61 protein-coding genes and 11 pseudogenes (2 of these 72 cut by a window edge) are annotated in these 54,391 nt (G+C 63.9%); 46 read left to right on the top strand and 26 right to left on the bottom strand.

What is annotated here, in order from left to right; translation table 11 throughout:
* From JWS13_RS01870 to JWS13_RS01920, 11 genes are all read left to right on the top strand, one after another.
* Nucleotides 1–253: the 3' end of an aldehyde dehydrogenase gene (locus JWS13_RS01870; RefSeq protein WP_206004096.1), read on the top strand. 1,190 nt of this gene lie to the left of the window's left edge; 253 of the gene's 1,443 nt are visible here — the last part of the coding sequence; its start codon lies beyond the left edge, outside the window; the stop codon is at nt 251–253.
* A 68-nt stretch (nt 254–321) separates the two neighbouring features.
* On the top strand, nt 322–1,431 hold the full coding sequence (locus JWS13_RS01875) for an NDMA-dependent alcohol dehydrogenase (RefSeq protein ID WP_206004099.1): 1,110 nt from the start codon (nt 322–324) through the stop codon (nt 1,429–1,431).
* 33 nt (nt 1,432–1,464) lie between these two features.
* Complete coding sequence (locus JWS13_RS01880; RefSeq protein ID WP_206004101.1) at nt 1,465–2,622, top strand: alkane 1-monooxygenase; 1,158 nt, start codon at nt 1,465–1,467, stop codon at nt 2,620–2,622.
* Between the two features lie 116 nt (nt 2,623–2,738).
* Nucleotides 2,739–3,812 (top strand): 2Fe-2S iron-sulfur cluster-binding protein, encoded by a 1,074-nt coding sequence (locus JWS13_RS01885; protein ID WP_206004103.1) that lies wholly within the window; start codon nt 2,739–2,741, stop codon nt 3,810–3,812.
* A 777-nt stretch (nt 3,813–4,589) separates the two neighbouring features.
* Nucleotides 4,590–5,003: an SCP2 sterol-binding domain-containing protein gene (locus JWS13_RS01890; protein WP_206004106.1), complete on the top strand. Its 414-nt coding sequence runs from the start codon at nt 4,590–4,592 to the stop codon at nt 5,001–5,003.
* 109 nt (nt 5,004–5,112) lie between these two features.
* Entirely contained in the window at nt 5,113–5,568 is a 456-nt protein-coding gene (locus tag JWS13_RS01895) for a hypothetical protein (RefSeq protein ID WP_206004108.1), read from the top strand.
* Entirely contained in the window at nt 5,565–6,218 is a 654-nt protein-coding gene (locus JWS13_RS01900) for a hypothetical protein (protein ID WP_206004110.1), read from the top strand. Before JWS13_RS01895 ends, JWS13_RS01900 begins: the two co-directional genes overlap by 4 nt.
* Before the next feature lie 10 nt (nt 6,219–6,228).
* The gene (locus JWS13_RS01905; RefSeq protein WP_206004112.1) at nt 6,229–6,762 is read left to right on the top strand and encodes a hypothetical protein; all 534 of its coding nucleotides are present in this window, start codon (nt 6,229–6,231) and stop codon (nt 6,760–6,762) included.
* Between the two features lie 48 nt (nt 6,763–6,810).
* Entirely contained in the window at nt 6,811–7,518 is a 708-nt protein-coding gene (locus JWS13_RS01910; RefSeq protein WP_206004114.1) for a hypothetical protein, read from the top strand.
* Entirely contained in the window at nt 7,515–8,162 is a 648-nt protein-coding gene (locus tag JWS13_RS01915) for a hypothetical protein (protein ID WP_206004116.1), read from the top strand. The genes JWS13_RS01910 and JWS13_RS01915 overlap by 4 nt, the downstream gene beginning before the upstream one ends.
* Nucleotides 8,163–8,214: 52 nt before the next feature.
* Nucleotides 8,215–8,739 (top strand): hypothetical protein, encoded by a 525-nt coding sequence (locus tag JWS13_RS01920; RefSeq protein ID WP_206004118.1) that lies wholly within the window; start codon nt 8,215–8,217, stop codon nt 8,737–8,739.
* 566 nt (nt 8,740–9,305) lie between these two features.
* Here the strand turns inward: JWS13_RS01920 and JWS13_RS45270 are convergent.
* The 5 genes and pseudogenes from JWS13_RS45270 to JWS13_RS01940 form a co-directional block, all read right to left on the bottom strand.
* On the bottom strand, nt 9,306–9,446 hold the full coding sequence (locus JWS13_RS45270) for a hypothetical protein (protein WP_241032007.1): 141 nt from the start codon (nt 9,444–9,446) through the stop codon (nt 9,306–9,308).
* Nucleotides 9,443–9,730: a transposase gene (locus JWS13_RS45275; protein ID WP_241032008.1), complete on the bottom strand. Its 288-nt coding sequence runs from the start codon at nt 9,728–9,730 to the stop codon at nt 9,443–9,445. The genes JWS13_RS45270 and JWS13_RS45275 overlap by 4 nt, the downstream gene beginning before the upstream one ends.
* A gap of 134 nt (nt 9,731–9,864) precedes the next feature.
* A complete protein-coding gene (locus tag JWS13_RS46335; RefSeq protein ID WP_420854981.1) occupies nt 9,865–10,104 on the bottom strand; it encodes a helix-turn-helix domain-containing protein in 240 nt (79 codons plus the stop codon).
* Nucleotides 10,101–10,382: a helix-turn-helix domain-containing protein gene (locus tag JWS13_RS46340; RefSeq protein WP_206004122.1), complete on the bottom strand. Its 282-nt coding sequence runs from the start codon at nt 10,380–10,382 to the stop codon at nt 10,101–10,103. The genes JWS13_RS46335 and JWS13_RS46340 overlap by 4 nt, the downstream gene beginning before the upstream one ends.
* A gap of 163 nt (nt 10,383–10,545) precedes the next feature.
* Nucleotides 10,546–10,893 (bottom strand): annotated as a pseudogene (locus tag JWS13_RS01940) (integrase core domain-containing protein); the annotation flags it as partial.
* 175 nt (nt 10,894–11,068) lie between these two features.
* Here JWS13_RS01940 and JWS13_RS01945 point away from each other — a divergent pair.
* From JWS13_RS01945 to JWS13_RS01955, 3 genes are read left to right on the top strand one after another with little or no spacing between them, the layout of a single operon-like run.
* Nucleotides 11,069–12,259, top strand: coding sequence for a tyrosine-type recombinase/integrase (locus tag JWS13_RS01945; protein ID WP_241032009.1), 1,191 nt, complete (start codon nt 11,069–11,071; stop codon nt 12,257–12,259).
* Entirely contained in the window at nt 12,256–13,179 is a 924-nt protein-coding gene (locus JWS13_RS01950) for a tyrosine-type recombinase/integrase (RefSeq protein WP_061697547.1), read from the top strand. Before JWS13_RS01945 ends, JWS13_RS01950 begins: the two co-directional genes overlap by 4 nt.
* The gene (locus JWS13_RS01955; RefSeq protein ID WP_206004125.1) at nt 13,176–14,165 is read left to right on the top strand and encodes a tyrosine-type recombinase/integrase; all 990 of its coding nucleotides are present in this window, start codon (nt 13,176–13,178) and stop codon (nt 14,163–14,165) included. Before JWS13_RS01950 ends, JWS13_RS01955 begins: the two co-directional genes overlap by 4 nt.
* Before the next feature lie 15 nt (nt 14,166–14,180).
* Here JWS13_RS01955 and JWS13_RS01960 read toward each other — a convergent pair whose 3' ends face one another.
* From JWS13_RS01960 to JWS13_RS02015, 10 genes and pseudogenes are all read right to left on the bottom strand, one after another.
* The gene (locus tag JWS13_RS01960) at nt 14,181–14,948 is read right to left on the bottom strand and encodes a DDE-type integrase/transposase/recombinase (RefSeq protein WP_206004127.1); all 768 of its coding nucleotides are present in this window, start codon (nt 14,946–14,948) and stop codon (nt 14,181–14,183) included.
* Nucleotides 14,949–14,987: 39 nt separating this feature from the next.
* A complete protein-coding gene (locus JWS13_RS01965; protein WP_206004130.1) occupies nt 14,988–15,383 on the bottom strand; it encodes a hypothetical protein in 396 nt (131 codons plus the stop codon).
* A 586-nt stretch (nt 15,384–15,969) separates the two neighbouring features.
* Nucleotides 15,970–16,137: pseudogene (locus JWS13_RS01970) on the bottom strand (IS3 family transposase); the annotation flags it as partial.
* A gap of 109 nt (nt 16,138–16,246) precedes the next feature.
* Nucleotides 16,247–16,393 carry a hypothetical protein gene (locus tag JWS13_RS01975; protein WP_206004132.1) on the bottom strand — a complete coding sequence of 49 codons (147 nt, stop codon included), beginning with the start codon at nt 16,391–16,393 and terminating at the stop codon, nt 16,247–16,249.
* A gap of 981 nt (nt 16,394–17,374) precedes the next feature.
* A complete protein-coding gene (locus tag JWS13_RS01990; RefSeq protein ID WP_206004138.1) occupies nt 17,375–17,593 on the bottom strand; it encodes a hypothetical protein in 219 nt (72 codons plus the stop codon).
* A 14-nt stretch (nt 17,594–17,607) separates the two neighbouring features.
* Nucleotides 17,608–18,987 (bottom strand): phenylacetate--CoA ligase family protein, encoded by a 1,380-nt coding sequence (locus tag JWS13_RS01995; RefSeq protein WP_206004140.1) that lies wholly within the window; start codon nt 18,985–18,987, stop codon nt 17,608–17,610.
* Nucleotides 18,988–18,997: 10 nt separating this feature from the next.
* The gene (locus tag JWS13_RS02000) at nt 18,998–19,789 is read right to left on the bottom strand and encodes an enoyl-CoA hydratase/isomerase family protein (protein WP_206004141.1); all 792 of its coding nucleotides are present in this window, start codon (nt 19,787–19,789) and stop codon (nt 18,998–19,000) included.
* Nucleotides 19,786–20,130 carry a MaoC/PaaZ C-terminal domain-containing protein gene (locus JWS13_RS02005; protein ID WP_206004143.1) on the bottom strand — a complete coding sequence of 115 codons (345 nt, stop codon included), beginning with the start codon at nt 20,128–20,130 and terminating at the stop codon, nt 19,786–19,788. Before JWS13_RS02005 ends, JWS13_RS02000 begins: the two co-directional genes overlap by 4 nt.
* Entirely contained in the window at nt 20,130–20,519 is a 390-nt protein-coding gene (locus JWS13_RS02010; RefSeq protein WP_206004145.1) for an FAS1-like dehydratase domain-containing protein, read from the bottom strand. Before JWS13_RS02010 ends, JWS13_RS02005 begins: the two co-directional genes overlap by 1 nt.
* Nucleotides 20,520–20,883: 364 nt before the next feature.
* Complete coding sequence (locus JWS13_RS02015) at nt 20,884–21,513, bottom strand: enoyl-CoA hydratase/isomerase family protein (protein ID WP_005254541.1); 630 nt, start codon at nt 21,511–21,513, stop codon at nt 20,884–20,886.
* Between the two features lie 195 nt (nt 21,514–21,708).
* Here JWS13_RS02015 and JWS13_RS02020 point away from each other — a divergent pair.
* From JWS13_RS02020 to JWS13_RS46345, 3 pseudogenes are all read left to right on the top strand, one after another.
* Nucleotides 21,709–22,326 (top strand): annotated as a pseudogene (locus JWS13_RS02020) (IS701 family transposase); the annotation flags it as partial.
* Between the two features lie 228 nt (nt 22,327–22,554).
* Nucleotides 22,555–22,756, top strand: a pseudogene (locus tag JWS13_RS02025) (transposase); the annotation flags it as partial.
* Between the two features lie 8 nt (nt 22,757–22,764).
* Nucleotides 22,765–22,886, top strand: a pseudogene (locus tag JWS13_RS46345) (transposase); the annotation flags it as partial.
* A 29-nt stretch (nt 22,887–22,915) separates the two neighbouring features.
* On the opposite strand, the gene JWS13_RS02030 reads toward JWS13_RS46345, so the two are convergent.
* On the bottom strand, nt 22,916–24,049 hold the full coding sequence (locus JWS13_RS02030; protein WP_206004147.1) for an alkane 1-monooxygenase: 1,134 nt from the start codon (nt 24,047–24,049) through the stop codon (nt 22,916–22,918).
* A 106-nt stretch (nt 24,050–24,155) separates the two neighbouring features.
* Nucleotides 24,156–24,887, bottom strand: a complete 732-nt coding sequence (locus JWS13_RS02035; protein WP_241032010.1) for a FadR/GntR family transcriptional regulator — start codon at nt 24,885–24,887, stop codon at nt 24,156–24,158.
* Between the two features lie 84 nt (nt 24,888–24,971).
* Here JWS13_RS02035 and JWS13_RS02040 point away from each other — a divergent pair, with 84 nt between their 5' ends.
* The 14 genes and pseudogenes from JWS13_RS02040 to JWS13_RS45285 all read left to right on the top strand — a co-directional run.
* Entirely contained in the window at nt 24,972–26,036 is a 1,065-nt protein-coding gene (locus JWS13_RS02040; RefSeq protein WP_206004149.1) for an amidohydrolase family protein, read from the top strand.
* Nucleotides 26,033–27,103, top strand: a complete 1,071-nt coding sequence (locus tag JWS13_RS02045; protein ID WP_206004151.1) for a DODA-type extradiol aromatic ring-opening family dioxygenase — start codon at nt 26,033–26,035, stop codon at nt 27,101–27,103. The genes JWS13_RS02040 and JWS13_RS02045 overlap by 4 nt, the downstream gene beginning before the upstream one ends.
* Nucleotides 27,100–28,431, top strand: coding sequence for an aromatic ring-hydroxylating oxygenase subunit alpha (locus JWS13_RS02050; RefSeq protein WP_206004265.1), 1,332 nt, complete (start codon nt 27,100–27,102; stop codon nt 28,429–28,431). The genes JWS13_RS02045 and JWS13_RS02050 overlap by 4 nt, the downstream gene beginning before the upstream one ends.
* On the top strand, nt 28,428–28,934 hold the full coding sequence (locus JWS13_RS02055) for an aromatic-ring-hydroxylating dioxygenase subunit beta (protein WP_206004153.1): 507 nt from the start codon (nt 28,428–28,430) through the stop codon (nt 28,932–28,934). The genes JWS13_RS02050 and JWS13_RS02055 overlap by 4 nt, the downstream gene beginning before the upstream one ends.
* Nucleotides 28,931–29,707, top strand: a complete 777-nt coding sequence (locus tag JWS13_RS02060; protein WP_206004155.1) for an SDR family NAD(P)-dependent oxidoreductase — start codon at nt 28,931–28,933, stop codon at nt 29,705–29,707. The genes JWS13_RS02055 and JWS13_RS02060 overlap by 4 nt, the downstream gene beginning before the upstream one ends.
* 247 nt (nt 29,708–29,954) lie before the next feature.
* Nucleotides 29,955–30,260: pseudogene (locus JWS13_RS45280) on the top strand (4-hydroxy-2-oxovalerate aldolase); the annotation flags it as partial.
* 1 nt (nt 30,261) lies between these two features.
* Nucleotides 30,262–31,116, top strand: a complete 855-nt coding sequence (locus tag JWS13_RS02075) for an alpha/beta fold hydrolase (protein WP_206004157.1) — start codon at nt 30,262–30,264, stop codon at nt 31,114–31,116.
* A 57-nt stretch (nt 31,117–31,173) separates the two neighbouring features.
* Nucleotides 31,174–32,343 carry a 2Fe-2S iron-sulfur cluster-binding protein gene (locus JWS13_RS02080; protein ID WP_206004159.1) on the top strand — a complete coding sequence of 390 codons (1,170 nt, stop codon included), beginning with the start codon at nt 31,174–31,176 and terminating at the stop codon, nt 32,341–32,343.
* Between the two features lie 140 nt (nt 32,344–32,483).
* Nucleotides 32,484–33,593 (top strand): NDMA-dependent alcohol dehydrogenase, encoded by a 1,110-nt coding sequence (locus tag JWS13_RS02085; RefSeq protein WP_206004161.1) that lies wholly within the window; start codon nt 32,484–32,486, stop codon nt 33,591–33,593.
* A 270-nt stretch (nt 33,594–33,863) separates the two neighbouring features.
* Nucleotides 33,864–35,546: an FAD-dependent oxidoreductase gene (locus JWS13_RS02090; protein WP_206004267.1), complete on the top strand. Its 1,683-nt coding sequence runs from the start codon at nt 33,864–33,866 to the stop codon at nt 35,544–35,546.
* Nucleotides 35,547–35,654: 108 nt separating this feature from the next.
* The gene (locus JWS13_RS46140) at nt 35,655–35,945 is read left to right on the top strand and encodes a helix-turn-helix domain-containing protein (protein WP_338050631.1); all 291 of its coding nucleotides are present in this window, start codon (nt 35,655–35,657) and stop codon (nt 35,943–35,945) included.
* Nucleotides 35,846–36,184, top strand: coding sequence for a helix-turn-helix domain-containing protein (locus tag JWS13_RS46145; protein WP_338050632.1), 339 nt, complete (start codon nt 35,846–35,848; stop codon nt 36,182–36,184). The genes JWS13_RS46140 and JWS13_RS46145 overlap by 100 nt, the downstream gene beginning before the upstream one ends.
* Nucleotides 36,120–36,683 carry a hypothetical protein gene (locus JWS13_RS46150; RefSeq protein ID WP_338050633.1) on the top strand — a complete coding sequence of 188 codons (564 nt, stop codon included), beginning with the start codon at nt 36,120–36,122 and terminating at the stop codon, nt 36,681–36,683. Before JWS13_RS46145 ends, JWS13_RS46150 begins: the two co-directional genes overlap by 65 nt.
* Nucleotides 36,684–37,295: 612 nt before the next feature.
* A pseudogene (locus JWS13_RS45285) lies at nt 37,296–37,576 on the top strand (GntR family transcriptional regulator); the annotation flags it as partial.
* A 240-nt stretch (nt 37,577–37,816) separates the two neighbouring features.
* On the opposite strand, the gene JWS13_RS02100 reads toward JWS13_RS45285, so the two are convergent.
* The 3 genes and pseudogenes from JWS13_RS02100 to JWS13_RS45290 all read right to left on the bottom strand — a co-directional run.
* On the bottom strand, nt 37,817–38,005 hold the full coding sequence (locus JWS13_RS02100) for a hypothetical protein (protein ID WP_206004163.1): 189 nt from the start codon (nt 38,003–38,005) through the stop codon (nt 37,817–37,819).
* Nucleotides 38,006–38,500: 495 nt separating this feature from the next.
* The gene (locus tag JWS13_RS45915) at nt 38,501–38,632 is read right to left on the bottom strand and encodes a hypothetical protein (protein ID WP_259375203.1); all 132 of its coding nucleotides are present in this window, start codon (nt 38,630–38,632) and stop codon (nt 38,501–38,503) included.
* A 105-nt stretch (nt 38,633–38,737) separates the two neighbouring features.
* A pseudogene (locus JWS13_RS45290) lies at nt 38,738–39,095 on the bottom strand (MerR family transcriptional regulator); the annotation flags it as partial.
* Between the two features lie 129 nt (nt 39,096–39,224).
* Between JWS13_RS45290 and JWS13_RS02110 the strand changes: the two are divergent.
* From JWS13_RS02110 to JWS13_RS02125, 5 genes are all read left to right on the top strand, one after another.
* On the top strand, nt 39,225–39,644 hold the full coding sequence (locus JWS13_RS02110) for an Hsp20/alpha crystallin family protein (RefSeq protein ID WP_206004269.1): 420 nt from the start codon (nt 39,225–39,227) through the stop codon (nt 39,642–39,644).
* 32 nt (nt 39,645–39,676) lie between these two features.
* On the top strand, nt 39,677–39,982 hold the full coding sequence (locus JWS13_RS45295; protein WP_241032011.1) for a hypothetical protein: 306 nt from the start codon (nt 39,677–39,679) through the stop codon (nt 39,980–39,982).
* Nucleotides 39,983–40,336: 354 nt separating this feature from the next.
* Nucleotides 40,337–40,489 (top strand): J domain-containing protein, encoded by a 153-nt coding sequence (locus tag JWS13_RS45300; RefSeq protein ID WP_241032012.1) that lies wholly within the window; start codon nt 40,337–40,339, stop codon nt 40,487–40,489.
* A 1,005-nt stretch (nt 40,490–41,494) separates the two neighbouring features.
* The gene (locus JWS13_RS02120; protein ID WP_241032013.1) at nt 41,495–41,824 is read left to right on the top strand and encodes a hypothetical protein; all 330 of its coding nucleotides are present in this window, start codon (nt 41,495–41,497) and stop codon (nt 41,822–41,824) included.
* A 102-nt stretch (nt 41,825–41,926) separates the two neighbouring features.
* Complete coding sequence (locus JWS13_RS02125) at nt 41,927–42,091, top strand: hypothetical protein (protein WP_206004165.1); 165 nt, start codon at nt 41,927–41,929, stop codon at nt 42,089–42,091.
* Between the two features lie 436 nt (nt 42,092–42,527).
* Here the strand turns inward: JWS13_RS02125 and JWS13_RS02130 are convergent, their stop codons facing one another.
* Nucleotides 42,528–42,680, bottom strand: coding sequence for a hypothetical protein (locus JWS13_RS02130; RefSeq protein ID WP_206004167.1), 153 nt, complete (start codon nt 42,678–42,680; stop codon nt 42,528–42,530).
* A gap of 326 nt (nt 42,681–43,006) precedes the next feature.
* A complete protein-coding gene (locus tag JWS13_RS02135; protein WP_206004168.1) occupies nt 43,007–43,306 on the bottom strand; it encodes a hypothetical protein in 300 nt (99 codons plus the stop codon).
* A gap of 338 nt (nt 43,307–43,644) precedes the next feature.
* On the opposite strand from JWS13_RS02135, the gene JWS13_RS02140 reads away from it, so the two are divergent.
* The 6 genes and pseudogenes from JWS13_RS02140 (at nt 43,645) to JWS13_RS02170 (ending at nt 47,540) form a co-directional block, all read left to right on the top strand.
* The gene (locus JWS13_RS02140) at nt 43,645–43,950 is read left to right on the top strand and encodes a hypothetical protein (RefSeq protein WP_206004170.1); all 306 of its coding nucleotides are present in this window, start codon (nt 43,645–43,647) and stop codon (nt 43,948–43,950) included.
* 301 nt (nt 43,951–44,251) lie between these two features.
* Nucleotides 44,252–45,388: pseudogene (locus JWS13_RS45305) on the top strand (DUF4407 domain-containing protein).
* 151 nt (nt 45,389–45,539) lie between these two features.
* Entirely contained in the window at nt 45,540–46,019 is a 480-nt protein-coding gene (locus JWS13_RS02155; protein ID WP_206004174.1) for a hypothetical protein, read from the top strand.
* A 285-nt stretch (nt 46,020–46,304) separates the two neighbouring features.
* A complete protein-coding gene (locus JWS13_RS02160) occupies nt 46,305–46,613 on the top strand; it encodes a transposase (RefSeq protein WP_206004176.1) in 309 nt (102 codons plus the stop codon).
* Nucleotides 46,610–47,293 (top strand): IS3 family transposase, encoded by a 684-nt coding sequence (locus JWS13_RS02165; RefSeq protein WP_206004178.1) that lies wholly within the window; start codon nt 46,610–46,612, stop codon nt 47,291–47,293. Before JWS13_RS02160 ends, JWS13_RS02165 begins: the two co-directional genes overlap by 4 nt.
* A complete protein-coding gene (locus tag JWS13_RS02170) occupies nt 47,241–47,540 on the top strand; it encodes an IS3 family transposase (RefSeq protein ID WP_206004180.1) in 300 nt (99 codons plus the stop codon). Before JWS13_RS02165 ends, JWS13_RS02170 begins: the two co-directional genes overlap by 53 nt.
* Before the next feature lie 64 nt (nt 47,541–47,604).
* Here the strand turns inward: JWS13_RS02170 and JWS13_RS02175 are convergent, their stop codons facing one another.
* Together JWS13_RS02175 and JWS13_RS02180 are read right to left on the bottom strand one after the other, a co-directional pair.
* Nucleotides 47,605–47,754: a hypothetical protein gene (locus JWS13_RS02175; protein WP_241032014.1), complete on the bottom strand. Its 150-nt coding sequence runs from the start codon at nt 47,752–47,754 to the stop codon at nt 47,605–47,607.
* 55 nt (nt 47,755–47,809) lie between these two features.
* The gene (locus JWS13_RS02180; protein ID WP_206004184.1) at nt 47,810–48,865 is read right to left on the bottom strand and encodes an IS110 family RNA-guided transposase; all 1,056 of its coding nucleotides are present in this window, start codon (nt 48,863–48,865) and stop codon (nt 47,810–47,812) included.
* 329 nt (nt 48,866–49,194) lie between these two features.
* On the opposite strand from JWS13_RS02180, the pseudogene JWS13_RS02185 reads away from it, so the two are divergent.
* Nucleotides 49,195–49,633 (top strand): annotated as a pseudogene (locus JWS13_RS02185) (transposase); the annotation flags it as partial.
* 91 nt (nt 49,634–49,724) lie between these two features.
* Here the strand turns inward: JWS13_RS02185 and JWS13_RS02190 are convergent.
* Entirely contained in the window at nt 49,725–50,495 is a 771-nt protein-coding gene (locus JWS13_RS02190; protein ID WP_206004185.1) for an IclR family transcriptional regulator, read from the bottom strand.
* 145 nt (nt 50,496–50,640) lie between these two features.
* Between JWS13_RS02190 and JWS13_RS02195 the strand changes: the two genes are divergently transcribed.
* The 3 genes from JWS13_RS02195 to dmpG are packed head-to-tail and all read left to right on the top strand — an operon-like array spanning nt 50,641 to nt 53,485.
* Nucleotides 50,641–51,471 carry a 2-keto-4-pentenoate hydratase gene (locus tag JWS13_RS02195; protein ID WP_206004187.1) on the top strand — a complete coding sequence of 277 codons (831 nt, stop codon included), beginning with the start codon at nt 50,641–50,643 and terminating at the stop codon, nt 51,469–51,471.
* Between the two features lie 5 nt (nt 51,472–51,476).
* On the top strand, nt 51,477–52,460 hold the full coding sequence (locus JWS13_RS02200) for an acetaldehyde dehydrogenase (acetylating) (protein WP_206004189.1): 984 nt from the start codon (nt 51,477–51,479) through the stop codon (nt 52,458–52,460).
* The gene (dmpG, locus tag JWS13_RS02205; RefSeq protein WP_206004190.1) at nt 52,457–53,485 is read left to right on the top strand and encodes a 4-hydroxy-2-oxovalerate aldolase; all 1,029 of its coding nucleotides are present in this window, start codon (nt 52,457–52,459) and stop codon (nt 53,483–53,485) included. The genes JWS13_RS02200 and dmpG overlap by 4 nt, the downstream gene beginning before the upstream one ends.
* 31 nt (nt 53,486–53,516) lie before the next feature.
* Here the strand turns inward: dmpG and JWS13_RS02210 are convergent.
* Nucleotides 53,517–54,391: pseudogene (locus JWS13_RS02210) on the bottom strand (ISAzo13 family transposase); it runs 758 nt beyond the window's last position.

Genomic DNA, 54,391 nt, shown 5'->3' on the forward strand with positions numbered 1-54,391 from the left:
CATCGACGACGCGGTGCACATCGCGAATGACTCCGGTTACGGGCTAGGCGGGACCGTGTGGTCTCAGGATCTCGAGCACGCTGGAGCTGTCGCCCGACGAGTGCAGACCGGCACGGTCGGGATCAACCACTACATTCCCGATCCTGCTGCGCCGTTCGGTGGAGTCAAGGGGAGTGGCTTGGGTCGCGAGTTCGGACCCGAGGGCCTCGCCAATTATCAACAGCAGCAGTCCATTTACTTTCCACCTGTGTAGTTCATCACCTCCAGCCCACATCACATGTTCAGCCCCACCCGTCGAGCCACCGCACAGAGGAGACAACGATGAAGACCCGCGCAGCCGTTCTGTGGGACCGCGAAAAGGATTGGACCGTCGAAGAGATCGAGCTGGACCCACCGAAGGCCGGCGAGGTCTTGGTGAAAATGGGTGGCAGTGGACTCTGCCACTCGGACGAACACATTCGTTCCGGGGACCTGCCCTGGCCCCTTCCGATGATCGGCGGCCATGAGGGCGCCGGCACGATCGAGGAAGTCGGCCCCGGGGTCGACTGGCTCGAGCCCGGTGATCGGGTGATCTTCGGCTTCATCCCGGCATGCGGGCGGTGCAGTGCGTGTTCGCGCGGCATGCAGAACCTGTGCGAGCTGGGAATGTATCTCGGTACCGGGACCCAGGTTTCCGATCACACCGCGCGTCATCACGCACGCGGCCAGGATCTCGGCCTGATGTGTCTGCTCGGGACCTTCGCCGAGCACACGGTGGTGAGCGAGGCCAATTGCATCAAGATCGACGAGGACATTGCGTTGGACACCGCATGTTTGCTGGGCTGCGGTGTGATCACCGGGTGGGGGTCTGCGGTGAACACTGGTGAAGCGAGCGCGGGGGACACCGTGGTGGTGGTGGGTGCGGGCGGTATCGGCATCAACGCCGTCCAGGGCGCGGCTCTCGCGGGTGCGGAGTACCTGGTGGCCGTCGATCCTGTGGAGTTCAAACGTACGAAGGCCATCGAGTTCGGGGCGACTCATGCTGTGGCGACGAGCGAGGAGGCCACGGAACTGGTGAAGGACCTCACACGCGGACTGATGGCCGACGTCATCGTCAACACCATGGGCGTCGGAACCGGAGACCAGATCGGTCTGAGCCTGGCCATGGCAGGCAAGCGTGGGCGCGTCGTGGTGACCAACCTGCACCCCACTACCGAGACTCAGGTCAACCTGAGTGCCCTCGACCTTGTCCTGTACGAGAAGCAGCTCCGCGGTTCGGTGTTCGGTTCCGCGAATCCTCGAGTCGATATTCCGCGGTTCCTGGATTTGTATCGCAACGGCAAGCTCAAGCTCGATGAGCTTGTCACCAAGCGGTACACCCTGGACGAGGTGAACATTGGTTACGACGACATGCTCGAGGGTCGCACGATGCGGGGAGTCATCTCCTTCTAACCCGAATCCTTCTGAAAAGGATGAGTCACTCTGATGGACATTTTGAGATATTACAGCGTCAACCTACTCGTCGGTGTCGCCATTCTCGGCCTTGCGCTGGGGGGCCAATGGGCGTGGCTGGGCATCGCGGTCTTCCCGGTGCTACTGGCGCTCGATGTGACACTTCCCCCTGACCTGAAGCTACGGAAGGTACGGAAGGGGGCGGTCATGGACATCCCGCTCTTCCTGCACGTGCCCCTCATGCTGGTGTTGTGGGGGCTTTTCCTGTACCGCCTCGGCACGTGGCACTCAGGTGGTGACGTCAGCACGGCCGACGTCGTTGCCATGACGGCATCGGTCGCGTGGATCGGCGTGCTTCCCAATTTGCCGATCAACCACGAATTGATGCACCGTCGGCACTGGTTCCCAGTTGCTCTCTCGAAGCTCTTGGGGACCTTCTACCTGGACCCCAACCGGGATGTCGGGCATAAGCTCACGCATCATCTCGACCTGTGCACACCGGCAGACAGCGACACGCCGTACCGCGGCCAGACCATGTACTCGTTTGTATGGCAATCGACGTACGGTGCGTACAAGGACGGGGCTGTGACGAGCCTTCGTTCGCTGCGAAAGCGGGACATGAGCGTATTCCATTACAAGAACGCTCTCTACGTGGAGTTCGGACTGATGTTCGGGCTTCTTGCGTTGTCATTCCTCGCAGCCGGCTGGCACGGAGTAGGCGTAGTCCTGATCGCGTTGGTTGCCGCAAAGCTGATCTTCGAGGGCCTGAACTACCTGCAGCACTATGGGCTCGTCCGAGTCCCAGGGTCGCCGATCAAGCTCCATCACGCCTGGAACCATCTTGGAGCGGTGACTCGTCCGGTCGCGGTGGAGATCACCAACCACATCAATCATCACTTCGACAGCCGACACAAGTTCTTCGAGCTCAAACCTCGAGTTGACGCTCCGCAGATGCCGAGTGTCTTCCTCTGCTACGTCTACGCGTTCGTCCCTCCCCTGTGGTTCGCCAAGATCGCCAAGCCCAAGTTGCAGGAGTGGGACGAGACATTCGCCTCCCCGGCCGAACAGAAACTGGCGATGGACGCGAATCGGCGAGCGGGTTGGCCGGAGTGGATCTCAGGGGTTCGAGATGTCCACGTCGAGACTTCGAGCCGAGGGAATCGTAATGACTTGGGAGTTCGAGCCGGCTGAGCCGTTCTACGGCACCCGATCGCCATTCCTCATTGTGAGTGAAGCCGCGTAAATCCGCGTGGCCCACCTACCGTGAGGAGGGTGACGCCTCACCAACCTGAAAGATGGAGAAGCACATGGCACGCCTCTTTGGCCGTGGCCGCGCGGCAGCAGAGCCGCGCACTGTCACGATTGCTCAGACGGGGAAGGTGTTCGACGCGCCAGGCAAGGATTCGGTCCTGAACGAAGCTCTGGCAGCCGGTATTCCCTTCCCCCACAGCTGCACCGTGGGCACATGCGGGACCTGCAAGTCGAAGCTCATCAGCGGCAAGGTCAGAGAGATCATGGACTCCGCGATAGCATTGACCTCCGAAGAACTGCGCGACGGCTACATACTGGCGTGTCAAAGCATCGCGCGAAAGTCGCTCGAAATCGGCGTTGTCGGCTTGAGTGACATGCCCGACCACATGTTGACGCATGCTCAGGGCAAAATCTCGACACAGCGCGCCCTAACGCACGACATCATCGAAATTTGCCTGACACTCGATACTCCGCTGGAGTATTCGGCAGGACAGTACGCAGAACTACGACTGGCTGATGTCAACGGTCCACGTTCCTACTCCTTCGCCGACGCACCCTCGAACATCGATCGCCGGAGGGCTACTTTCTTCGTGCGCCACGTACCGGGCGGTGAGTTCACGGACTGGTTGTTCTCCGCGGACAGGGTGGGAACAGACGTCAGCGTGGCTGGTCCCTTTGGCGACCTCTGGCTCCGTCCATCAGAATTGCCGATCTTGTGCGTCGCCGGCGGAAGCGGACTGGCCCCGATCAAGGCACTGCTCGAAGAGGCCAATCGGCAAGGTTGCAGCCGCCAGGCGGTCTTCTTGTTCGGCGCGCGGGAACAGCAGGATCTGTACTGCTTGATGGAGGCAAATGCGATCAGCGAATCCTGGTCTGGTTCCTTCGCCTTTCATCCAGTGCTCTCGCAGGAGCCACCAAATTCTGCCTGGACTGGTGAACGAGGCTTGGTTACGAACGCCCTTTCGCGGTTGCCCGAAGAGTTCTTGCAATCGTGCGAGGTCTACGCGTGTGGCCCCCCCGTCATGGTCAACGCTTTGGAAGATGCTCTGCGAGAGGTGCGTACTGGCTCGCAGTACTTCCACGCAGATCGCTTCGTGACCCGCATTCCAGGTGCGGCACAGTCTGTCTGAGGTCGGGGAGGACCGGCCCTGACAAAGGTTCGGTGTTGCCTCGGTAGTGCAGGCCGCTTCGGTTCTGGTCCAAACGGATTGATATTGGGATTTCGCCAGGCACCAACCGGCTAGGGCGATGCCTATAGGGTGTTGGTCCGTTGCGGAAGTCGACCGCGTACCCCTGAGGTCGAATCGTCGCGCCCAGGCAGGCGATTGGGCGGCAGCGACGGTGCACCGACCGGGCCGCGGTAATGAGCCGCTCGCCGATCGCCTGGAAGCCTCCGCGTCGCAGATGTCAGCTCTCATCGCCTCCGAGAAAGGTTCCCCAGTTGCAGCGACACGGATACGCAGCAACGTACGCGGCCGCCATGCTGCGATGGTTTACTACCCTGAGCAGCTCCCGGTGTGGCACTGATTCTCGTCGGCGGTGTCGGGATGTCCGCCCGATAGCCAACCTCCACAACCCGCCCCACCCTCGGGAGAGGATCCTGGCGCATGTTTGACGAAGCCCACACAGCTTCGGATAACGAAATTGTCCTACCCCTTAATTGTGATCTCGTTGTCATCGTCAACTGAACAGCGACACTTCAGCGAAATACACAGGGGCAAAGGTGATTGCACGTGTCGTGAAGGGTTCTGGTGGTGGCCGACACATCAACAAAAGTCTTGCCCGAAGTGATCGATCGGCGGGCTCCGGGCGAGTCGTGTCCATTGGAGAGGGCCGGATCACGATCCGCTAAGTACGAAAAGCACACATCCAAGCGCTGGTTCAAAAAGGAAATGGAGATCGAATAGATGACCGACAAGTTGAAGTTGTTTTCGCAGGAGTGGTGTGACGCTGCACTCGAAGGGGTCAACGCGAACGTCGCGGTGTACGCGGGTTTCAAGGACCCTGCCACGTTCACCAACAAGATGGAGTTCGGAGTGATCGGCCGGGACGACGTGGCCTGCCATCTCGAATTCAAAGAGGGCAAGGTCGTCTCGTTTACGCCACGGACGTTCGACGAGAGTGAGCTGTGGCTGATCATCAACGGCAGCCTCGAGACCTGGCAGGCCGCCGCCGCGGGTAAGGAAGAAGGCGGAAAGCTACTGATGAAGGGGCAGATCAAGTTCGTCAAGGGGCCGATGTCCGCGGCGATCGAGAACGCGGGAGCACTCAACAACTTCCTGCTCACCTGGGGTCAGGTCCCCACCGACTGGGACGTCTGATCCCACGAAACTCTCGCACGGGGCACGCGCCCGACCCCTCATCCGGGTGAGTCCTCCGTGCGAGACCGCACGAAACGCCGTCACCCCTGCTCTGAAAGGCCCACCCCCCATGACCACTGTTGAATCCGGCACGTACCCCGTATCCGAGTACGACGGGCAGGAGGCGAATGGCGTCGCCAACATTGTCGGGATGCTGCTCGGGCAGAACCTCGAGAACTTTCCGTCGCGAATCAAGTTCGCACGCAAGATCGCTCGACCGGTCTCCATTATCAGCACGGACACCGATTCCGCGTGCACGATCGTGTTCGGCACCGACGAGGCGGTCGTCTACAACGATGTCGTCGGGAAACCAGCCGTGACCGTCATCGCCACCGTCGATCAGATCCTGGATGTATCACAGTTGCCGATGAAGGCCGGCGGGCTCATCCCGGTGGGCTTCTTCACCGGCCGGGGCATGACGGTCCTCGGTGCGATCCTCACACACAAGCTGGTCGTGAAGGGTCTGCTCACCCACACCGTGACCGCGCTGCGCACCATCGCGTTGGTCTCGGTGATCGAATCATGACCTCGCTCTCGGGCCGCAGCCGCCCGGCCAGCCACGCCTACGATGACCAGGTGATGCAGGTCGAATTGCCCTATGCGGACGACGACGTCGTGCAGGGCGGGGAACCGCCTCGGGCGTCGAAGGCCACGAACATCGTCAGGGGGTTGCTCCTGCTCGCCCTGATCCCGGTCTCGGTGTTCTACCTGGGCCCGCGGATCTACAACCTGACCGCCACCCCCTACCGACTGGACCAGGCCGTGGTTTCCGCCGGCAACTACAACCCGGCGCTGGACAAGATCGTCGAGCACGAGAAGGTGACCCTGTCCGCGTTCGCGTCGCTGGAGAAGATGAAGACCGCGCTCGCGAGTGTTCTCGTCACCGATGCGACCGTCACCACCGAACTCCATACCTTGACCGGTCAGATCAGCGGCGATGTGCAGGCAACGCTCGATCAGGCCGGCGCGAACGTGACCGATCTCATTGCCTCCCTTGACACTCTGACCACGCACATCAACTCGTTGCAGCCTCCCGTCGACGGCGCCACCGCGGCCCTCGCGGCCGACAGCGCCACGTTGGGGGCCATCCTCGACGACGCCCGTTCGACGGCGGCGAAGGTGCACAACGCCCGGGTCTCCGCGGAGGAGTCCGCGAACGACCTGTCAGGAAAATAGGAGAAGTTCTGTGATTTTCTTCGGACGCCGCGGCGGTCCCGCCCGGATGGTTCTGGCGATCGTGGCGGTCGGTGTACTCGGTCTGCTCACGTTCGTGGTGTTCAACCTCAACACCCGCCTCGACAACCAGCAGCGCGCCAACGTGACGAGCATCGCCGCTTCCCAGGCCATCGTCGACGTCAACGACAAAGTGACCGGCCAACTCCAGCAACTGACCGAGCTCACCCACACGGCACAAACCGCGCTCGATGCCACCTCCGCGCTCGGTCCACTGCTGACGAAGTTGGATGAGGCGATCGCCCCGGCGGCGGCGATGCTGGCCAGCAGCACCTCGGGTGCACAGATGACCAACGATCAGCTCACCAACATCCAGTCCATCCTCGGTGAGGTCCAGAACACCGTGCTCCCGTTGGTGTCCTCCGCGGAAGCGTTCGGGGAGCAAGGCAACCAGCTGCTGGTGATCGTGCAGGGGCTGGTGAGCGACCTGAAGGTCTCGGTCGAGGCGGCGAAGACGATCAACCAGATGCTTCCACTTCCCGGCTGAGCACCCTTTCACCGTCGACGATCCGACACTACTTCCACTGGACGTGATATGCAGCAGCGCAACGATTTACCTCCCGACGCGTTCCCACCCCGAGGTGTGACCAAATATCAGCGATTCGATGTGCCGGCGGCGGCGCTGCCCTACCGAAAAGGCACCAAGCCGCATCGGCCGGATGTGCTGGTGCCCGCGATCCCCGACGCGACCGGATTTTCGGTAGCAACCGAGTGGCTGGGCCGCCTCGCCGCGGTCATCGCCGTCGTCCTGTTCGCACTGGTGGTGGCCTCCATCCACAAGGGGCTGCAGGTACAACACAGCGCGCGCACCGTCGTGGACAACTTCCGCCTCACCAACGACTTCTTCGCCCAACGCGCGGACCTGACCGCGCCCGCCACCGCCCGCAAACAACTCGACGAACTGACAGGAGTCTTGACCCAGCTCAACATTGCGACCGCGACCGACGTCGACCACCTCGACGCCCTCCTGCCGAACGCGCGCACGTTGCTCGCCGCCGGCCAAGGTGACACACAGATCGCCGGCCAGCTCGAGGGGGTCGCCACCACATTGCAGGGCTCGGCGGCATCCCTGCACCAGATATCGGCAGGCGCGAACACGACCGTGACCGGCGTCGACAACGAACTCACCCAGGCACTCGACCTGGTGAACCAGCTCAACGCGGAACTCACCCGCACGACGAACAAGCTCGCGCTCGTTCCCGCCACCGACGCCTTCATTCCTGCCCCCGGAGGGAACCGATGATCACCAGAAAGTTGTGGACCGCGATCGTACTCGTGCTGGGTGCGGGGTCGGCGGTGGTTCTGTGCGCCCTCAACGGGTTCTTTCCCGCGCTGCGTGATGTGAGCGATCCGCTGGGGCGGCCGTCGAAACTCAGTCTCGAGCTGATCGATTCCGCAGGCCAATTCGACACCCTGACCGGGATTCTCGTCCCCAAGCACGCCCGGTTGGCCTCCGACATCCAGGCCCTGACGCCGCTCGCGAACGATCTCGAAGGACTCACCGACAAGGCCGGCGAACTCTCCGGTCAAGCCAAGACACTGAACGCCTCCACCAGTACCGTCAGCGAGATCGCGGCGCCGCTGCCCGACCTTATCGTGAAGGTGACCGGTCGTTCCGACACCGCGAGCCCGACGGTGGCCGGATTGTCCACGGCGGTGGGATCGGTGACCACCCAGCTGGAGGCGATCAACCACGGACTGACCACCGTCCAGGGATCCCTCGGTGCGCTCGGCCCTAAAGCCTCCGCCATCTCTGCGACCCTCGCAATCGTTCGGGAAGAGGCCGCACACGTGCAGGAGTTCGGTCCCCTTCTCGCGGTAATCGGCCCCCCGGTCAATGACCTGAACCTCCCCGCCCTCGGTGTCGCACCCGCACCGCCCTCATGACCGCCCGCACCGGCTTGTGGCCGACCACTGAGCGAGTGAAAGGCAGAACTTGATGTTTCGGCTCTCCTGGGCGATCGCCCTGTCCTTTACCATTGCGGTTCTCGCTGGCATTCTGATCGTGACGCGCGATCTGAGTATCTCGAACGACATCTTCAAAGACGGAGTGGCACAAGCGAAGATCGTCGATGGCACCACCGACCAGGCACTGGACGGTGCGCAGCAGTTGCCCCCCGCTGATCAGGCCCTCCACGAGGGTTTACCCCAGGTGGTGGGGGTACTCGACTCCCTCGCTAGAGCCGACCAGACTCTGGGTTCGCTCGGTGGTCACTTGCAGTCTCTGGGGGACGCCTTGAAGTCCGCGGACGCCCCGCTCGGCGGGATCATCGATGCCGGCCAGTCAGCGACCGATCAGGCGAACGCGGCGGCCGCCCCGGCGGCGGAGATCGTGAACACGCTGTCCGCGGCTGATACGAAGGTTCAAGCCTTGGGCCCGTTGCTCGACCAGTCCCTCGCCCTCAGCCAGACGATTGACTCGAAACTGCGCATCGCGCTCCCCCTGCCGAAAGTAGGAAACTGAGGTCCGACGACCCATACGCAGTCCGAGAGGCCGCCCACAGGCCTCTTAGCCTTAAGCCCGAATTCGTGGATCGGTGATCTCGGTGGTTCTCCCCGGTCGGATTATTGGTGATGTCGACGGGCGATGCTGTTGGTGGGCGTGGTTGATCTGCTGACCGGGTTGTCAGCTCATCCACGTTGGGTGTTCTGAGCTGGGGACGTTGTGGCCGGGTTTGTCGGATCAGGCGACGCAGGTGACGTACCGACTGTTCAAGGCCGATTTCGATGTCATGGATCAACTTGTCACGAATCTGGGCGCGAAATCCCGGTCGCATTTGATTACCGCGGCTTTGACCGGATAGTGCTTCGACGATGGCGATGTGGCAGCGGCGGGGGAGTAGCGCGGGTGGTGCTGAGCACCTATTCGCGACCACCCCACTTCACTGGCGCGACCGATCGGGAAACGGAGTACGTTGCACCGCGGTGTTTCATCGCCCTCGAGGGGCGCTTGCGGCTCGAGGATTCGGGCGCCGAGGAGATGGCAGATCTCGAGGGCTAAAGATGTTTCGGTAATTGAGTGAGTGGTGGTCATAGGGAAAGCCCGGTGTGGTTGAGGAAGCTGTGGCACAGGTCGTAGTTGGTGCCGACTCGGGTCAGCCCGGTCTCGGTCGCGATGCGGACCTCGTCGAGGATATCGGGGCACAGGTTGGCCAGTTCGGTGGATTTCACGTTGCCCCAGACTTGTTCGATGGGATTGAGCTCGGGGCATACGCCGGGAGGCGTTCGACGTGGAGCCAGTCGCGTTGGGTGGCCAGCCATGCGGTCATCGCCCGGGACCGGTGGGCCATGAGCCCGTCCCAGATCAGGATGATCTTCTCACCGGCGAAGTGGGTGCGTAGCTCGGTGAGGAACTCGATGAGCTTGCCGGTGTTGTAGGCGCCGTCGGTCATGGAGAACACGAACGCGCTGCGGCTGCGGTCGGGGCGATAGGCCAGGACCCCGGCCATGGACATGCGTTTGAAAGGAGAATCGGTGATGCAGAATCGGTGTCACACCTTTGGGCGCCCAGGTTGCACGGACCACCGGGAGCAGCGACACGCCGCTTTCGTCCTGGAAGCAGATCCATGCACCTCGGCGCCGCGCTTTTTTATCCGCGGCCAGTCGTTCTCGTGCCAGGCGACGATGGCATCCTCGTCGCGTTCGACGGCCCGCCTGCGGGACGCTGGCGGCTCCAGCCCAACCGGGTCCGCAGGATCGTCCATGTCTGGGTGGGTCCGTAGGTCACGCCGGTGAGCCTGTCGATCACTTTCGCGACCCGGCCCAGGGTCCATACCCCGGTCGCGAAACCGTGAGCTTGGGGTCCTTTGAGCAATTCCTCTCGGATCACCTCGATCTGGACGTCGTCGAGGCGGGCCGGCGTCCCGCACGACCGGCACCTTCCAACGCCTCACTGTCGCCCTCGGTCCACTGTCGATGCCAGCGTGAGGCGGTCTGCTGGGAGACCTCCAACTCGACCGCGACATCCACCTGTCGTCGTCCTGCGGCGAACATCTCCGCAGCCCGCATCCTGCGATCACGCAACGCCCCGAGATCACGGCGACCACTGCGCTGCTTGATTTTTCCGACGCCAGACCTCTTGCCCGAACCGGTTCCCTTCCCTGCCATCCAGCAATGATCAAGCAGCACGCCACAAATCACATGCAACGACACACCCTATTACCGAAATATCTTTAATGCGACGTCGGTGCGGTCGTCCTCGAGTTGTCACTGATTTCTGGGGCAATTTTCCCGAGACGGAACTTGTCAAGGTGTTTGAGTCCAACGGGTGTTACGCGGCGGGCTGATCCGCGTCGGGTTCGGCCTCCTCGGACTCGGCGACGGGCTGGTTGATCCAGACGTCGGTCGGCAGGTCGAGGATCTTCGGGGTACCAGTTGTGCCGAACCGCTCGGGATGCGCGAGCCGGGCCGCAGCAAGCACCGCAGCGCGTTCGTCGGCCTTGTGCGCCGCCAGTCCGAAGTGCACGTCGGCGGGGGTGTGCAGGCCTATGCCGGTATGGCGATGTTCGTGGTTGTACCAATGGACGAACGAGTCCATGAACTCTCGTGCGTCGCGGATGGACCCGAACCGCTCCGGGAACGCCGGGCCGTACTTGAGGGTCTTGAACAGTGACTCCGAATTATCTCGAATTCGAGATAATTCAGATTATGCCGGGTGTGTGATTATGCCGAGCAGGAACGTTCGGGAGCGGGTTCGTGCTGGTCGGAGGACTGCCGGGGGCGAATCGTTCGGCATAATCACGTAGCCGATTGATGCTTACTCTGTACAGATTTTTCGTTCAGAGGAGGCCGAGATGAAGAAGCGACAGTCGGTAATCGATTCTGGTCCACTTTCGTTGTATGCATTGGGGTTTGGGAAGAAGCTCGAAAGCAGGGGCTATGCACCGGACTCGGTTCGTTGGAGGTTGCGGCAGCTCGCAGCACTGGATCGGTGGTTGCGCGAGCATCGTCTGGCCGCCGGCGATCTCGATGCCGCGTGCGTGGATCGGTTGGTTGCGGACCGACGGGCGGCGGGGCGAACGACATTGGTGGCAGTGGCGAACTTTTCGGTTCCGATCGCATATCTGCGCGAGATCGGCGTTGTACCGGAGGTCTCATCGCAGTCGGATCCGGTCACACAGATTCTCGAGCGGTATCGCAGATATCTGGTCACCGAACGTGGTCTTGTCGCGAGTTCGATATCGGTCAACCTCCGTGTCGCCGAAGTCTTCTGCAGGAAACGAGATCTCCGGTTGGAGGAGCTGTCGGCAGCCGAGGTCACCGCCTATATTGTGGCGATCTCCACACGCTCGAGCATCGGGTGGTCGAAGAAGACGGTGAGTGCGTTGGCCTCGTTTCTGCGGTTCCTCCACGCCGTTGGCGTCACCGCCCAACCGCTTGCCGCGGCATTGCCGAAGCTCGCCGGACACCGTCGCACCGTGCCATGTGAACTCGACGAATCAGATTTCGCACGCCTGCTCGGGGGCTGCGACTGCAGCCGCGACGTCGGGTTACGCGACTGTGCGATCTTGACGGTTCTCTGGCGGCTGGGACTGCGCCGTGCTGAAGTGGCCGGGTTGAGGGTCGATGACATCGACTGGCGGCGTGGTGAAATCACGATCCGAGGAAAAGGCAACCGCCACGAGCTTCTCCCGATCCCCATCGACGTCGGTGACGCAATCGTGCGGTACCTGCACGATGGTCATCGTCGGGTCCCGCCGGGCTGCCGTGCGTTGTTCGTTCAGGTGAGAGCACCGGAGGGCGCGATGAGCCCCGACGGTGTGGGTGACGTGGTGGCACGCGTGTCCCGCCGCGTGGGACTACCCGCGATGAGTGCGCATCGGCTCCGGCACGGCACCGCGACCCAGCTGGTGCGCAACGGCGCGTCCTGGCCCGAGATCGCCCAGGTCATGCGGCACCGCACCGTCGCGGTCACTGCGTCCTATGCCACCGTCGACCCTGCGCTCACGAGCGAGTTGGCGCGCCCCTGGCCGGGTGCGCTATGACCGACGTTGCCGCCGCGGTCGACTCCTATCTCGCCATGCGTCGCGGTGTGGGCTTCGCGCTCGTCGATGCCGGATCGTTGTTGCCGGACTTCGTCGGCTACCTGCACCACAACGGCGCTGAACATGTCAGCACCGAACTGGCCGTCGCATGGGCAATCCAGCCCGTGAACGCCGGGCCGATCTGGTGGCGTCAACGGCTGGGGATCGTGCGCGGCTTCGCCGAGTACCTGCGCACCATCGATCCGGACACCGAGGTGCCGCCACGTGACCTGCTACCGGCACGGCAGCAGCGGGTTGCGCCGTACTTGTATTCCGCCGCCGACATCGCGGCGCTGATGGCGGCCGCCCGGGCCCTGAACCCGCCGCTGCGTGCCGCGACCTACGAGACGTTCATCGGGTTGCTTTCGGTCACCGGCCTACGACTGGGAGAAGCTCTCGCGCTCAACCGCGACGACCTGGACAAGAAGCGATTACTGCTCATTGTCCGGCACGCCAAGCGAGGAGGCCGAAATATACCTTTGCACGAGACGACCTTTCGTGCCCTGCAACACTATTTCGAGGGTGTCGACCGTTGCTTCCCGCAACCCGTGTCACCGTCGGTATTCGTTTCGATCCGAGGCACTCGGATGAACAAAGACTCGATACACGCGACGTTTCCCGCCCTGATCGACAGGGCCGGGCTGACCGGGCGCGGACAACGACCCCGGCCCCGGATTCACGACCTCCGTCATACCTTCGCGGTTCGCCAACTGGTCGACTGGCACCAACAGCACGCCGACGTCGATGCCCGAATACCACTGCTGTCGGCTGTTCTCGGGCACAGTGATCCCGCATCCACGTACTGGTATCTCGAAGCCGCACCCGAACTCTTCGCCATCGTCGGAAGGCGCCTCGAAGACTTCCTCGGAGAACTGCCATGAGCCCCCTCGCACCCACCCTGCAGAAGTTCTTCACTGACCGCCTTCTCACCCAACGGCAGGTCAGCCCGGCCACCGTCGCCGCCTACCGTGACACGTTCCGGCTGCTCCTCGGATTCATCGCCGACAGAAAGAAGCTCGCTCCGGCGAGCTTCGACTTCACCGACCTCGACGCCCCGACGATCGGCGCGTTCCTCACCCATCTGGAAAACGAGCGGGGAAACAGCATACGGACCCGCAACGCCCGCCTCGCCGCGATCCATTCGCTGTTCAGGTTCGCCGCGCTCGAGCACCCCGAAAATGCCGAACTGATCTCGCGTGTCCTATCGATCCCACAAAAACGGTTTGATCGAGCAATCGTTGCGTTCCTCACCAAAGAAGAGGCCGAGGCGATCCTCGCCGTTCCCGACCGAGACACCTGGATCGGTCGCCGCGACCACGCGCTCCTCACCGTCGCAGTCCAAACCGGTTTACGTGTCGCCGAACTCACCGGTCTACGCCGCGAGGACGTGGTGCTGACAACCGGGCCTCACGTTCGATGTCGCGGCAAGGGCCGAAAACAGCGATCCACGCCTTTGACCGCCGGCGCCGTCACCACGCTGCGAGAGTGGTTGAAAGCACATGACGCCCAACCCGACTCCCCACTGTTCCCGAGCCGACATGGCACACCGCTGAGCACCGATGCCGTTGAATGGCTGGTGAACAAACACGCCACCGCCGCGGCATCTCACTGCCAATCGTTGGCGACCAGACGAATCACCCCTCACGTCCTTCGCCACAGCGCCGCGATGTTCTTACGCGAAGCAGGCGTCGACATCTCGGTGATCGCGCTGTGGCTCGGGCACGAAAGCATCGCCTCCACACAGATCTATATGCACGCCGACCTCGCGGTCAAGCAACGCGCCCTGGACAGGTCCACACCTCCAGAAGTGACTCCGAACCGCTACAGACCTTCCGACTCACTGCTTGCCTACCTCGACACACTCTGAATTATGCCGAACCGTTCAGCCCGCGGTAGTCCTCCGACCAGCACGAACCCGCCCATTCGGGTTCGGGCTCGGCATAATCACACACCCGGCATAATCCGAATAGGGGTTGTCGTTGGATACTCGCGGCCGAGAATGCGAGCGGGTGACCTCGAGATCGGCGAGCAGGGTGGCGACGGTCTTGCTGGTCATCGAGGTTCCCCGGTCGGCGTGCACGACGTTCGGTATTCCGTGCACAGCAAAGGTTTCGGTCATCATCTCGGCAGCGAGTAGCCCCGACTCGTGGGTCTGGACGTGGGCGCCGACGATGTAGCGGGAGAAGATGTCGATCATCACGTACGCGTCGAAATACGTGCCCTTGACTGGGCCCGGAAGTTTAGTGATGTCCCACGAGTACACCTCCCGCGGTGCGGTCGCCACCAGTTCCGGACAGGCCCGGGCGGGGTGGCGGGCCTGCCGTCGACGGTCGGTGACCTGCGCGTTTTCGCGCAGTATCCGATACATCGTCGAGACCGAGCAAAGGTAGATGCCCTCGTCGAGGAGTTGGGCATAGACCTCGGCCGGGGCTCGGTCGACGAACCGGTCACTGTCGAGAACGTCGAGGACAGTCCGGCGTTCGGCGTCGGTGAGCTTGTTCTCCGGGGTGCGCGTGACTGCGGCGGCGGTCGAATCCGGTGCCGCGGGCCGGGCCTTGTCTCGTGCTGCGGTGGATCGAATGATCCCCGTCAGTCTGGTTGCATCCCTTGTTTTTACACCGGAATCGGTGAGTTCGTGGTGGGTGCGCATCAACGTTTCTTGCGCTGCTCGTCCACATCCGCGCTCTCTTCAGAGTTGCTCCAAGAGCGAATGTGCTTTTCCCATGATTTCCAGCGCAGTCTCGGTGGTGGCCAGTCGCTTGTTCGCTCTCTCCAACTCGCGTTTGAGGCGTGCGATCTCGGCCTGCTCGGTGGTGAGTTTGCCGATCTTGTCGCCGGGCTTCTTTCCGTCGAGGACGCCGGCATCGCGTTGTTTGCGCCACTCGCTGATCAGGGACGAGTACAGGCCTTCGCGGCGCAGGTACGCGCCTCCGCCGTTGCTCTCGCAGGCCTGTTCATAGGCGGTCAGGTGGGCGAGCTTGTCAGCGGCGCTGAAGGCGCGTCGTCGCTGCGGGCCGTCGGCGCGTGGGTGCGAGGGGTCCATCCGGACATTGTCCTCGACCAGAACCGTGGGGGAAATCGTCATCGCGGGTTGATCCGTATCTCGCCCTGCAGGCGGGTTTGCTGTGAACCACTGGACTCAACTCACCCTGACACCCAGGGAGACGGTACTTCACCGTGTTTCGGCGGGCATTCAGTAGTGCTGCTGCGCGAACGTAGTTTTCACCGGTTTGGAAGAACACGCGCCAGGACCCAGTCCTTGGTGATGTCGAGCTGAGTGACGACCAGTGAGACCGCGCGCATGCCGCGATCCCGATAGCAGGTGACGGTCCGTTGAGCCGAGGGCGCTGCCGCCGCGGCGACGTCGTGTGCGGCTTTGTGCCTACCGGTGAGAGCGCGCGAATCCAACCGCGTGTGGGGGGCCCGACAGCCATCCGGTATCGGCCTGAGTGCTCGCTGCGGGCCCGCAGCAGAGTCATGGCTCGTCCTGTGGCCGTGGATGCGACGGGCATCGAGATCCACATCGTGGAGCTGTCGGCCATCTGCAGCAGTGGTCGTCCCGTTGCACCGCACGCGGTCTCGATGGTCTGGACGAACCAGTGTTCTCCGGAGTTGCTTGACCTCGTAGCTCAACGCATCGTCCGCAACGGTCGACGGTGCCTGCCCCGGACGTCGTCCGCCTCAATCCAGTTCCGCAACGTCGCGGGCTTGATATCGAGCAACTCGCCGACATGACGTCGAGCGCCAATCTTCGACCCACCGTGCTCACCGAGTCGGTCCCGATACATACGCACGGCCCGCTCACGGGTCTCGGCGTCGTACTTCTTGGGTGTAGACATGGAAACATTCTCCTTGTTGAATCAGGAGTCTCCGGCTCGCCCAGTACGATTCAGTCGTGCGAGTGCGAGTGCGCGTTCATCGGTCAGGCATCCCCGATACTTGCGTCGATCATCGCGTGCGTGCCGCATTCGCCGAGACCGACAACTTGGGCCCGGGGAAAGGGGTATCCATTCCGCGGTTGCTCAGCCCTCGCTCGAAGACCTCGGCGTTGTCGGTGGCGTCGGGGACGTCGATCTGAACTCCGTCGATGGCCATCAACCGCAGTTCCCGGAGCCATGCGCGGGGGGTTCTGGGCCGGCGAGGGGTTCGGCGATGCGCGCATAGAGTTCGCGGAGTGGTGCCTCGCCGAGCCGGGCGCGCGCTTTGCACAATGCGGACGAGGTTGGCACGTGTCAGTCGTCGTCCCATGATCGCAGGAACCGCAGCCCGTCGACGAGCTTGCGCATCACTTCCTCGTACGCATCGCCCGTAGAACAATGTCATGGCCAGCACGAAGTAGATGACCACTCGCGCCCGGTAGCAGCCAGCGGCGCGGCTCGACCCTCCCGGTCTCGGCCAGCACCTCGTCGACCAGATCGCGGTGGACGATGCGGGTAAGGACACCGAGGCCGATACGGTCTGTCAACCGCCCACCATCGCCTGTTTCTCGAATGCCCGCCACGGATGCAGGGTAGTCGCGAATTATACTGCTGCACAATAATTATAGCGTCGACTCTGGGACACGAGCTCGGGGTGGGGGAGCGAATCATCCTCGCGGAATCGGGCGACTTTCCGTGATCATCGAGTGGGGATGGGACGACATGCTAACGGTACCGCCACGGCACGAGATGACACTTCCTCGTTATCTACCAGTCGATTCCGACCGCAGACTCGGTGTTGCACTCACGGAATCGAACTACCGACTTGCTGCCGACGCGCTTTGCTGCAGCGAGCGTGCGGACTAAGGATCGGTGAACTGCTCGACCTCGAGCTGGACTGCGTCCACGAAATGCCCGGGCAAGGATCATGACTGAAAACCCCGGAAACTGACAACGATCGAGAGTGAGACAATTAACCGGGCTCCACGCGCCCTGAGCCACTCAAAGCCCCGACTCGACTGTGGGGGGCAGTCCTGTCGTTCGGGGCGATGGGTAGGTAGCTCGGGTTGATCGTCACCCCGCGAAACCCGCAGCGGTGCCATCGTAGTGCTGTCGATGGCACCCGGTGGGAACTGGTGCGTGAGGAAGTCGACGAACGTCATTCCTGCTCGGGGAACAGCTTCTCCGAGTACCCGAAGTAGCTCAGTCCGAGAAACAAGTAGTAGTCGGCCATCTGCAGAGCCCGGCCGACTGCCGGGGAAGACGCGGTTGCCCGTTCGCGCTGCAGCGCGCGTCGCACCTCGAGCAGTCGCTCGAGCTGATCAGCGTCCACCCCGGATGGCAGCGGGCTGGTATAGGTGTCGGATAGTGTCGTCATATCTGAGTTCCCGTTCACTTCTGGCCGAGGGTGATGGTCGGCCGCTCGGCGTCGGTCCGATGGTCGAAGATCCGCTTGGTCTTGAGCTCGTAGCGGGGCAGAGTTTCGGCGGGCAGGACTTCGGTCTCGAGGCGCACCCCGAGGCAGTCTCGTAAGTGCGCGTTGAGGTGTCGCTCAAGTTCACCGTGTTCGATGTGCGTCTCCGGGTGGGCCTCGACCTTGACGAGCATCCGGTCGAAGCCGGATGCTCGTGAGATGTGCAGCTCGTAGTGGCTGGTCAGCCCGGCAACGTCTCCTAGGAGGTTCTCGACAGCGGTCGGGTAGACGTTCACGCCGCGGATGGTCACCATGTAGTCCGCGCGACCGAGTACCACGCCCGGCAGGTGCGCGAAGTTCCAGCCGCAGCGATGGTCCGGTCGTGATGTGCGGCGGACCAGGTCGTGTGTGCGGTACTTGATGAATGGTTGGCTGAAGTGGGTGTAGCTTGTGATGACGTGCTCGCCGACGGCGTCTTCTTGGAGTAGCGGCACTCCGGTCTGCGGGTCCGCGACGTAGGAGTGACAGACATCTTCAATGATATGAACGCCCCCGCCCCATTTCTTGCAGGACTGGCCGATCATCAGCGCCTCGCCCACGCCGTAGGCGTCCATGACCATGTCACCGACCCCCCATATCTCGCCGATGTGCTCGCGGGTGGCCGGGATCGACAGTCCCGCCTCTCCACCCCCGGCGACCATGCGTACCCCTGAGTCGCGCAGATCGACTCCCATGCCGAGCGCGACCTCGGCCAGATGTAGGAGGTAGGTGGGTGTCGCGACGACGATGGTCGGCTTGAGTTTGACGATCTGCTTGATGCGGTCCTCGGTGCTGAGCCCACCGCCGGAGATGATCTGCAGGCCGAAGTCGCGGGCACCCCAGTAGAAGCTCCACAGTCCGATCCAGTTGCCCCAGTTGAAGCAGAAGTACATCGAGTCGCCGGGGACCATGCCGTAGTCGTGCAGCGCATAGCAGTACTGGGAGCCTGCTTTCTGCATCTCGTACTGCGAGAACGTCTCGTTCATGAAGTGTCCGGTCGTGCCGGTCGTGTGGAAGTACTGCTGCCAGTGCTCCGGGCCCAACGCGACCCCGCCGAACCCGTTCGGGCTCGCATCCTGATCGGCCAGGTAGTCCGGTTTGTCGGTGAACGGCAGCTTGTGATGGAAATCGTCCCAGGTCACGATGTCGGACGGCTTCACCGCTGCTTGGTCGTACAGACGTCGGTGCAGCGGTGACGCCTCGTAGGCCCACGCCACCATGTTTCGGATCTTGGACAGGTGGATCGCGTCGAGTTCTTCGCGGGACGCGGTCTGCGTCTGGCTGTTCCAGAAGGTCTTGTCCTCCAGCGGCGTGGTCATGTCGTCTCTCCTAACTTCCGGTCCAGTGCGGTGCGCGTTTGTCGAGAAAGGCGGCGGCGCCCTCCCGATGGTCATGGGTGCTCTTCAGCACGCTCTGGCCCAGCCGTTCGAGGCGGCGCCCGGTCTCGCTGTCGACGTCCGTGCAGGTGTTGAGCACGAGCTTGGCCATGCCGAGGGCGAGGGGTGCATGCTTGGACAGCTCACCCGCCAAGGTGAACGCGGCCGCCAAGGACTCGCCTTTGGGTACCACCCGGGTGGCTAAACCGGCGGCCTGCGCGGCTGCGGTGTCGAGCGAGCCTCCGAGCATGACGAGTTCTTTGGCGCGCCCGAGGCCGACGTGGCGCACCATCCGCGAGCAGCCGCCGGAGCCTGGGATGAGACCGACTCGGCCCTCTGGCATGACGAGGCGGGAGCTCTCCCCGAGGACACGAAAGTCACAGGAGAGGGCGAGTTCGAAGCCCCCGCCGGCAGCGACACCGTCGATGGCGGCGATGACGGGCACCTCGATCGCCTCGATGGTGTCGAAGACGTCGTGGATGCCGCGTGCGACTGCACGAAAGCCGCGGGTGCCCAGGGAGGTTAGGTCCCCCATGTCGCTGACGTCCTCGCCTGCGGAGAACCCTCGGCCGGAGCCGGTCAAGATCAGGACGCGCAGGTTCGGATCGGTCGTCGCCCGGTCAACGGCGTCGCGCATCTCCGCACGCATCTGGGCGTTCCAGGCGTTGAGCCGTTCCGGGCGGTTGAGCGTGAGTACCCTAATTCCTCCATCGAGGTCCTCCTCGAGCAGGAAGTCGTAGTTCATATGTCTCTCATTTTCAGGGTTAGCGTGGCGGCCACGGTCCCGTCGGCTTTGACGACCTCGGCGCCGCCCTCGGTGGGGGTCACCATCAGGGTGTCACCTGGAAAGACCGGCGTGCGGAAGCGGACGTCGGCCGACTCGAGGGCCTCGGCGCCGACCTGGGCGACAAGGGTGTCGATGATCAGTGCCGCGGTGAGAGGACCGTGCGCGATGACGGACGGCATGCCCGAAGCCTTCGCGAATTCCTCGTCGACGTGGATTGGGTTGAAGTCACCGACGGCGCCGGCGTAGCGAGCGATCTGCACGCGTCCGATAGCCGCGGTCGTGGTCTCGATGAGCGCCATCAGGCAGCCTTCCGTTCGATGAACGTCGACGATTGGCGCTGTATCAGGTCGCCGTCGCTGTCGTGGAATTCAGCGACGACGACGCCGAAGCGGCTGCTGCCCTTGTCGAAGACCTTGTCAATGAAGACCGTGATGTTGACGGTCTCGTCGCGGTGAAAGGGACGCGTCCACTCGTAGGTGAGCCCGCCCAGCAACGCACGGCTGAGGTCGAGCCCCAGGACCTCGACGAATTGCGTCTCACCGGCCACTGTGGGCCCGAAGAACGGTGCGAGCCGGGCGGTCCCGGCAGCGCTGGTAGAGCCGAGCGCGCGGGCCAGGTTGTCGATCCGCGCCGCCGACACGACCTCCTGCCCGGCGAACACACTCTTGCCCTCGGCATCGAGTTTCATGAACTACCTCCTATTTATTCGACTAGTCAGTAGAATGACTTGTAGGGAGTTGTGAGTCAAGACGTCGGTCAGCCTGTCGAGACTCGTCGGATCTCCACTTTTGAGCTATCGCATATTCGGGAATAGCCCGTGGCGGCAGCGGTGTACGCGCCGGAATGTCCTCGCAGTGGAGGACGAGGACGTGCCGGAACACGGAGGCCCAGTCGTGTTATCGGGCGATAGCCGGGTCCTGCCTTGTGATAGTGCGTCGTGATGCCGTCTACGTCGATCGTGTGGCTGGAACTCCCTATCGTCGTGACAGTCATGCGCGGTGTCTTCCGTAGAAGATTGCAGTCTGGGGAAGTAAGGGGTCAGGAGTCGACGGTCATGCCCTGTGGGCAAGGCGTTCGGCGGTACCTCGCAGCGACGCCAGCGGGACCACTTCGTGAACCAGGCCCGCATGGTGCGCTTGTAATGCCGTCACAGGGTTGTGCACGGTCGGGTTTGTGGCGCAGATCGTGCGAAGTCCTGCTGGCAATCCACCCTCCCTGTTGCTCACATCATCTGCAGGGGTGAAACGAGGCGGCTCGAAGAAGGAGGCGTTGCTGGACGCGACGACGACATCGGCATCACGCAAGAATCGGAATGATTCTCGACAGGCGATGCCGTTCACGGTCACGATCAGGTGTTTGTCGACGCCGCATTCCTTCGGGCTGATGGCAAAAGCTTCCCATCCCAGGGCGTTGCCGCCGCAGGAAAGTGGCTGGGGCGGGTCTTCTGCGTCGAACCCCATGCAGAATGCTTCGACACCAGCCGCGGACACGATGATCGAGTGGATGCTCGCGTCGTCCCGAACCAGCGACCACAGCTGCTGTAGCCGCTTGGCCATGGTCGCATTGATGGCATTGAGCGCAGTGGTCCGATTCAACGTCACGCGCAACACTCCGTCGTGCTGATCGCACAGCACGCGGCTGTAGGTGTCCTCTTCTGCCGCAACGAGGTTTGGCAGCACCATCACAACCTCCGGTTCCTGTCGATCCACTGTTCGACACGGCTTCGTGTGCGTGCTCAACAGTGCGGCGACAGATCGTGTTCCACCATTCAACGATCCACGGCCGCCCACGAACATCCGGGAAAACTACGGAAGTTAACTCGGCTGCCGCTCGATACCGTGTGGTGTGGCCACGCGGTGTGGCAGTGACGGAACGCTGACGACGTCGAGTTCGCGACCAAAACTGCTCTGGCGCAGCACGTGATCGAACGCGCACTCGCGGCGCGGGTGCCGTTTTCGTGGTGACCGCCGATGGATCCTACGGTCAGGTCAAATACCTACGGTCTGGCACGAACAACACGATGTGTCGTACGTGCTGGCCGCCCGGCGCAACGACGACGTGTTCACCACCACCGGTCGCACCGGCCGGGCAGGCGAGATCATCGCCGCGGTCCCGGCGAAGCAGTGGCGCCGCATCTCCGCCGGCGACGGCGCCCGGTGCGGGTGCCGATCGGGATCGCCTGGGCACCGGGGCGTGGGCACTGGCTGCTCGCCCGCCGATCCCTCTCGGACCCCACCGAGATCGCCTACTACATCTGCTCCGGGCCAGGCCGCACCGCTCTCACCGAACTCGCCACCGTCGCCGAGTCGCGGCGGATCGAGGAATGCTTCCAGCAGACCGAGAACGAGGCCGGCCTCGTTCTCGGCCACTACCAGGTGCGGACCTACCGCGCCTGGTACACGCACACCACCTTGCCGATGCTCGCCCTCGCCTGGCTCGCCGGTACGAAAACCGAAGCTATTAAAGGGGAATCGGTGTCACCGAACAGGGTATGATCGGATACACGCTACCCGAGATCCGGCGGCTACTCGTGCATCTGATCCTCCGCCACGCCCACCCCGACGATCACGTCTTGCTCTGGTCACGCTGGCGTAGACGCCGACAACATCAGGCCCGCGTCTGCCATTACCGAACCCGAGGGCGCTCGGCATAAGTGCCGTTGCAGTATTTTAGAGCGTGTTTTCTCATGTGGATGAAGTGGCGTGTGAGACATAATCTGGTCCGTGGCAGATGAGTTGTCACTGCGATCGGGGTGCCGGATGCGTTGTGGGAGACGGCCGAACTGCCGATTCCGCGATTCGCCGCACGCCCGCAGGGAGGTGGCAGTGCGCCGGTGGGTGATCGTGCCGTGTTGACCGCGATCGTGTACGTGCTCACCGGTGCGGACGCGCCTGGCGTCATCTGCCGCCCTCGTTCGGGGTTACCTGCCGACCACCATCGCCTGGCGCACCGGCTACCGTCGGATGACCATCCGGTACGAGCGCTGCGACGCACATTTCGCCCATTCCTCCACCTCGCCGCCGCACTAAGCTGCTTCAAGAAACTTCCCACATGAGACGAGCTCTTTAGTCGGTGGGTGCAGGTTTACCGGGCTGATTCGTGCGTAGCGGTGCCAGTTGCATCGACGGAAACCCATTCCGGCCAGCCGGCCCGCCGATTAGCGGCCATGGCCAACTCCTGTTCGGCGGGCGATGCGAACGTCTGATCCCAATGACGCAGTCGCGGCTTGGCGATGGTGGCGAACCACACTGGCGGCACCAATGCGCAGGCGAAGCATAGGAATGCGCTGGGCATCTGTGCTCCGTCCGTGCGCGGCGCAAGTTCGTAGAAGCGGTGCTTGCTGTCGAAATGGTGATCAATGTGAGTGGTGATCTCCATACCGAGGGGGCGAATAACTGCGCCGAGGTGGTTCCATGCGTGGTGCAGCTGGATGGGTGAACCGGGCACCCGGACCATGCCGTAATGCTGCAAGTAGTTGAAGCCCTCGGCCAGTAGTTTGGACAGCACCATCGCAGAGAACGCGACTGCTAGCCCGGTCCACCCAGCGAACACAACGACGGTTGTGCACAGTGCAATGATGAGACCGAGTTCGACGTACACGGCGTTGCGCGGGTGAAAGATCGACATGTCCCGCTTGCGGAGCGAACGCAAGCTGGTGAGCACACCGTCCTTCCATGCGCCGTATGACGCTGTCCAGAGGAAGGAGTAGATCACCTGCCCGCGAGGGGGTGTGTCACTGTCGGCAGCGGTGCACAGATCGAGGTGGTGAGTCAATTTGTGTCCGACGTCGCGGTTGGGATCGAGGTAGACCGTCCCGTACACCTTGGACAGGGCGACCGGAAACCAATGGCGCCTGTGCATGAGCTCGTGGGCGATGGGCAGGTTGGGCACCGCTCCGATCCAGCCGACGGAGAGCGCCATACCGAGGACTTGCAACCCATTCATGGCGCCGGATGCGCCACCGGTCCACTCTCCCAGCCGGTCGATGAACAAGGCCCATAGTGCGATCATCAGCGGCAGGTGGAGGAACAGAGGAATTTCGGCAAGAACTGGAACAGTGACACGACGGGACTTGTGATCGGGCGGCAGGAGTATGTCCAGTGTCATCAGGATCGGGAACGTCCCGATCCCGATCCAGGCCCACGATCCGCCGAGCGCCAGCCCCGCGATCGCGGCGGCGACCGTCCCTGACGTTATGTAGTACCGAAGTGCAAACATCGAATCTCCCGTTCGTTCCGTTTCTGATCGTTTTTGTTGTGACAAGCATTGTGCTACACGATGATTCGACCATTTACAAGCCTGATGTTCGGGAGGGCCTCACCTTCTACTCGCAGGCACGCTTGCCCTCCCGCACGAGATCCGCACTGTGCAGAACGATCGCCTTGTCGAATGCCTCCCGATTGCGCTCGGCAATTGCATCGACCATCGCGACGTGGACGAACACGCTGTGTCGCAGTACCTCTTCGTAACCGGGAACGAACACTGCGCGGGTGAGCCGGGCCGTGAGCAAAGCAACGATTGCCTGATGCATGCTGTCCAACACCGGAACGCGCGCGGCGGTCACCATCGTGCGATGCACTTGCATGACAGCGACGAAAAAATCGCACGGATCCACGGCGCGTTCCATACGAGACAGCTCCGTGCGCATCGAGGTGACGTCCTCGGTTGTCGCCCGATCGAATGCGATTGGCGTGAGTACGGTTTCCAGATGTACGCGTGCCTCGAACAAGTCACCTGGTGCGGGACCACCTTCGGTGAACCAGAAGTCGGTCGCACCCAGCCTTATCTGTGGTGGTTGGCTGGCAACGAAAATGCCGCCGCGGTTACCGGGCCGGACGCTCACGAGTCCGGAATCCCGCAGAATCCTCAAGGCTTCGTTGGCGATCGTCGGACTGATACCAAACCTGTCCATTAATTCGGCTCGGCGGCCCAGGTGCGTGCCTACCGCAAGATGGCCACCAAGTATCTCATCTTCCAGTTGACCTGCGACGACCTCCGCTCGTGAGCGGCGGGGACTCGAATCCGGGCTCACGGTGGTCTTGCTTTGTGCATGCACAATGGATAACTTAGAGCATGAAAGTGAGCTACGCCACTGTTTCCTCGGCCTGGGATCTAGGGTCGCAATACGCAAGGGGTTCTGATGCCAGGGTCTGCATGGACTGAGCGGCTGGCTGGCCTTCGTCCTGGTCGGTTCGATGTGCATACTCATGCCATCGATCCGGATCTACCCGACGTCGGTTCGGTGTACGGCGGCTCCTTCCCGTCCATCGAGCGCACGGGAACTCGAACGGCGCGGATGATCGTCGACGGTCGGGCCTATCGCGAGATCGACGAGCGGTGTTGGTCACCGTCCGCGCGTCTACGTGACATGGACGCCGAAGGTGTTGCCGTGCAAGTCCTGTCGCCGATTCCGGTGACACTGTGTCATGAGCAGCCGGCCGATGGCGCAGCCGAGCTCGCGAGGGTTCAGAACGACTTCCTGGCCGGCATGGTCGCCGAGGCGCCGCATCGGTTCCTGGCGCTCGGTGCGGTCCCCATGCAGGACCCGGCACGGGCCGTCGCGGAACTGACTCGATGCGTGCACGAATTGGGTTTTCTCGGCGTCGAAATCGGCACTCGTGTCGGAGATCTGGAGCTGGCGAACCCCGTTTTCCTGCCGTTCTTCGAGGCTGCATCCCAGCTCTCGGCGGTCATCCTGGTTCACCCCGTCGATCGCGCACTCGATGCGCGGCTCGGGCGGCTCGGGTTCGGTTTCGGGCTCGGTATGCCGTTCGAGACCTCGGTTGCCGCCGCTGCGCTCCTCGCGGCACGAACACTCGATGCCGCGCCGGGGGCACGCATCGTGCTCGCCCATGGCGCGGGTTCGTTCCCGGCTATCCTGCCCCGTCTGGACCGCGGGCAGCTTCTTGTCGACGCAGACATGGACGCAAGTCAGCTGGCCAGCGCCCGCGCCCGCCGCCTGTGGTGTGACTCGTTGACCTATGACGTCGCGAGTCTCGAGTTGGCGGTTGGCCGCTTCGGCACCGGTCACGTAGTGCTGGGCACGGATTATCCGTTCGCGGCGCGCGAGTGCCCGGCTGGAGCTGTATTCGACGGACTCGACACCGAGCTGCGGAGCCGCCTCGAGGGGATCAACGCCCAGGCATTATGCGCCGACGTCGGCGCAAAGCCACCCCACCTACAGCAAGAGAGGTTCCCCGCATGAGCGCATTCCTGGGTCTCGGGATTACCCACTACCCCATGATCATCGGCGCCGACAAACACATGGCCGGGATACTCCGATGGACGCTGCAAGATCCGGACATCCCCGCATCGGCGAAGGATCCCGGGAACTGGCCCGAGTCCATGGTCGCCGAGTGGTCCGACGACGACGGGACAGCCGCAGCCGCACACCATCGAAAAGCGTTGCGGGAGAATCTCGCGAAGTGCCGCGACGCACTGGACGAGTTCCAACCCGATCTGGTGATCGTGTGGGGCGACGACCAGTACGAGAACTTTCGCGAGGAGGTCGTCCCACCGTTCTGCGTGCTGGCGTACAGCGACCTCGATGTCCATCCGTTCGCCATGGTGAACGAACGGGGCAACCCCAACTTCTGGGGGTTGCCCGACGACACGACGTTCGTGCTCCACGGCGACGTCGATGCGTCCCGCTCACTGACCGACACGCTGATCAACGACGGCTTCGATATTGCCTACTCCTACCGAAAGCGCGAGGGTGCGCACTTCCCGCACGCCATCTTGAACACCCAACTCTTTCTCGACTACGACCACGTCGGCCAGGAATTCCCTTATCCGATCGTCCCGATCACGGTGAACTGCTACGGCGAGCACGCGATAGCGCGACGTGGCGGTTTCGCCCGATTCGCGGACATCGCCGAGGAGCAACTCGATCCTGTCGGGCCGTCCCCCAAGCGCTGCTTCGACCTTGGTCGTGCCATTGCCCGCGCGTACCGAGATACCGACAAACGCATCGCTTTGGTTGCCTCGTCGAGCTGGTCACACGCATTCCTGCACGACAAGGGCTGGCACATACGTCCCGACACCGACGCCGACCAGCGCCTCTACGACGCCCTGGTTGCCGGCGACTTCGACACCTGGCAGCAGATCACCGGCCGCGAGGTCGTCGACGCCGGCCAGCACGAGATGCTCAATTGGTTCTGCCTTCTGGGAGCAGTCGCCGAGCTGGGGCTGACACTGAGTTGGTCGACGCTGGTCCCCTCCGACATCTTCAACTCCAACAAATGTTTCGCAGTATACGAGGAGAAAGAATGACCGCGATCGAAACACCGCTCATCGAAGCTGCACAGCTCAACGGATCGAATTTGGTCCTGGACGAATCGGCCGAACGACGATTCCTGGTCGATCGCACAGCGATGACATCGCCCGAAATCTACGCAGCGGAGTTGAAGAAAGTGTTCGACCACTCCTGGCTCTACGTCGGCCACGAGTCGGAGATCCGCAATCGTGGTGACTACGTCCGGCGCCCGGTCGGGGGTCGGCCGGTCTTCATGGTGCGGGGAGCCAAGACCGGAGCGGTCAATGTCTTTCACAACAGCTGCACACACCGTGGCGCGGTCGTATGTCGCCAGGACAGTGGAAACAGCAAGAGTTTCCAGTGCTTCTACCACGCCTGGACCTTCAGCAGCGAAGGCAACCTCGTCGGCGTCCCGGGCCGTGATGCCTACCCGGACGATCTCGACTACGAGCAGCTGGGCCTCGCGCGGGTGGCCCGGGTGGAAAGCTACCGAGGGTTCGTATTCGCCAGCTTCGACCCCGACATCATCGACTTGGTCGAGTATCTGGCAGGTGCACGAGAGTACCTCGACTATGTGATCGACGCCCAGGGAGATCTGCAGATACTGGCCGGGACCCACGAATACGGCATGCAGGCAAACTGGAAACTCCTCGTGGAGAACAGCATCGACGGGTATCACGCCGTCCCTACCCACGACACGTATTTCAAATATCTCGCCGACCTCGGCACAGATCTGGCAGGGGGCGTGAATGGGGTGGCCCGTGACCTCGGTAACGGACACGCAGTCATGGAGTATTTGGCACCGTGGGGCCGGCCCATCGCCAAGTGGGAATCGATCTTCGGTGAAGCGGCCAATACCGAGATGGCGGCCATCCGCGCCGACCTGACCGCGAAGTTCGGCGAGGACCGAGCCGCGGTGATGTGCGACCACAACCGCAATCTGTTGATCTACCCCAACTTGATCATCAACGACATCATGGCCGTGACGGTGCGCACGTTCATGCCGACGTCGGCAACGAGCACCGACATCACCGGGTGGCAGGCGGCACCCCATGACGAGCTCCCCGAGGTTCGCCAGCGCCGCCTCGACAGCTTCCTCACATTCCTGGGCCCAGGAGGATTCGCCACCCCGGACGACATCGAGGCCCTCGAATCCTGTCAGCAGGGTTTCGCCAGTGGCGGTGTCGAATTCAGTGACATCTCGCGCGGAATGGGGCGGGATCCTCTCGCGACCGACGAGGAACAGATGCGTGCCTTCTGGAGACGGTGGCGCGACCAGATGGACGGCCAGAGACTCGACCAGATGGACGGCAAGAGACTCGACCAGAAGGACGGTCAGAGATGAGCACCGTAGTTACCACGCCACTGGCGCAGCTGACCCGCTCCGACGTCGAGGAGCTGCTCTTCCAGGAAGCAGAGTTGCTCGACGACTGGCAACTGAACACGTGGCTAACCCTGTATACCGATGATGCGCGGTACGTGATCCCGTGCACCGATGACCGGGACGCCAACCCGGCGTCGGCATTGGTGCTGATAGACGACAACCGGATGCGCATGCAGGCGCGTGTGGACCGGCTCAACAGCCGCAAGGCGCACCGCGAATACCCGCACTCCAATCTGCGGCATCTCGTCACCAACATTCGGCTCGACGCACCAGTCGGCGACGAGCTGCCGGTGCGAGCGTCGTTCGCCGTGTGGCGTTTTCGAGCAGGACGCGAAACGGTCTACGTCGGCCGCTACCACTACCGCCTCGTCCTGTCCGACGGTCAGCTTCTCATTCGCTCCAAGAGGGTCGAACTCGACATGACCGCGCTGCGCCCGGCCAGTGACGTCGCCGTGATCCTATGACCACAACCACGGAGCGGCGACAGGTCGCGGTAGTCACGGGTGCGGCAACCGGCATCGGATTCGGCATTACCCAGCGCCTGCTCGACGACGGCATCACGGTCGTCATGGCAGGACTGGATGTGGAGCTTCTGGAAAAGGCGCGTGCCCGGTTGGGTGTTCTGAACCGCACGGATACGTTCGCCGGTGATCTGTCGGCACCGGGGGTTTCCGAGGCGATGATCGAATCGGCCAGAACCCACTTCGGGCGGATCGATATCCTCGTCAACAATGCCGGCGGTGGTCTGATCGCGCCGACCCTGGAGCACACCGAGGAAACTCTGCAGGCCACCATCGACCGGAACCTGTGGACGACGCTGCGCTCGACATTGGCCGTGCTCCCGTCCATGGTGAACCAGGGTTACGGCCGGATTGTCAATATCGGTGCCGAGTCCGTCCGAAACGGACTCACCGACCACGCGGTATACAACGCCGCCAAGGGCGGGGTGCACGCCCTGGCCACCGGATTGGCCCGCGAATTCGCCCGTCACGGCATCACGGTCAACGTGGTCGCGCCGTCGTACACGCGAACCGACGAGATCGACGCGGCTATTGCTGGCGGACGGATCGGGCCGCGGTTTCGTAAAGTGCTCGACGACGCAACGTGTCTCATCCCGATGGGCCGGGGGGCAGAGGTGGACGAGATTGCGGCGGCGGTGGCGTTTCTCGCGCGGGAGGATTCGCGATTCATCACTGGTCAGATCATCAGCGTCAACGGCGGAAGCAGCATGAGTTGACCACCGTAGACAACGTCGACTCGGCGGCCCGCCGCCTCGTACCGCGTCGAACTCCCGGGTGCCGTGCAAGCTGGTGCGGGACTTGTTCGCAGTGGGCGATATTCGCAGGTGCCTATGCCGCGCAGAGCGCAGTGATCAACGCTCGCTTGGTGGCTGGTCCGCGGATTGTGGGGACGCAAGATTGGGCTGACCAATCCAAATGTGCAGTCCCAGCTCGGCGTCGATCGTGGCAAACATTTCCGGGTGACAGCACAACTGCGACCTTTTTGCGTTGCAGGATGCCGCCGACGACCTCGTCCGCCCGCTACAGAACCGCGCCGTCCAGGTCGACCGGGAAACCCCTCACGTTCAGGTACGAGCGTGTACTCAAGCTTTCTGCGGCACGCCGAGAAAGCTGCATCTACGTACCGTCTCGACACCCGAGACATCCTCTTTGGAGGTCCGGCGGCGCTGACTTGTCGGTGGCCAGGAAGACATGATCGTCGACGCCGCGCTAGATCTCGCCAAAGCAGCAGCAGCAGCAACAGCAGCAGTAGCAGTAGGAGCATCCTGAGATGACACATACCGACCTCCACACGTCTGATCCAGCCATCGGCGCGCACATCGTCGTCGGTGGAATCACCACGAACTACCTCGACGCCGGCGACGGTGGCGGCACGCCGGTGGTCCTGTTACACGGCTCGGGACCCGGTGTGTCCGGGTACGCGAACTGGCGGCTGACCATACCGACCCTTTCAGCCACGCGCCGGGTCTTGGCTCCGGACCTTGTCGGGTTCGGCTACACCGAGCGACCGGACGGGCACCACTATGTGATGGATACCTGGGTCGGGCAGGTCGAGGATTTCGTGGATGCAATGGGCCTTGACAGCTATTCATTGGTCGGTAACAGCTTCGGGGGTGCCCTCGCCCTGAGAATAGCGACTAAACATCGAGACCGGGTCCAACGTTTGGTCTTGATGGGCAGTGTGGGTGTGCCGTTCGAGATCACGGCCGGCCTTGAGGAGGTGTGGGGTTATGAGCCGTCGGTGGAAGGGATGCGCCGCGTGTTGGACTATTTCACGTATAACCGTGCTTTGATCGATGACGACCTCGCCGCCGCGAGATACCGGGCCAGTATCCAGCCAGGGTTCCACGAGTCGTACGCCGCAATGTTTCCTGCTCCCCGTCAACGCTGCCTCGACGCGATGGTGACAGACGACGACGCCATCCGCGCCATTGCATGCCCCACGTTGATCGTGCATGGACGCGAGGACGAAGTTATCCCTGCAGCGACGTCTCATCGTCTTTTCGAGCTGATACCCGATGCACGGCTGCACATGTTGGGACGATGCGGTCACTGGTCCCAGATCGAGCATTCGGCAGAGTTCAACCAGCTCGTGGCTGGGTTCCTTGCCGCGGGTGACCGTTGACCGAAATCTCAGCCCGTTGCGCACAACCCATTCACCGGACGAGAAGGGAAGATGAACATGGCACGCTTCTTCGGCCGTGGCCGTGGCCGCGGGCCGTCGGAACCGCGCACCGTCACGATATCCCCGACAGGAAGAGTGTTCGAAGCGCCGGGTACGGAGTCGATCCTGAACGAGGCTCTGGCCGCCGGTATCCCCTTCCCCTACAGTTGCACTGTGGGTACGTGCGGGACCTGCAAATCCAAACTCATCCGTGGCAGAGTTCGCGAAATCGTCTATCCCGAAATTGCTCTCACCGCTGAAGAGCTGAGTGACGGCTATATCCTCTGCTGCCAGAGTGTCGCACGCACGTCCCTCGACTTGGATGTCGCCGGCCTCAGTGAGATGCCGGACCATCAGTTGGTCACCGCGCAAGGCACTATCTCGGCTCAGCGATCGTTGATGCACGACGTCACGGAAATCGTTGTCACATTCGACAGTGACTTGGAATATTCGGCGAGTCAATATGCCGAACTGCGACTCGCCGACGTTACGGGTCCACGATCGTACTCCTTCGCCGAGGCCCAGTCCGACGTCGACCACCGAAGGGTGACGTTCTATGTGCGCCACGTTCCCGGTGGAGAGTTCACGGATTGGTTGTTCTCCGCGGATAGGGTGGGAACAGAGCTCAGCGTGGCGGGTCCCTTTGGCGACTTGTGGCTTCGTCCATCGGAATCGCCGATACTGTGCGTAGCAGGCGGCAGTGAGTTGGCTCCGATCAAGGCGCTGCTGGAGGAAGCCAGTCGACACGGTTGCGATCGCGAAGCTGTATTGGTGTTCGGTGCGAGAGCACAGCAGGATCTCTACTGCCTGAACGAGATAGACGATCTCAGTACGTCGTGGACGGGATCGTTCGCATTTCAGCCGGTCCTATCGCAGGAGTCACCGGACTCGGACTGGACGGGTGCTCGTGGGCTGGTTACCAGTGTGCTTTCGGGTCTGTCTCGCGAGTTCTTGAATTCGTGTCACGTGTACACCTGCGGTCCTCCGGTCATGATCGATGCATTGGAAGACGCATTCCGTGAGGTGCGCAGCGGGTCGAAGTACTTCTATGTGGATCGATTCGTGACCCGTATTTGCCGTTGCCGCCCAGTCGGTCTGAGCCGAACCGAGCTGCAGGTCGTTTCTTGTGATGAAAGAAACGATTTCGGTTATACCGGGGGCCCGCGTTGCAAAGCCAGCGGACTGTGACGCGAATTCGGCCCGGAAGGCCTCGCCAACTACCAACAACTGCAATCGATCTACTACCCCCGCCTAAACGCATCCGCAACCTGCGACAGCACAGAGCCTCTCATCTGTTGAGCCCAATCAGAATCTAGGAGAAATCTGCTATGAAGACTCGCGCCGCCGTCCTGTGGGATCGTGAAAAGGAATGGACCGTCGAGGAGATCGAGCTGGACCCGCCGAAGGCCGGTGAAGTGCTGGTGAAGATGGGTGGCAGTGGCCTCTGCCATTCCGACGAGCACGTCCGATCCGGAGATCTGCCGTGGCCATTGCCGATGATCGGCGGCCACGAGGGTGCAGGAACGGTCGAGGAGGTCGGCCCCGGCGTCGAAGGGCTGAGAGCTGGGGATCGGATCATTTTCGGATTCATCCCGGCGTGCGGGCGGTGTGCCGCGTGCTCGGCCGGAATGCAGAATCTCTGCGAGCTGGGAGCATATCTCGGCACCGGGACCCAGATTTTCGATCACACAGCACGTCATCACGGACGTGGTCAGGACTTGGGGTTGATGTGCTTGCTGGGAACTTTCGCCGAGCATACGGTCGCGAGCGAAGCCAACTGCATCAAGATCGATGACGACGTCCCGCTCGACACCGCCTGCCTCCTTGGGTGTGGCGTGATCACCGGGTGGGGTGCTGCCGTCAATACCGGCGAGGTCGGCGCGGGCGACACAGTGGTGGTGGTCGGTGCGGGTGGCATCGGGATCAACGCCGTACAGGGCGCGGCCCTTGCCGGTGCGGAGCACCTCGTGGTCGTCGATCCGGTCGAGTTCAAACGAACAAAAGCAATCGAACTCGGCGCAACTCATGCTGTCGCTACCAGCGAGGAGGCCACGGCCCTGGTCAGCGAACTGACACGCGGGAAGATGGCCGATGTCATCGTCAACGCCATGGGCGTGGGGTCCGGTGACCAGATCGGCATGAGTTTGGCGATGGCCGGCAAACGTGGACGTGTCGTGGTGACCAACCTTCATCCCGTCACGGAGACTCAGGTGAATATGAGTGCGCTCGACCTTGTTCTGTACGAAAAGCAGCTTCGCGGTTCGCTGTTCGGTTCAGCGAATCCCCGAGCTGACATTCCTCGGTTCTTGGATCTGTATCGCAATGGCAAGCTCAAGCTCGATGAGCTCGTCACCACGAGGTACTCCTTGGACGAGGTGAACGTCGGCTATGAAGACATGCTCGCAGGTCGCACCATGCGGGGTGTCATCTCCTTCTAGTCCGAATTTGGTCGGAGACAGACGAATCAAAGTCGTGGACAGTAGGACAATGCCAAACATGGTTGAGGTGGGTCCCCATTATCGTCCTCGTGCTGGGCGGACAGCGGGCGGGGTCGGGCATCGCTGTGTGTCCCGTATTGCTGGCGCTTGAGGTGTTCCCTCCTCACGATCCGAAGAAATGGACGGTACGAAACGGGGCGATCATCGAAACCGGTGGCCAAGTCATCCCCCGAGTCTGTCAGCGTCCGATCGCAACAGAGTGAGCAGGAAATGACTTATGTAATCACGCAGGCCTGCTGCAACGATGCGTCATGCGTCGCTGTCTGCCCGGTCGACTGCATTCATCCGACGCCCGATGAGGCGCCGTTCATGACTACGGAAATGCTGTACATCGATCCCGCGTCGTGCATCGATTGTGCAGCGTGTGTCTTCGAATGCCCGGTGGACGCCATCGTCTCCAGCGACGATCTCGAGGACGACGCCAGGCCGTACCTGGATATCAACGCGTCGTTCTACACCAAGTACCCGATCGGTTCTGGCGGTGCTGCGCAGCCGAATTCGCCGAAGAAGGAGTTTGACTTCTCATCCTTGCGCGTCGCCATCGTCGGTTCGGGCCCTGCTGGCAGCTACGCGGCGGGAGAGCTGCTTAGGCGCCGTGGCGTGGAGGTGAACATGTTCGACCGCCTTCTCACGCCTTATGGACTGATCCGATCCGGAGTTGCCCCGGATCACCCGGGGACAAAAGCCATTACCGATGTCTTCCGATCCATGGGTACTATGCAGGGCTACCAGCTGCACCTGGGAGTCGAGGCAGGCAAGCATCTCAGCCATGACGAACTTCTTCGCCACCATCATGCGGTGATCTACGCTGTCGGTGCATTGAGTGACCGGCATCTGGGCGTGCCCGGTGAGGATCTGCCCGGCTCGTATGCGGCAACAGAGTTTGTTGCGTGGTATAACGGCCACCCTGACTACGCCAATCGCCAGTTCGATCTGTCGAGCGAGCGTGCGGTAGTCATCGGCAACGGAAACGTGGCTCTGGACGTCGCCCGCATCCTTGTTTCGGACGTTGATCAGCTCGACCTGACCGATGTCGCGGATCACGCGATTGCGGCATTGCGTAACAGCAACATCCGAGAGGTCGTGATTGTTGGACGACGAGGGCCCGCGCAGGCCGCCTACACGACCCCGGAGTTCCTTGCTCTGAGATCACTTCCCGACGTCGATATCGTCATTGACTCTGCACACGCCGACCTCGATCCACACAGCCAGCGGTGGATCGATTCGGGCGAGGCCGAGCCCTCGGTCCGAATCAAGGCTGAGCTTGCCCATGAGATGTCGAGCGCCCGCCTGAAAGATGCGAAAAGAAGAATCGTGTTCCGCTACCTCGAGTCCCCTGTCGAAATACTAGGCGAGGAGCGTGTGGCCGGTGTCCGGGTCGTACGCAACGTACTCACGGAGGATAGTGATGGATCACTGCGCCCCGAGGCATCTGATCAGTTCGAGACCATCGAGGGGGGATTGGTCTTGCGATCGATCGGTTACCGCGGCACCGCAATCGCGGGCGTGCCCTTCGACGAAGCACGCGGTACATTCCCAAACACCGGCGGCCGCGTCATAGACCCTGAAACAGGCGATGTCGTCACGGGAGTGTATGCAACAGGGTGGATAAAGCGAGGTCCTTCGGGTGTGATCGGAACAAACAAGAAGTGCGCAGCGGACACAGTCGAGGCACTGCTTGCAGACTTCGAGAAGGCGCAACTTGTCACACCTGTGCAGGATCAGGCTGCTCTCGTTTCACTAGTACGTGAACGGCAGCCAAACGTCGTCGATTTCGATGGCTGGACTCGGATAGACAAGGCGGAGAAGGCAGCTGCCGGTACTCGTCAACGATCCAGAGTTAAGTTCGTCGATGTTGACAGCATGCTCGCCGCCGCTCGCGGGAACAGATGATGAAAGAGGGATATTCCGAGTAACCGAAACGGCTATATATCGAATGATGAGTCCGTGTTTGACGGACTTCCTGGAGTTCTCGGACGACTGTGATCCGTTGGTGCTGCCATGGTGATGGCCAGCCGGTACCGAATCGTGTTGGGCGAGCCGGACCGTGCCGAACTTGAGCGGCGGGTGCGGGCCGGCAACACCCCGCAGAAGGACGTGTTGCGCGCATTGATCGTGTTGCTGGCCGCCGACGGCGCGGCGAACGCGCCCATCGCCGACGAGCTCGGTATCTGTGTCGACACCACCCGCAAATGGCGGTCCGGTTCTGCGCGAAGGGCATCGGAGCACTCGCGGATGCGCCCGGTTCGGGGCGTTCGCCGAGGTACACGCCCACCGAGGCGGCCCGAGTGAATCGGTGGGCGCGCGAATTGCCCGCCGCGCATGGGCTGCCGCTCTTGAGGTGGAGCGTGTCGGAGCTGGCCCGCCAGTTGCTCGCCGATGGAATCGGCGTCCTCGGTGTCGACGGTGCGACGCTGGCTCACCCAGGACGCACTCACGCCCTGGTAACACCAGACGTGGATCTTCATGCGCGATCCCGACTTCGAGGTCAAAGCCACCCGCGTGCTCGACCTGTATGCCCACACTTGTGACGGCGCACCGTTAACATTCGCCACGCGGCACCGGACACGGGGTGCGGACGAGTACGTGATCTCCGCCGATGAGAAGCCCTCCATCCAGGCCCGTGACCGCTGCCATGCCACCGCTCCGGCTGGTCCGCGGCGGCCGATGCGGGTCAATCACGACTACCGTCGTCGCGGCGCGCTGGCGTATCTGGCCGCCTACGACGTGCACCACGCCTGGGTATTCGGGCGCTGCGAGCAGTCCACCGGCATCGACCCCTTCACCCGCCTGGTCGACCAAGTCATGACCGCCGAACCGTACGCGTCGGCCAAGCGGGTGTTCTTCATCGTCGACAACGGGTCCTCGCAGCGTGGCCAGGCCGCGAGCCGCGCCCACGCCATGTTGAGGGCCCGATCGTATGGGCGGGGATCTGGTGGGACTGTCTCATCGCTGGGAATGAAATCTGGCAAGTCGCCGATCGTCATGCGCTACTCGACACTCCTCTGCTATAGGTTGCACTCGTGGTAGACACAGCATCGCATCAGGTCCAGACCATATGGTCGGAGTGTGCTGAACACGCGATAGTCGAGCATTGCGACAATCCTCAGATGAGTGGCCCATGGAGTTTGACATGGACTGCCTATAGGCGAACCCGACAAAATCTATGTAGGTGGTGAACACTCCGTTCGGATTCCTGTTGCACAGGCGGAAAGGTTGCGGTCAGCTGGCCTGAGCTGGGCGATGCTGGAACCCCGACTGGACGCGGAGGAACTATTCGAGGGCTTACTTATCGACGCAGCCCGAGCAGCCACCAATCCGCGCTTCGGCGAGAACCCGCTTTTTAGCCCGAATGGCACGTACTCCATCGTTACCGGACCTATCGGAGGGATGTACTTGGCCAAGGGGCCGTTGATTCTCGGAACCAACTGCGTAATCGGGCATGCAGAGGTGGCGACCGAAGATGCAATCGCCGAAATGGGGCGAGCCGCAACCAGACTCCTCGGAGGCTTCAGGTTCCCCAGCGATACGGTCTGGTCGGAACCTCTATCCAGGCCACCGCCGGGACAGGGTGATGGGCTGGCGATCCAGCACCACCGCGCTCGGCGGAGAGCTTGGCCCCTGATCGGCGGGGCTCTGGGTGGCCGGTACCTGCGTCAACTGGGCTCCATCGAGGACCTGATGAACTTGTCCTTCGACACCGTGATGGAGATCGTGGCGCCGCTGCACCGCCACGTCGATGTCCGGGCCGCGAGTCGGCCGCGCCTCGACACCGATCTGCTCTACTCGGTCTCGTTTCGGCGACTCATCACGGTGTTCCGTTCGTCTTCACAACGGTGCATCTGCCGGCGAGGATCGCTGCGCCGCTGCTCGATGCTCCGGAGTTGGCAGCCGGGGCAGCGAGCCCGTCTACTCTGATCGGCTACCGACAGGTCGTAGCGGTAGCCGGCGTCCTGGTCGGCGGCGGTGAACGGGTCGGGCAGCATCGCCAGCCACTTCCGGTGGGGGGCCGTGGCGTTACGCGACGGCGAAACACCTTCGGGAGTGCTCCCGGTCGGTGCGCCGGGCGGCGCTGACACGGCGGCTGGCCGATCCGGCCCGCGTCGGTAACCGACCGGGCGTAGTACCGCTCGAAGTCCGCGACCGCACGGCGCCGGGTGCACTCAGTCGATGCGCGTGAAGCATTCGGTCGCCGGGGTGAAACCGGGGCGGGTGAGCATGTCGATGTCCGAGCAGCCGTCGGGCCCGTAGACCACGGAGTCGGTGTGCCAGATGAGGTGGACGTGTTCGCAGCCGTGATCCCGGATCAGGTATTCGTAGTGCTTCAGTGCGACAAGTGTTTCATCATTCATTGCCTCGACTCCCTGCTCGGGTTCGGGACACCCTGACGATCCTCGTGTTGCGGTTGCATTACACCACCCAGATATGTAGTAAATGCTATAGGAAAGCTAGTGCCACCGACCAATCCCGCCTCCGCGGTATGCACAGCCGCCGACGTCCATCCCCATGCCGACGCGATACCCGGCCGGTCATCCAGGCACACTCGCACCGACTCGGCGGGCTGCCAACCCCGTCGGGAACGGAAGGAGCAGCCCCGGCTGGTGTCGTGATGGAGGGCGATGCCGCGCCGGGGTAGACCAGGCAATGCTGACGACCAGTCATCGGGACGTGGAATAGGCGCCCTGTGCTGCTCGCTGCGTCCGCAGCGGTTTGCTTGGCCGCCAGCATCATTGGATTCGTTGCTGCCGTTACGAAGGGCAAGAAGGATTGGGGACGCGCTCTGCGTGGTATCGGACCTCGGTGCACTGGCGTCGCGACCGACTACTGGCCGGCAGCCGGGGGCCAGGTCAGTGGGGGAGGACCTCGTAGCCGTCGTCGAGCGGCACTTCGATGGCTTGTTCGATGCGGTCGGTGTAGGGGGTGTCCCAACTGCCCGGTTCGATGGACGAGAAGTCGTCGATGTCATCACTGTCGACCACGAGTCGGGTCTGTTCAAGGCGGTCAGCATCAGGCACGTCTTCGAAGGGGTGGGGTGTCATCGGCGGTGTCCGTTCTTCGCTCGGAGTTGGTCGTTGTCTGTGCTGAGCCGGGGTGTTGTCTGCGGTGAGGCGGTCGTTGTCGGTGCTCAGGCGGGTGTTGTCTCGGGAGAGTTTGCCCGGTGCGGTGTTCGAGGTCGAGGATTTGTCCGATGCCGACCGGGTTGACGCCGTCGTCGATCAGTTCGGGGATCCGGCGCAGCCGGGCGATGTCGTAGTCGCTGTAGCGGCGGGTGCCGCCATTGGTGCGAGTGGGGGTGACAAGACCGTACTGCTCGTACAGGCGCAGGGCGGAGATTCCGAACCCGGAGAGTTCGGCGGCGACGGAGATCCCGTATAGCGTCCGCCGGGACGGAGCATTCGAATCCCCGTGCGCTAGCGCCATGCTGGGCGATTCGGCACTCATCACGGGCCTCCAATCGGGAATTTTCTCGTCTTCCTTCTTGTCATGTTCTACGACGGCTGTTGTACTAAATCTGCAGTATCTGCCGCAGGTTAGCTGTCACAGTTTGAGATTCTTCTGGAGGTGGTCATGATGTTGATGCGCACCGATCCGTTCCGCGATCTGGAACGACTCGCCCAGCAGGTTCTCGGCACCGCGGCCCGGCCGGCGGTGATGCCGCTCGACGCCTGGCGCGACGGCGACCGGTTCGTCGTCGAGTTCGACCTCCCCGGGGTCGAGGTGGACTCCCTCGATCTCGACGTCGAACGCAATGTGGTGACCGTGCGCGCCGAACGTCCCGTCCTGGACGAGAACAAGGGGATGGTGGCCTCGGAGCGGCCGCGGGGTGTGTTCAGCCGGCAGTTGTTTCTGGGGGAGAACCTCGACACCGACAAGATCGAGGCGAACTACGACGCCGGCGTGCTGCGGTTGACGATTCCGGTTGCGGAGGAGGCGAAGCCGCGCAAGATCGAAATCAGTGGAAACGGGCACCAGCAGGCAATCAACGCCTGATGCCACCCAGCTGTGGGAAGGGGGTGATGACGATGGCATGGGTGGAATTTGCTCCCACGGATCTCGAGCCGACCGAGTGTGAGGTGTGGCCGTGGCACGAGCTTGAGTATGCGATGTTCGTGGCCGATTCGGATCGCATTCTCGCCGATGCGCTCACGCCGCGGCCCGTTGTCCTGCTCGAACAGGTGGGCTGCAGGTGCACCGATGCGGCGCACCCCCACCCCGACTGGGACGCATCGTGGGGTCCTGCCCCTGCACCGGTGGGGGAGATCCGGGCCAAGCAACGTTCGCCTCCAAGCGCGGGCGGAGCAGAGCTCGCCTGCTTTCCGCGGTGGTGACCACAAGGATCTTAAGAACGAAGCCGGTGATTTCACACTGACAGTCGAATACCATGTCTCATGCCGTCGGCGGGCATCGATCGATGCCGTCACTTGTCTCAAAAAATGCGCACTCCCAGCGCTCTCGTCGACGCGACCGTTGCCCGTCCACGGCTCATTCGAGGATGGGGAACACCTGTGTCGAGCCTTCCGTGAGCCGTATCCGGCACTGGCACCGACCGACCGGCAGCAACGGTCCGGTGCACGGCCGAGCCGGCGAAAACCAGGCTCACCCGTGAACCCGCTCGACACGGTTCCTCCCAACACAGGAGCGCGCTCCGGCGCCACGGCGGACCGTCCGGAGCGCGCTTATTCATGGACACGCCGACGATGGTTGCCGGGAAAACCTACTACCAGGTCCTGGGTCTGCGCCCGTCCGCGCCGCAGGCCGAGATCACCCGCGCTTATCGCCGCAATCTGCACGGGCTGTATCCCGACACTCGTAACGGCGCCGCCCGGTGCCGGTGAGCAACTCCAGAAGGTGCTGGCCGCCTACGCGGTACTGCGTGACGAGCACCGGCGTGCCCAGTGCGACCGCACCACCTGTCTCTGGACGAACCGCGGCACACCACCACGGTGGCATAGGACTACGGCGGCCCAGGACCTGTACCCATCCCGGTTCGGCGGGTACGACATCCCGCAGAGGTCCCGCCGATATGGGCGGGGCAGCCCGTTATTGACCACCGCGACTACGGACAGGCACAGCTGAGGCTCTCAACTGGCAACGGGATCCCTTCGCAGGGCTGCCGCGGCCGACGTGGCACATCCCGGACAGAGAACGGTCTCGCCGGTGACCCACCCGTTCAGCCGGGCCACAGCGGCGGCAATGGATCGATGGCCCTCGCGCGATCGAAACGGTCGATCACATCGGTTGCACCGAAACACACACTCTGGTCCGCTCACTGGGCGCCGCCCGGGCGTCATGTCGTCGCGGTCCGATCGCCGAAGAGCACCTGGCGCCACCAATCCGTCAACGGACTCGGCTCCGGCCAGCGAACCGGCTCGTCGATCGGGAGCGGAGCTTCGGTGCCTCGCTCGTCGACATCGGGAATATCTCGATTATTTTCGCGCACAGCAGTACACCTCCCCTCGAGCCACGCGCCCCACGACGCGGGCGCGGCCACTGTGCACTGACCAAATTAGCATTCACCTTTTGATGAGTGCCAGCATTTCTGCGGGCTCGGCGATGATTCGCCGACTGATTACGTGAGGACATCTCTCGACTAGCACTCTCATGGCCGCAGTGCTAAATTATGTGGTGCCGAAGTGACAGGCACGCCGAGTTATGCTGGGCGCGAGCATCAATCGATCATGCCTCCGCTGTCGACGGTCGCCACCATGAGTGTCGTCGATGTGGTGACTGAGCTGTTGCCGTCGGGGCCCGGAGTCCGCGCCGCGGGTCCCTCGGTATGTGACCGCGGCTCGGTGCCCCACCGACGCCTGCCGCCCTGGTCGAGTGAGTGAAGGAGGATCATGCCCCATACCGTGCATCCGCATATATCCGACGCTGCGCGTGATCTGCGCGAGAAGCTGTGGGTACGCAAAGCCCCGAAGCTGTTGGGCCCGTATCTGTCCGATACGGCGATCATGCTCGGTGCGCTGTCCATCGTCACGTTCTGGGCGTTCGGAGTCGGTGTCGCCCTCGGTGTGGGCGCAGTCGTCGCAGGCATCGTCGCTGCCCGGCAGCCGGACGTCCAGGACAACGAGTCCGCATCACTGAAGGCGTTGCTGGGAATGCTCGCCGGGGTCTTCGGCATCGTCGCGGGCGTGATCTTCCTGGCATCGGCGCTCCCGAACCTCTAGCCCGCACCGCACACGGCGTCCGCACGAGCCGTACCTCGAGCGGACGCCCGTGCCGCACAATCGAAGGAACTCTTCCAGTGACCGACTCCCTCAGCACTGTTCGTGATTCGCAACCACGCACAGCTATCGCCGACCCCGCCGTACCGCCAGGTTGGGACGGCCACCGCCAGGCAGGTGGCCCAGCTCGACGGCATCACCGCGGTCGTGGAGGCCGCGTATGTGCGGGGGTTGCTGCGCTCGGACGAGTACAGACCGTCGATGGGATGACGCTCCGTGACACTGTCCACGGGTCAGTGCCGATCGGGGGTTTCTCTCCCACGTGTGGGAGTTCGTTGGCGGTGACGGCGGCAGTGGCAGGGTTGGCCGCCGTGCCAGGTCGCGCATCCGCGCGTGTTCAGAGGTAGTCGACGTGGGCGCTACGGGCTATGGGACAAGCGCTCTGAACTTGAGAGCTGACGCGTGTGCGGCCTCCGACGGCCGGCTGACAGAAATTCGTCTTGTCCTACCACACAGGAATCGGCGGGAAGAACGGCCACGTTGTCGACCACAAAGGTCTGACTCTGCCGCACAGACGGCCTTGTCGGCGTTCTTCCCGCCCCACTCCAGGCGTTGTTCAGTGGCCTCCTGGCTGAGATCAGCGGCTGGATTCTTCTATTTGAACCGCCTCGGAGTCTTCTACGTTCTCCGGTGTGGACTCTAACTCTTAGTTCGAGTCCCGTCGGCCGCCCTCTCTGACGAAGTAGAGAATGATGGCGCCCAGTAGTGGCCCGGCGGACAGCGCGGCGAAGGCGGCGAAGAACGAATGCGTCGAGGCGAACACCGCGCCGATCGCCAGGGGCACCAAGGTGCTTGGCACTTACTCGTCTGCACCGATCGTCGATCCGCTTGCGGGTCCAGCCAGCGATCGCCGAGGGGCTCTCCCACCGTTCTGTTTCGATCATTGGTGGTTCGAAGACATGAACCCTCCGGCCGGTCGGGCGGCAGGAAGATCCCGAGCCATCCCCGCGTTCTCCTACGGCGCGCCAGCCCTGCAAGAAGCCTCGGGTCGGGCCTGTCGGGTCACGAGATCGCCGTGGTCGCGAGGGCGGCCGGGGGACCGCGCGGGTTCTCCTTACGTGGGCGGCTGGGGTACGGCTGTTCCTTGTCCGTGCTCGGCCGCGCCCGTGCTGCTCATGGTGCCGGTTAGTTCGGGTCGGTGACGCGGTCGCGGCCGACGAGTTCGTTTTCGATGTCGGCGAGTCGGTCGAGGGCGAGGTCGCGGTCGGGTGCGCCGCTGGGGGTTTCGCCGGTGACGATCGAGGTGAACCAGTCGCCGTCGAGGGTGAGTGTGTAGACGGGCCGGTGTGCGGCGGCGCACTCGATGACGGATGCCCTGGCGGCGTCGATCAGTTCGGTGGCTGCGGTGCGGAGGTCGAGGGCGGCACCGGTCTGGGTGGTCATGTCGTCTTCGGCGGTGGTGGTGGTGAGGGTCCAACTGATCATGGCGGCGCCTTCTCTCGGTGTGTGGTTGCGGGTGGTTGAGGTGTGAGTATGCCGGGGAGCTCGGACGTGTCGCCGGGGCCGGCTGGTCCGGGTCCGGTGGAGGATCCGGGCCTGTGGATTGTCAGCGGCAGGGCACAAGCCGTCGCCCGGCGGTTCATGCGGGCGTTGCCCCGCCGTCGGTTCTCGCGACTGCGAGTTTGTGGGCGTGGGCGTGGGCGTGGGCGTTGCGAGCGGTGTGATGGAGCTGTTCATCCCTTCGGTGTCGAGGATTCGGAAAGTGCTCGATCGCTGGCCGGTCCACACCCGGGAAGGCCCCGACGTCGGTACCGTCGATCCCCGTGAGCACCAAGGCGCAGCGGCGAGCCGATCGGGCGCTGGTCGCCGCCTACCACGAGGCTCGACTGGGTGAACTGATCGAGCATGTCGCCGCCGAGGTCGACCGCTACCGGGCCGGCGACGCCGACGCCGACACCGTCGATGAGGCCCTGCACCACTACCACCGCGCGGCCCAGAATTTGTGGAAGTTCTGCTGGTCCGGGTCCGGCGTCCAGATCGAGTTCACCGCGCGGGCCCTGGAAAGGCTCGCGGCCGACGGCGAGACGATCGACTGGTGGGAACGGGCCACACCTCGCCGCCAGCAGTAGAGGCCTGCGGCGGGGGCATACTCGGATCGAGGGTGACCCCGACCGGATCCACATCCGCGATCGCGACACTTTTCGTCGGCGTTGAGATGATCGATGTCATGGTTGTGAGCGGACTACCCGATCTGGATGTCGCACGAGTGCTGCGATACTGCGCGACGGTCCGAGCGGGGGCCAGGCTCGCCTGACACCACGGCAGTGTGAACCCTGGGTAAACGCTCCGCACAGGAAGCCCGCGGCGGTCGATACGTCCGGGAGGCGTCTGCGAGGCTGGACGGACCGCCGCAAAGACATTCGGAGTCCCATGAGCACTCACCGAACACACAGCGAGCCCCGTACCGCCGGTTCCCGGATCGGCACGTCTCTCCTTTGGCTGGGCGGCGGCCACCCGAACGAGATCACCGAACCCACCGAGCGCACCACGTACCAGGTCACCGGGCTGGTCGTGCTGGTCAACGGACTGCTCGCCGGGCTGGTCGCGACCATGGCCGCCGCCACGACGTCGTGGCCGGTCCTCGCACTGCTGCCGTTCACCCTGATCTGCGGTCAGCTGGTGGGCGCTTTGGCCCGCACCCTTGCCGGCGGGCGTCAGGTTCGGTGGTACGGGTTGGTGGGCCGCGCGGCGGTTGCGTTGTTCGTCGGGGCGGTGCTCGGTGAGCTGGCCTTCCTCGGCATCGCCGCCGGATCGATCGAACCGGGTGCTCGATGACCGGGCCGCCGCGCAGGTCGCCGCGGTCCCGGCGGTCGTGCGGTCGGCGCAGACCCTGGACCAACTGCGGGCCCAGCGGGCCGGTCTCGACGAGTCGGTGCGAGACGCCCGCGCGCGGCGCGACGAAGCGCTCGTCGTCGCCCGCTGCGAATTCAACCGTCCCCGGCCTGCCCGCCGGAGAAGATCACCGGTGTGCCCGGCGCCGGACCCGAGACCCGTACGGCCAACGAACTACTCGCCGACGCCCAGCAGGTACTCGCGACCGCCCTCGCGACCCGCGACCGCGACGCACCTGGCCTCGACGCCGAAATTGTGCAGGCCGCCGACGGTCTCACCGCCGCACAGACCGCGGCGCCGTCGGACGTCGACCGCGGCCTCGGCGCGCGGTGGACGGCGATGCACGACTACACGGTCGGCCACACCGGCGCGTTGATCCTCCGGCTGGCCACCATTGCCTTCTTTGCGGTGCTGAGCCTGCTGCCGCTGGTGCTGAAGCTGTGGCGCGGTGAAACCGAGCAGGATCGCCGCGACGTCGCCCGCGCCGAGCGGGAGCGGGCCGAACGCGAGGCCGACATCGCGATCGCCGTCACACGGGCGCAGGTGAGGACCGCCACCGAGACCCTTCGGGCAGAGCAGCAATTGGCCGCGACCCGTCTCGCCGCCGAGCCGAGACCGCGATCGCGCGGGAACAGCAACGGCGACGGGTCGTGGCGGCGCACGGCGGAGACCTGACGGCACTATCGCACGCATTGCGTTCGCCGGGAGATTTCACCGAACCCACGCCACTGGCGGAGCTGACCGCGGCGGCGCTCGCTGTGCCCTCCGCCGCCGACGAGCCCACGGCCCAATCGCAGACCGACGACACCGAAACCGAGAACCTGCCTTGCCGGTCGACTCGGCGCCAGTCGAGCAGCGCCGAAGCGGGCCAATCGGCGTGCTGCCCGCCGCTCTGCCGCTGGGCAATCCGATACCGGACATCACCAAGGCGGTCACTGGAATGATCCGCCCGTTCGTGCCACCGATCCTCGCCCGGGCGGTCGGCCATCCACGGCGGACCCTCGTCGAGGAAGTTGAGGAGGTGAACGTCAGCTACACCCGGCGCCGCACGGTGACCGTGGACGAGCAGCAGAGCACGTCGACGCCGGTCGGCGAGCCGACCGAGGCGGGTGCCGAACAGTCGCCACCCACTCGGGTGAGCGCGACCCGGATGGCCGAGCCCTCGCAGACCGGGTCGGGGTCCGCATGGCTGCCGGACTCGCTGGATGCGGCATCGGACAACCTCTCGCACACCCTCGGCGGGGCGGCCCGCTGTGACGCCTTGACCGCACGGAAGGGGCCGCGGGAACTGCCGCCGGGCGAGTGAGGCGGGCGCGGGAAGTTCGGCCGACACTGGGCCGCTGACGTCTACGAAACACGTCCGGTGCGAGGTCGCGCAGCGGCGCGATGGCCTCGAGATCTTGGGATAGGCCGCCGGGGTGTCGAGCGGCCGGCGGAGCGCGACACGCACGAGTGCGGCGCTCAGGCCCTCGCCGTACCGCCCTGCGAGTGTTCCGATCTTCTGCTTGGTCGAGATGCCTGAGCTTCCCCCGCTTTACCGGAGACTTCCGAACCAGGTTTGATCCTGGGTAGATGGAGGAAGGACGTCACTGTGGGAACGAGGAAGTATCCGCCGGAGCTGCGGGATCGTGCGGTGCGGTTGTATCGGGAGTCCGAGCCCAGGCCGGTGATCCGGCGGCTGGCCGAGCAGCTGAACGTGCACCCGGAGGCGCTGCGGAACTGGATCCGCCAGGCTCAGGCCGATCACGGCGAGCGTGACGAACGTCCGTCGACGGCGATGCTCGAGGAGAACCGGCGGCTGGCCCGGGAGAACGCGGAGCTGCGCCGTGTCAACGACGTATTGCGCGCGGCGAGTGCGTTTTTCGCGTCCGAGATTGACCCGACCCGGAGGCGGTCATGAGGTTCATCGATGCCCATGACTTCCCGGTCGGTCTCGTACTACGGGTCCTGCAGATCGCCTCGTCGACGTACTACGAGTGGCGGGCACGGGCGGCCCTGCCCGCTCGGCGGCGGCGTGAGGACGCCGAGCTGCTGGCGTTGATCGACGAGGTCCGCGCCTCACACGAGTTCGCCGGCACCTACGGGTCGCCGCGGGTGTGGCTGGAGCTGCGCCGCCGCGGGGTGCGGGTCGGCCGCAAACGGGTCGAGCGGATCATGCGCGAGAACGGACGCCGAGGCGCCTACCTGCGCAAGGGGTGGAAGGGTGGCTCGACGAAGCAGAATCCGCGGCACACCGCCGCCCCGGATCTGCTGGACCGGGACTTCACCGCGACCGCGCCGAACCGCAAGTGGGTGGCCGATCTGACGCGGATCCCGACCGGTGAGGGGGTGTTGTGGTTGGCGAGTGTGCGCGACGCGTTCTCGAATAAGGTGGTCGGCTGGCGTACCGGTCCGCGGGCGGACACCGACCTGGTGCTCTCCGCGCTCGATTACGCCCTGTTCTCCCGCGACGTCCGTGGCGGGGAGTTAATTTTCCACAGCGACAAGGGCTGCCCAATATACGGCGGTGCGGTTCACGCAGCGGCTCGTGGACGCCGGCATCGCCCCGTCCACCGGCAGTGTCGGGGACAGCTTCGATAATGCGCTCGCGGAGAATCTGTGGTCGACGCTGAAGATCGAGTTGATCTATTGGCCCGCAATCGCATTCGCTACCAGAGCGGAGGCGGAGTCGGCGTTGTTCCGGTATATCGACACCTGGTACAACCCGCGCAGGATCCAGGCCGGTCTCGCGGGACTCTCACCGGACGAGTACGAACGCGCCTACCATGTCCGGCCGGAACTACCGGAGGCAGATATCATCCAACCTGAGCTCACCGGAGCCATGTAGAAAGGTCTCCGGAGAAGCGGGGGAACCTCAGTTGCGTCCATGACGATGGATGCTCCTATTGCTGTCAAGCAGTGTCGGCCAGGGTTAGGGAGCTGGACTGCTGCTCGCGGTCGGTGAGCCACCGCGAGTAGGTGGCGGCGAGATCGGGGTCGAGGCGTTGCCCGATCTCCAGACGTCGTACGCGCTGGTAGGGAACCGCGAGTGCGGTTGCCACCGTGGTGATCGGGATGGCCAGTGTTCGGCGACGTTGGCGAAGTCGGCCTGTGGCGCTATTCACTGGCAGCGGATTCTTCGATGATCTTGAAGACCTCGCGCGCGACGAAGCGTTTGAGGCAGCGGATGATCTCGCGGTCGGACTTGCCTTCCGCTGTGCGTCGCGCAATGTAGTCGACGGTGCGTGTGTCACCGGCGGACATCCGCACGAGCACGATCCGGTGGATCGCGGAGTTGGCGGTGCGGTCACCGCCCCGGGAGAGCCGGTGCCGCTGATGCTTACCCGACGAGGCGGGGATGGGTGCAGTTCCGCACAGTGCGGCGAACTGCTGCTCGCTGCTCAGTCGTTCGGGGTTGTCACCGCAGGCGACCAGAAGCTGGCTGGCGACGAGAGGGCCGACGCCGGGCAGCTGCAATAGGGCCGGGTTGACCTGGGCGGCCAGCTCACCGAGCCGGGTGTCGATGCCATCGATGTCGGACGTGTGCTGCTGATGGCGCACGGCCAGTCGCTTCAAAGTGCCGCGGAGGGTTTGCTCCGGGCCGTGACCGGGAGTCGGCCGTGATCGAGCGAGTGCGGCAACGAGTTTCACGTTGCCGAGATTTCGGTAGGTAGCGCGGATCTGCTCCGGTGCGGTCACCAGCAGAGCATGGATCTGGTTCATCGCCGCGCCTCGCGCCTTGCGAGCCGAGGACCGTTCGGTGAGCAGGATCCGCATCGATTCGACCAGCCCGTCGCGGTCTTTCGGGGTCGCCAGCCCGCGCCCGGACAGTGCAGTGACGGCCGCCTGGAGCGCGTCGAGCGGGTCGGACTTACTGTGCAGACGGCGTGCACGGCGGTCGGGCCGGGCGACCTCGAGAACGGTCATCCCGGCACGGCGCAGTATGCGCGCCAGTTCGGCGCCGTAGCTGCCGGTGCCCTCCACCGCGACCGCGACGACGACGCCGAATCCGCGAAGATAATCGATGCCCTTCCGGTAGCCGGCGCCGGTGGCCCCGAACTCGCGGTCACCGAGTGGCCGTCCGTGTTCGTCGATGACCGCGACGTGATGGGTGTCCTTGTGGGTGTCGATTCCCCCGTACACGCTGATCTTGCTCTCGTAGTCGGTGCCCACAGATGATGCCCTTCCCTCGATCGGTGTGGACACGCACCAACCGGGCGGGCAGACAGCACATAGACGAGACTGCCGAAGTCAAGCTCCTATCAAGTCATGCCTGCCCGGTCGGTGCGCGCAGCCACGAGGTGACGGACAGATCCATCGGAAGACAGTCCCCACATCGGGGCGTCGGTGTACGACCGGGTCACGTCACCCCGCGGCCGTATCCATCATCTATGTGTACGAGCCGGATCAGGACGTCACCGGCGTGTCGTAGCCGGAAAGTAGGCGGTCATCGCGTGACTCTTCGAGAGACCGACCAAAGTCACTCGATGAAGGACCACGCGATGACCACTACCCACGATATCGACCTGCACCAGTTCTTGACCGATCGCCTCACCGACGCCAGCCCTGACCTGCTGCGGAGTTTGCTGTCCACGTTCATCGACGCGCTGATGGGCGCCGAGGCCGACACCCTGTGCGGCGCCGGCTACGGCGAACGCTCTTCAGGACCGCACCAACAGCCGAAACGGCTACCGACACCGCGACTTCGACACCGGCACTCTGGACATCGCGATCCCCAAGCTGCGTCAGGGTTCGTATTTCCCAGACTGGTTACTGCAGCGCCGCAAGCGCGCCGAACGTGCCCTGACCTCGGTGGTGGCCACCTGCTACCTGCTCGGCGTCTCGACCCGCCGGATGGAGAAACTCGTCGATTCCCTCGGCATCACCAGTCTGTCGAAGTCGCAGGTGTCCGTCATGGCCAAGGACCTCGACGCCCAGGTTGGCAAGAACACAAGTCCAGTGTTGCTTCGCCGCCGAAGGTTTGAGGTGGTGCAATAGCAACGAACGCTGGATGTTTTCTCGATCCTGGCTCTCACGCACCGGCACGTAGCCGGGACCGGTGGGTCAGGGTAATTCCGATCCCTTCCGCCGCGGTTCGCACGGAGCTCGTGTGGTTGTCGGGCCGGAAGCGATGAGAGGGACCCGTCACGCTGATCGCGGCGACGACGTCCTCACCTTCGCGGACGGGGGCGGCTACGCACACGATTCCGGTTGCGGATTCCTCGTATTCGTAGGCCATACCCTCGGCGGCGATGCGGTCGAGCTGGGTGCGCAGCGGTCCGGGCAGGATGATGGTCCGCGGGGTGTAGTGGGCCAGTGGAGCGGAGAGCACCTGTTCTCGGAGGGCATTGTCGGCGTGGGCGAGCAGTACCTTGCCGATTGCGGTGCAGTGCACCGGCATCCGGCCCCCGATCCGCGATGGTGCGCTTGCTTGTCGATGGCCGCCGATCTTCGACAGGTACACGACGTCCGTCCCGTCGAGGACCCCCAGGTGCACCGTCTCGTGGGTGCGCACATACAGGTCCTCCATGAACGGGATCGCCACCTCGAGCAGGCTGCGCTCGACCGACGCCCGCATGCCCAGCTCGAACAGGGAGCCCCCGAGCCGGTAGCCGGTGCCGGTGCGGTCCAGCATCCGCACCGCCACCATGTCGGAGAGCACCCGGTGCAGCGTGCCCTTCGGGATGGATGTCCGCCGGACCAGTTCGGCCAGCGACAGGGTCGAGTCGTCGATGGTGAACCCATGCAGCACCATCATGACCTTTCCCAGCACCGTCGTGCGGTCGAACTCCTGATCGGACACTGCCGATTCACCTCCGCTGCCACCGGCGACGCCGTCCACGATACCGGCAGTGTTCGGCTCAGTGGAACGCAATGCTTGGCGGACGATCACCCCGCGGCGACAGTGGAACCACAGTCCATTCCCCACGATCACATCGGGACGTCAGATGAGCACACCTCCGGGCACCAGCCTGCCCCCCACGGCGCGAGCCTCCGCCGAGGCGGTCGTCGCCGCCGCCGAGCGGTTGAGCACCGCCGCCGCGACTTTCACGCCGTGCACCCCGGTCCGCGACCTGATCGGCTCCGACGACGCCGCTGCCGCGTACGCCGTCCAGGAACGGATCGTCGCCGACCGAATCGCCGCCGGAGCGAGCGTCGTCGGCCGCAAGATCGGCCTGACCTCCCCGGCGGTCCAGCAGCAGCTCGGCGTCGACCAACCGGACTTCGGGGTGCTGTTCGACGACATGCGCTGCCAGGAGGCCGGCCCGATTCCGCTGTCGCGTCTGCTGCAGCCGAAGGTGGAGGCGGAGATCGCGTTCGTCCTCGACCGCGATCTGGTGGACGGGCCGCTCGACGACGCCCAGATCCGCGCCGCCGTCGACTACGCGGTGGCCGCCCTCGAGATCGTCGACAGCCGAATCGCCGGGTGGGACATCACCTTCGGAGACACCGTCGCCGACAACGGGTCGAGCGGGCTGTTCGTCCTCGGTGCCGACCGGCGCACCCTCGACTCCTTCGACCCGGTCGCCGCGCAGATGCAGATGTCCGTCGGCGACACCGCGGTGTCGACCGGAACCGGCGCCGCCTGCCTCGGTGACCCGCTACGGGCGCTGGCCTGGCTTGCGCGCACCGCACGCGAGTTCGGCCAACCATTGCTGGCCGGCCAGGTGATCTTGTCCGGGGCCCTCGGACCGATGGCCGTCATCGACACCGCCGGCACCGTCCGCGCCGACATCACCGGTCTCGGATCGGTCACCGCAACCTTCACCCAGGAGTGAGCATCATGAGCGAGAACACCCGTAAGGTCACCGTCGCGGTGATCGGATCCGGCAACATCGGCACCGACCTGATGATCAAGGTGATCCGCCACTCCGACGTCCTGCGGATGGGCGCGATGGTGGGCATCGACCCCGACTCCGACGGGCTCGCCCGCGCCCGCCGACTCGGCGTCCCCACCACCTCGGACGGCGTCCAAGGCCTCCTTCAGCTGCCGAACTTCGACGACATCGACGTGATCTTCGACGCCACCTCCGCCAAGGCACACGCCGCCAACGCCGCCCTGCTCGAACCGCTCGGCAAACGGCTGATCGACCTCACCCCGGCCGCCCTCGGCCCCTTCGTGGTGCCGGCGGTCAACCTCGACGAACACCGGGACGCCGCCAACGTCAACATGGTCACCTGCGGCGGTCAGGCCACCATCCCGATCGTCGCCGCCGTCTCCCGCGTGACACCGGTCGCCTACGCCGAAATCGTCGCCTCCATCGCCTCGAAGTCCGCCGGACCGGGCACCCGCGCGAACATCGACGAGTTCACCGAAACCACCTCCCACGCCATCGAAACCGTCGGCGGCGCCCGCCGCGGCAAGGCCATCATCATCCTCAACCCGGCCGAGCCGCCGCTGATCATGCGCGATACCGTCCTGTGCCTGATCTCCGCCCCCGACCCGGCCACCCACGACAAGGTGCGCGACTCGATCCAGACCATGGTCGACCACGTCGCGACCTACGTGCCCGGCTACCGACTCAAGCAACAGGTCCAGATCACCCCGGTCCCGGACGGCCAACCCGTCCACACCCTGCTCGCCTCCGGGGACACGGCAGCCCCCACCCACCAGGTGACGGTGTTCCTCGAAGTCGAAGGCGCCGCCCACTACCTGCCCGCCTACGCCGGAAACCTCGACATCATGACCTCGGCCGCAGTGCGCTACGCCGAGTCCGTCGCCGACACGATCGCCGCCCCGACGGCAACACAGGGAGCCACCCGATGACCACCAGGCTGTTCATCCAAGACGTCACCCTCCGCGACGGCATGCACGCCGTCCGCCACCGCATCACCCCCGACGACGTCGGCACGATCGTGGCCGCGCTCGACGCCGCCGGTGTCGACGGCATCGAAGTCGCCCACGGCGACGGACTCGCCGGCGGATCGCTGAACTACGGCCCCGGCAGCAACACCGACTGGGAATGGATCGAAGCCGCCGCCGCCAACCTCACCCACGCCCGGCTGACCACCCTGCTGCTGCCCGGCATCGGCACCATCGCCGAACTCGAACACGCCTACCAACTGGGCGTGCGGTCGGTGCGGGTGGCCACCCACTGCACCGAAGCCGACGTCGCCGCCCAGCACATCGGCAAAGCCCGGGAACTCGGCATGGACGTCTCCGGTTTCCTGATGATGAGCCACATGACCACCGCACCCGAGCTCGCCGCCCAGGCCAAGCTCATGGAGTCCTACGGCGCGCACTGCGTCTACGTCACCGACTCCGGTGGCCGGTTGACCATGGACGGCGTCCGCGACCGGGTCCGCGCCTACCGGGACGTGCTCGACGAGGCCACCGAGATCGGCATCCACGCCCACGAGAACCTGTCGCTGTCGGTCGCCAATTCCGTCGTCGCCGTCGAAGAGGGCGTCACCCGCGTCGACGCCTCCTTGGCCGGGCACGGCGCCGGCGCCGGCAACTGCCCGATCGAACCGTTCATCGCCGTCGCGGACCTGCAGGGCTGGAAGCACAACAGCGACCTGTTCGCCCTCCAGGACGCCGCCGACGACCTCGTCCGGCCGCTGCAGGACCGGCCCGTCCGCGTCGACCGGGAAACCCTCACCCTCGGCTACGCCGGCGTGTACTCGTCCTTCCTCCGACACGCCGAAGCCGCATCCCAGCGGTACGGCATCGACGTGCGCACCATCCTCCTCGAGGTCGGCCGCCGCGGCCTCGTCGGCGGACAGGAAGACCTCATCGTCGACATCACACTCGACCTGATCGCCACGAACTCTGAGGTCGCCGTGAGCTAAGGGCGTGCAGATAAATAACACGCAATACTGGCTAGATTGCGGCGTGTCGGCTTGCTCTGGCCGCGAATTCTCTTATGTCGGTTGCGGTGTCGAGTTTGATGCCTGTGGGTTCGGTTGTGTGGTCGACCAGGTCGAGTAGGGGGCGGGTCTGGTTGACGGCGTTGCGGATGGTTGTAGCGCTGAGTCCGGTCAGCTCGGCGAGGACGGTGGCGGGTGTGGAGAATCGCTGTTGTTGCAGGGTGAGGGCGGTGCGGTCGGCGAGGGTGAGCGCGGGTTTGCGTCCGTTGGTTCGGGTGGGGTTGGGGTGTTGTGCCCGATGGACAGGGGTGAGTTCGTCGATGAGTTGGGTCCATCGGGTCGGTGTCAGTCCGGTCAGTTCGGCGGCGTGTAGCCACTGCAGGTCGGGTCGCTGGGGTGGTGTGGCGGGTTCGCTGTGGGTGGTGGGCTCGGCGGGGAGGGAGTCGATGGGAGTGGGATGCAGTGTGTAGTTCCAGTCGCCGTGCCATTCGTGGCGAGCGATCGGGATGGCGGCCAGTTGCTGGTCGCTGATTTTGATGCCGATCGGATAGGTCCCGGTGTCGAGCTGCGCGTGTACGCGTAGTCCGGTGCGGGTGGTGGTCGCCGCGATCGTGTTGATGATGACGTCATGGCTGGTCAGGGGTCTGCCACGCCAGTTCATGGAGATGTGGGAGAACAGGCGGTGCTCGATGGCGTTCCATTTGGAGGTGCCGGGCGGAAAGTGGCAGACCGTGATGGCCAGGCCGGTTTCGGCGGCGAGTGCGGAGAGTTCGGTTTTCCACGCCCTGGTGCGGGAACTGTTGGAGCCGCCGGAGTCCGCGGTGACCAACAGTCTCGTGGCGTCGGGGTAGTTCACGGCACCGACACCGCGCCACCAGCGGCGCAGCG

This window comes from Rhodococcus pseudokoreensis (assembly GCF_017068395.1).
Classification (GTDB): domain Bacteria; phylum Actinomycetota; class Actinomycetes; order Mycobacteriales; family Mycobacteriaceae; genus Rhodococcus_F; species Rhodococcus_F pseudokoreensis.

What these genes read in the sequence shown, in the direction of transcription:
- JWS13_RS02010 (WP_206004145.1), bottom strand. Translation starts at nt 20,519, where the DNA reads ATGAAACTCGATGCCGAGGGCAAGAGTGTGTTCGCCGGGCAGGAGGTC.
- JWS13_RS01955 (WP_206004125.1), top strand. Translation starts at nt 13,176, where the DNA reads ATGAGCCCCCTCGCACCCACCCTGCAGAAGTTCTTCACTGACCGCCTT.
- JWS13_RS46150 (WP_338050633.1), top strand. Translation starts at nt 36,120, where the DNA reads ATGCGCGATCCCGACTTCGAGGTCAAAGCCACCCGCGTGCTCGACCTG.
- JWS13_RS46145 (WP_338050632.1), top strand. Translation starts at nt 35,846, where the DNA reads ATGGCGGTCCGGTTCTGCGCGAAGGGCATCGGAGCACTCGCGGATGCG.
- JWS13_RS02195 (WP_206004187.1), top strand. Translation starts at nt 50,641, where the DNA reads ATGAGCACACCTCCGGGCACCAGCCTGCCCCCCACGGCGCGAGCCTCC.
- JWS13_RS02040 (WP_206004149.1), top strand. Translation starts at nt 24,972, where the DNA reads ATGCCAGGGTCTGCATGGACTGAGCGGCTGGCTGGCCTTCGTCCTGGT.
- JWS13_RS02055 (WP_206004153.1), top strand. Translation starts at nt 28,428, where the DNA reads ATGAGCACCGTAGTTACCACGCCACTGGCGCAGCTGACCCGCTCCGAC.
- JWS13_RS02200 (WP_206004189.1), top strand. Translation starts at nt 51,477, where the DNA reads ATGAGCGAGAACACCCGTAAGGTCACCGTCGCGGTGATCGGATCCGGC.
- JWS13_RS02090 (WP_206004267.1), top strand. Translation starts at nt 33,864, where the DNA reads ATGACTTATGTAATCACGCAGGCCTGCTGCAACGATGCGTCATGCGTC.
- JWS13_RS02030 (WP_206004147.1), bottom strand. Translation starts at nt 24,049, where the DNA reads ATGTTTGCACTTCGGTACTACATAACGTCAGGGACGGTCGCCGCCGCG.
- JWS13_RS02085 (WP_206004161.1), top strand. Translation starts at nt 32,484, where the DNA reads ATGAAGACTCGCGCCGCCGTCCTGTGGGATCGTGAAAAGGAATGGACC.
- JWS13_RS01915 (WP_206004116.1), top strand. Translation starts at nt 7,515, where the DNA reads ATGATCACCAGAAAGTTGTGGACCGCGATCGTACTCGTGCTGGGTGCG.
- JWS13_RS02100 (WP_206004163.1), bottom strand. Translation starts at nt 38,005, where the DNA reads ATGAATGATGAAACACTTGTCGCACTGAAGCACTACGAATACCTGATC.
- JWS13_RS02110 (WP_206004269.1), top strand. Translation starts at nt 39,225, where the DNA reads ATGTTGATGCGCACCGATCCGTTCCGCGATCTGGAACGACTCGCCCAG.
- JWS13_RS46140 (WP_338050631.1), top strand. Translation starts at nt 35,655, where the DNA reads ATGGTGATGGCCAGCCGGTACCGAATCGTGTTGGGCGAGCCGGACCGT.
- JWS13_RS02135 (WP_206004168.1), bottom strand. Translation starts at nt 43,306, where the DNA reads ATGATCAGTTGGACCCTCACCACCACCACCGCCGAAGACGACATGACC.
- JWS13_RS02050 (WP_206004265.1), top strand. Translation starts at nt 27,100, where the DNA reads ATGACCGCGATCGAAACACCGCTCATCGAAGCTGCACAGCTCAACGGA.
- dmpG (WP_206004190.1), top strand. Translation starts at nt 52,457, where the DNA reads ATGACCACCAGGCTGTTCATCCAAGACGTCACCCTCCGCGACGGCATG.
- JWS13_RS46340 (WP_206004122.1), bottom strand. Translation starts at nt 10,382, where the DNA reads ATGGCAGGGAAGGGAACCGGTTCGGGCAAGAGGTCTGGCGTCGGAAAA.
- JWS13_RS01880 (WP_206004101.1), top strand. Translation starts at nt 1,465, where the DNA reads ATGGACATTTTGAGATATTACAGCGTCAACCTACTCGTCGGTGTCGCC.
- JWS13_RS01920 (WP_206004118.1), top strand. Translation starts at nt 8,215, where the DNA reads ATGTTTCGGCTCTCCTGGGCGATCGCCCTGTCCTTTACCATTGCGGTT.
- JWS13_RS01950 (WP_061697547.1), top strand. Translation starts at nt 12,256, where the DNA reads ATGACCGACGTTGCCGCCGCGGTCGACTCCTATCTCGCCATGCGTCGC.
- JWS13_RS45295 (WP_241032011.1), top strand. Translation starts at nt 39,677, where the DNA reads ATGGCATGGGTGGAATTTGCTCCCACGGATCTCGAGCCGACCGAGTGT.
- JWS13_RS01875 (WP_206004099.1), top strand. Translation starts at nt 322, where the DNA reads ATGAAGACCCGCGCAGCCGTTCTGTGGGACCGCGAAAAGGATTGGACC.
- JWS13_RS01945 (WP_241032009.1), top strand. Translation starts at nt 11,069, where the DNA reads ATGAAGAAGCGACAGTCGGTAATCGATTCTGGTCCACTTTCGTTGTAT.
- JWS13_RS01960 (WP_206004127.1), bottom strand. Translation starts at nt 14,948, where the DNA reads ATGCGCACCCACCACGAACTCACCGATTCCGGTGTAAAAACAAGGGAT.
- JWS13_RS02075 (WP_206004157.1), top strand. Translation starts at nt 30,262, where the DNA reads ATGACACATACCGACCTCCACACGTCTGATCCAGCCATCGGCGCGCAC.
- JWS13_RS01890 (WP_206004106.1), top strand. Translation starts at nt 4,590, where the DNA reads ATGACCGACAAGTTGAAGTTGTTTTCGCAGGAGTGGTGTGACGCTGCA.
- JWS13_RS02000 (WP_206004141.1), bottom strand. Translation starts at nt 19,789, where the DNA reads ATGAACTACGACTTCCTGCTCGAGGAGGACCTCGATGGAGGAATTAGG.
- JWS13_RS02120 (WP_241032013.1), top strand. Translation starts at nt 41,495, where the DNA reads ATGCCCCATACCGTGCATCCGCATATATCCGACGCTGCGCGTGATCTG.
- JWS13_RS02060 (WP_206004155.1), top strand. Translation starts at nt 28,931, where the DNA reads ATGACCACAACCACGGAGCGGCGACAGGTCGCGGTAGTCACGGGTGCG.
- JWS13_RS02080 (WP_206004159.1), top strand. Translation starts at nt 31,174, where the DNA reads ATGGCACGCTTCTTCGGCCGTGGCCGTGGCCGCGGGCCGTCGGAACCG.
- JWS13_RS01900 (WP_206004110.1), top strand. Translation starts at nt 5,565, where the DNA reads ATGACCTCGCTCTCGGGCCGCAGCCGCCCGGCCAGCCACGCCTACGAT.
- JWS13_RS02005 (WP_206004143.1), bottom strand. Translation starts at nt 20,130, where the DNA reads ATGGCGCTCATCGAGACCACGACCGCGGCTATCGGACGCGTGCAGATC.
- JWS13_RS02015 (WP_005254541.1), bottom strand. Translation starts at nt 21,513, where the DNA reads ATGGTGCTGCCAAACCTCGTTGCGGCAGAAGAGGACACCTACAGCCGC.
- JWS13_RS45300 (WP_241032012.1), top strand. Translation starts at nt 40,337, where the DNA reads ATGGACACGCCGACGATGGTTGCCGGGAAAACCTACTACCAGGTCCTG.
- JWS13_RS02045 (WP_206004151.1), top strand. Translation starts at nt 26,033, where the DNA reads ATGAGCGCATTCCTGGGTCTCGGGATTACCCACTACCCCATGATCATC.
- JWS13_RS01910 (WP_206004114.1), top strand. Translation starts at nt 6,811, where the DNA reads ATGCAGCAGCGCAACGATTTACCTCCCGACGCGTTCCCACCCCGAGGT.
- JWS13_RS01975 (WP_206004132.1), bottom strand. Translation starts at nt 16,393, where the DNA reads ATGGCCATCGACGGAGTTCAGATCGACGTCCCCGACGCCACCGACAAC.
- JWS13_RS01990 (WP_206004138.1), bottom strand. Translation starts at nt 17,593, where the DNA reads ATGACGACACTATCCGACACCTATACCAGCCCGCTGCCATCCGGGGTG.
- JWS13_RS01885 (WP_206004103.1), top strand. Translation starts at nt 2,739, where the DNA reads ATGGCACGCCTCTTTGGCCGTGGCCGCGCGGCAGCAGAGCCGCGCACT.
- JWS13_RS01895 (WP_206004108.1), top strand. Translation starts at nt 5,113, where the DNA reads ATGACCACTGTTGAATCCGGCACGTACCCCGTATCCGAGTACGACGGG.
- JWS13_RS02165 (WP_206004178.1), top strand. Translation starts at nt 46,610, where the DNA reads ATGAGGTTCATCGATGCCCATGACTTCCCGGTCGGTCTCGTACTACGG.
- JWS13_RS01995 (WP_206004140.1), bottom strand. Translation starts at nt 18,987, where the DNA reads ATGACCACGCCGCTGGAGGACAAGACCTTCTGGAACAGCCAGACGCAG.
- JWS13_RS45275 (WP_241032008.1), bottom strand. Translation starts at nt 9,730, where the DNA reads ATGTCCATGGCCGGGGTCCTGGCCTATCGCCCCGACCGCAGCCGCAGC.
- JWS13_RS01965 (WP_206004130.1), bottom strand. Translation starts at nt 15,383, where the DNA reads ATGACGATTTCCCCCACGGTTCTGGTCGAGGACAATGTCCGGATGGAC.